This is a genomic window from Brucella sp. RRSP16 (assembly GCF_052246815.1).
Classification (GTDB): domain Bacteria; phylum Pseudomonadota; class Alphaproteobacteria; order Rhizobiales; family Rhizobiaceae; genus Brucella; species Brucella intermedia.
This window is the reverse complement of the sequence record NZ_JBQQAM010000013.1, coordinates 1-57,671: the sequence shown is the minus strand read 5'-3', so window position 1 is coordinate 57,671 and position 57,671 is coordinate 1. Positions and strand designations below refer to the sequence as shown.

Below are 57,671 nucleotides of genomic sequence, written 5' to 3'. Positions count from 1 at the left end.
GCTGGCTTTCAGGCTTTGAAGCGGTTGTGGGAGTTTGCGGCACTGGTTGCGCCCTGGCCGCCGCACCATCGAGATTGGCCTGCAAGGCCTCACGCACGGCGTACATCCGGCCTTGCATATCGGCCTTCGGATCAATGGAGCCATCATGTTCGGCGTCCAACAGTTCCTGCTTGCGGCGAAGCAGTTCCTCCCGGCGTCTTTGATGTTCGCGCTCTTCAGTATCCTGAAATCCACGGAACGAGGAAGCAGGGTGCAGGAATTCCGGCGCATAGGCCAGAAGCGGACGGCCAGCCGCACGTTTCCCCTCTCTGTCCCTCTCCACCATCGTTCCGTCCCGATTGCACCCTGTTTATTGATCCAGATTAATATTCATCATGGCAAATAAACCGTTAAAATTGCAATTATATACGTTGATTCATGCAGATAAATCAGGAGGCCCGCATGAACGCCGAAACGGAATACGCCATCGATCCAGACCGGCTGCACGGCATCATTCGATTTATCCAGAATGCAGAACGACTGAAAAGCACATTACGTTCCGGCCATACCTCTCAAGGCCGACCGGAAAGCACCGCCGAACATAGCTGGCGACTTTGCCTGCTGGTATCGCTGTTCGACCGGGAACTGGGCGATTGCGACCGGCTGAAACTCATCAAGATGTGCATCGTCCACGATCTGGGCGAAGCGATTTCGGGCGATGTGCCCGCCATCCATCAATCCGCCGATGACGGGCGAGCCGAGCGCGAAAGAGCCGACCTCATGACGCTGTGCGAGCCGCTGCCGGACGATCTGCGCACGGAAATCATCGAGCTTTGGGCGGATTATAACGAAGGCGGCTCACCGGAGGCGATCTTCGCCAAGGGCTTCGACAAGCTTGAAACCATGATGCAGCACAATATCGGGCTCAATCCGCCCGATTTCGACTATGCTTTCAACCTGGGTTACGGCGTGAGGCAGACCGCCCGCCACCCGCTGCTGCGCCGGTTCCGCGAAATCGTGGACGGTGAAACCCGGCGCAATGCAGAGCGACAGTCGTAAAGCGGTTCCGGTTAAAACAGAGCCGCTCTAACTATTTGTTTCATAGCATTATCCAACGCATCGAAGCGGCATAAGAAATCAGTCCAGTGAACTGATTTCCCCGCATAGACGTTTCACACTTTTGCTGGAAATGCTCTAACTCAAGGTCGCGAAATGGCGCAGCGTGAAGGTGATCTGATAAACCAGCGCAACGGCAGCAAAAGCCGCATGATAGCGCCTGTCGCCCCAGTACACGGCAATCAGGCTGAACAGGATGAAGCAGGCGACCTGTATGGGATATTCGATGCCGTAGACCCGGTAGTGATCGGCGCCCTTCAACAGCGTGTCGATGAAATCGGCGACATAGACCAATGCCAGAATGCCGAAAAACCACTTGCGCCGGGAAATGAAGTAATCGCGGTAGCCGGTATATTCCTCCATGCTGTCGGGAAAGAGCAGCGTGCAGAGCAGGAAATGGAGACCGGCGTAGAAAATCACGAAGAGATACTTCTCGAAGGTCCAGAGCTGAATGGTGCGCAGGCCGAATTCGAACCACCAGAAATGGATGACCGAAAGCAGGATGAAACCCACCCAGGCCAGATGGACCGGATAAATCTTCTGCTTGCCCGGATGCTGGATGAACCGCGCCAGTCCTGTCAAAAGGCGGGAAACGCACAAGCCGAGGATCATGCCTATGATGATGCGGACATGGCCGAAAGCTTCGGCTGGCGGCACGCCCGTTGTCAAAGCCGGATCCATTCTTCCCCTCCGAAACTCCACTCAATTCAGGCTCATAGTGCGCGATATAGCCTGATCGATCAATGATTTAACCTTAGAAACACGTGGATAGGCCGCATATGCTTGCGCAGTCCGGCGAGGCGGCGCTATACCATGCTCCAAACGAACTCCAAGGGTGGAACGATCAATATGCATGACACGGTAATTCTGGTCGGTTGCGGCAATATGGGCTTCGCCATGCTCAAGGGCTGGCTCGATAGCGGTATCCTCAAGGCGAAGGACGTTTATGTCGTTGAGCCGACCGAAGCGCTTCGCGATCGCGCTGCCGGCGCTGGCGTCCATGCCTTTGCCGATGCAGACGCCCTGCCCGGTGATCTGAAGCCGCGCATGGTTCTCGTAGCCGTCAAGCCGCAGGTCATGGCAAAGGTTCTGCCCGCCTATAAGCGGTTTGCATCGGCTGCCACTTTCGTCAGCGTCGCAGCGGGCATTCCTGTCGCGCTTTTTGAAAGCGAGCTGGGACAGGACGCTGCCGTGCTCCGCTGCATGCCCAACACGCCAGCGGCCATCTGCAAGGGCATGCTCGTCACCTACAAGAACGCCAATGTGAGCGATGAGGACGAAGCTTTCATCGCGCGTCTGCTTGAGACCTCCGGCAAGGTTGCGCGTGTGGACGAAGAAGCGCTGATGGATGCCGTCACCGCCGTTTCGGGTTCCGGCCCGGCTTATGTGTTCCACTTCATCGAGGCGCTGACCGACGCTGGCGTGACCGCCGGTCTGCCGCGTGAAACGGCAGCGTTGCTTGCCATGCAGACCGTGATGGGCGCAGGCGCCCTCGCTGATGCCAGCACGGACACGCCGTCAAAACTGCGCGAACAGGTGACAAGCCCGAACGGCACCACCGCCGCCGCGCTTGAAGTGCTGATGGGCGGCGACCGTCTCAAGACGCTTGTGGCCGAAGCCGTGGAAGCGGCCCGCAAGCGTTCGGTGGAACTGGGGAAGGCTTAGACAAATAGTCTCGGCACCGCATCGATCAGCGCCTTTGTGACAGGCGCTTGCGGTGCCGTTATCAATTCCTGCGTCGGGCGGCATTCGACAATCTGCCCGCGCTCCATCACCGCGATACGATCCGCCATCCGGGCCGCGACCGCGAGATCATGCGTGATGAAAAGATAGGCCGTCCGCTCGGCTTTCTGTATTTCCCGCAACAAGGCGAGAATGGCGCCGCGCACGGTAACATCGAGCGCCGAAACCGCTTCGTCCAGCACGACCAGCGACGGAGCGGTTGCAAGCGCCCGCGCTATCGCTACACGCTGGCGCTGCCCGCCGGAAATCTCATGGACGCCGCGCCGCGCCAGCGCCGGATCAAGCCCAACCCTTTGCAGAAGGCTGGCAATGTCGCGCTTCAGCCCGTGAATGCGCAGCGGCTCGCGCAGGAGATCATAAACGCTCGCACGCGGGTTGAAGGCTGAAAGCGGGTCCTGAAACACCATCTGCATGCGCGCGCGCTGCCTGCGCAGTTCAGCTCCCTTGAGCGCCATCCAGTCGCGGCCTTCAAAGCGGATTGCGCCACTTTCAGGCGGGTGAAGCCGCAGAAGTGCACGCGCCAACGTGGACTTGCCGCTGCCCGATGGACCGACCAGCGCCAGCGTTTCACCCGGCTCGATCGTGAGGCTGATGCCGTCAAGCGCAACGGCGTCGCCATAGCGAACCACAAGCTGATCTGCCTGCAAAAGCGGTTCAGCCATGCGCCGCCTCCAGCACTGGCACGGCGGCAATCAGCGCCCGGGTGTAATCCGTCTGCGGGTTGGAGACGATATTTCGTGCCGGGCCGAACTCCACCAGCTTTCCCTGCCGGAAAACCGCGATGCGGTCGGCCAGTCCCGAGGCCAGCGCGATGTCATGGGTGATGAAGATCAGCGTCATCCCGTCTGTGCGCACCAGTTCGCGCAGGAGGGAGACGATCTCCTTCTGCACGATGGTGTCGAGCGCACTCGTCGGTTCGTCCGCGATCAGCAGGCGCGGGCTGGCGGCAATGGCGAGCGCAATCGCGATGCGCTGTTTCTGCCCGCCGGAAAACTGATGCGGATAGCGTGCGAAACTGGCGTCGGCTTGCGGAATATGGACACGCTGCAAAAGGCCTGTCGCTCTTGCTTTCGCCGCCACCCTGTCGATTTTCGCATGGGCGCGAATGGTTTCCACAAGTTGTGCGCCGACGGTCATCAGCGGATCGAAGCTCGACGCGGGGTCCTGAAATACGAAGCCTATATCGCGGCCCGCTCGCGGCTTGCCATCCGCCCAATCCAGTTGACCGGAAATGTGCGCATTGCCCGGCAGGAGAGAGGCCAGGGCCAGCGCCAGCGTGCTTTTGCCCGAGCCGCTTTCGCCAATGATCGCCAGCGTTTCGCCCTGTCCTATATCCAGATCGATATTCTCCAGCGCGGGCTCGCTGCCGTAGGATACGGATAGCTTTTCAAGGCGGACAAGGGGGCTCACGACAGCGCCTCCCGGCGGGATATGGCGTTCGTCAGCCCTTCGCCTGCCAGATAGACGCCGACAACAGTCATTGCCAGCGCCAGACCCGGCAGGATGGACAGCCAGGGGGCCGAACGCAAGACCGTGCGCCCTTCGGCGATCATGCCGCCCCAGGTGACGCGGTTTGGATCGCCCAGACCCAGAAAGGACAAGGCGGCTTCGATCAATATGGCGGAAGCGACGATGACCGGCGCCAGCGCCAGCACCGGCGGCAGCGCATTGGGCAATATCTGGCGGAAGGCGATTTCCATCGGATGCATGCCGATGACGCGGGCCGAGACCACATAGTCGCTTTCGCGGATCGAAAGTACCTGCCCGCGTGTCAGACGTGCAGCCTGTGTCCAGCTTGAAAGGGCGATTGCAGCAATCAGCACCGGCAGCGACGGCCCGGCAATGCTGGTGAGCGCCAGCGCCAGCAGGAAGCCCGGAACTGTCTGGAAGGCTTCGGTGATGCGCATCAGCACTTCATCGATGATGCCGCCCGCAAAACCGGCCAGCGTTCCGACGATGCTGCCAAGGACAATTGAAGCAAGGGCGGCGGCCAGCCCGACGCCCAGCGATGTGCGCGCACCATAGAAAAGCTCCGCCAGAACATCGCGTCCAAGCCGGTCTGTTCCGAAAAGAAAATGGGAATTTTCAAGGGGTTGCAGCAGCGGCGTTGCGACAATGCTTAAAGGATCGCCGGGAAAGATGAGAGGTGCGGCAAGTGCCGCCAGAACCAGCAGCGCCAGCAGGATCATGCCTGTTATGCCCTCACCCGTTCTGAAATAACGTTTAGGCTGGTTCATGCCCTGCCATCTCCCCTCGCGATGCGCGGATCGAGCCAGAGATAGATCAGGTCGATGAGGAAATTGACCGCGATCACCATGATGGCGCTGACCAGAATGACGCCGAGCAGAAGCGGCGTGTCACGGCTCGCAACGGCCTCCTGCGCCAGCCGCCCCAACCCCGGCACGGCGAAAACGCTTTCGATCACCACGCTGCCGCCGAGCATCGATGCGGCCTGCAAGCCCAGCACGGTCACGAGCGGCAGCAAGGCGTTGCGCACCACATGGCGCAGGATGATGCGCGAACGCGAAATGCCCCTCGCCCGCAAGGCCCGCACGAAATCCATGCGCCATATGTCGGCCATGGCGGCCCGCATGACCCGCAGGTAAAGCGCCAGATAGATCACCGCCAGCGAGACAACCGGCAGCACCAGATGGACAGCAATGTCGCCTGCCCGCGCCAGCCCTTGCTTGCCGGAAGCGATTGTTTCAATGCCGCTCGACGGCAACCAGCGCAGCCTGATCGAAAACAGGATGACCAGCACGAGCGCCAGCCAGAAACCGGGGATCGCATAGAGAACGAGCGATGCGACTGACAGCAGCCGGTCGCGAAAGCTTCCGGGCCTCGCCCCGGCCACAATACCGAGGAGCGAACCTGCGGCAAAGGACAGAGCGGTCGCCGCCCCCATCAGAAGCAGCGTGTTGGGCAGGCGTTCCAGTATAACGTCAAGAATGGGCCGGTTGAAACTGACGGACCAGCCGAGATTACCCTGCGCAAGCGCTGCCAGATAGGCTCCAAGCCGGTGCCAGATGGATTGATCCAGCCCCCAGCGCGCCCGCATCTCGGCAATGGTTGCCGCATCCCCGCCGAATGTCACGGCATAGGCGTCGACGGCATCGCCGGGCGCGCTTTCCAGCATGAAAAAGCAGCCGACAATGACAATCAGCAGCACGATGATGCTGCCGACCAGTCGCTTGCGGAAAAGGGCCAGAATCTGTTTCACAATGGCAGGATACAATCAATCCAGGTGGTTCGTCACTGTTCGAGCCAGGTATCCGCCCAGTTGGAAACAGCCCAGCGCGGATTGTTGGAAACATTCTTCACGCGGTCGCTTGCAACCGTGATGAAACCCCATTCCGCGACATTGATGAGCGGCAAATCCGCCTGCACCATCTGCTGGAACTGGTGGTAAAGGGCGGTGCGCTTTTTCTCGTCGATCTCACGCGCGGCCTTGGCGATCAACGCATCCAGTTCCGCATTGGCATAGCCGCCCTGATTGGAGAACGGCACGCCTGCCGGAATGCCGCTTTCGACCAGAATTGTGGTCGATATGGCCGGATCGCCGCGATAGACCGTGGGCGCAATGGCGAGATCGAAATCATGATCGGTATAAACCGCCTTCTGATGCGCGGCGGAATCATTGTTGACGATGTGCGCATCGATACCGACAGCAGCAAGCGCCTGGCGCAGATAATCGCCGAACTGTTTCGTTTCGTTGAAATAGGGTGCGGGCAAAAGCCTCAGCGTGAAGCGCGTGCCATCCTTGCCCCGCCTGTAGCCCGCCTCGTCCAGAAGCGCGTTGGCCTTGGCGACATCGAACGGATAGGACGGCACGTCATCGGTATAAAACTGGCTGTCATAACGCGGCACAGGGCCGGTTGAAGGCTTGGCATAGCCCAGGAAAATCGTCTTCACGACGAAATCGCGGTCGATAGCGTGGGCGATCGCCTGCCTGACCTTCAGGTCGGCCAGTTCCTTGCGGCGATGGTTGATCTCCACCACCAGCTGATAGGTCAGCGCCTCATACCCCTTGGAAATGACGGTGAGGCCCGGAACCTTCGAGATACGGTCCAGATCGGCAAGCGGCACGGCGGAAAAGGCGGCCAGGTCGATTTCCTCGGCCTCCAGCGCACCCGCCGCTGCTGCCCTGTCCGGCAGCACACGATAGACGATCTCGTCCAGATAAGGCTCGCCTTCGCCCCAATAATCGTCGTTGCGGACCAGCCGGTAATATTCGCCGGTCTTATGCTCGGCATATTTGAACGGGCCGGTGCCAATGAGCTTTTCATTGGCCGGATTGGCCATGATGTCACTGCCGGCAAAGACGTGCTTCGGCAGCACTGCGGTCAAGGCCGGCAAGGCATTGCGGATAAGCTGGAAGGGTGTCGGTTCGGAGAAATGGAAGATAGCCGTCAGATCATCCGGCGTTTCGACCTTTTCCAGCGCCTTGAAGACGACACGGCCTAGGTTTTGCAGCGGTTTCCAGACTTCCATCGCCGAAAAGGCCACATCCGCCGATGTGAAGGGCTTGCCGTCATGCCATTTGACACCATCCCGCAGGCGGAATGTCGCCGTCAGCCCGTCGGCGGAACCTTCCCAGCCAGTGGCAAGACGCGGCGCGAGACCGTTCTCGCCCTCGAAGGAGGCTTCCGCCAGAGGCTCGACCACCTTGCTTGCGACGAAGAAGACGCCATTGGATGCCACGATGGCCGGATTGAGATTGCGCGGCTCTGAATCTGCGGCCACAACCAGCCGCCCGCCTTTCTGCGCCTGACCTGCCGCAGCCGACCGTTGCGGCCAGACGGCGACAGCAGCCAAGGCGGTTGAGCCCGCCAGAAAAGCCCTACGCGACAGAACCAGTTGCGCCATATCCCGTGCCCCGCAATCTTGCCTCAGTTGTTCGCATTTCTACATCAGTCACCCATAAATGACAGGATCAAAATCTGTTACGGTGACAATAAATGCCGAAAAAGACTTCGTTTTCCGGCATTTGTAACCGTAGAGTAAAACTAATATTTCAAAGATTGGCCAGCTTATTATTGCAGTAATTCAACCTATGCGTTTGAATTATTTTTCCGCCAAAAGCTGAATTAAAGAAAATCGCCTCTTGTCAAACAGGGCTTTCTCCGTAGATCATGGTTAATTATGTGTTGTCGTATTTCGTGAGCTTCAGTTTCTGATCGGCACACATAGACCAGTGAAGAGCATTGCATGGCTCTTGTTTGAAATGCATTTGTGCGCTGCCAGTTCATCCATCCAGCGGCAAATGCCCCCTGAAAAACTGAACCACATTGGAAGAGAGGAAACAGAAATGTCCAGTTTGCTGCCCCCGCTTCATGACGGTCACGCACCGATCTATCTGCATCATGCATTTCAGGATGCAGTCGATGCCTATGAGGATTGGGCCTTGGAAACCGCCGAGCCGTCCGTTCAGGTCAACGGCAAGGTGACACGGATCAGCGTCGTCTTCCGCCGCCTGTGGAACTGCACCGACATGGTGCCGCGCCACACGCTGGAAGCGCTGAAAGCTATCGTCCCGACCGGCATCATTCATGCTGAACACTGGAAGGAAACGCCCACATTCGCAGAAGCTGCCCGCATCATGCGTGTCGCTCTGGAAAGGCGCAAGGCACGACTGCTCCCGGTCGTGTGCTGATTTTCCCGAACGAATAGAAACGGGCGGATTTTCCGCCCGTTTTGCATGCCCAGGATCAGGAAAGCCGTTCTAGACAGCAGGATCGAGCTTGCGGAAGCGCACGCGGGCGCTGCGCTCGATGGCGGCGACGGTCAGTTCATCCAGCGTCCAGCGGTCACGCAGCATCTGGAGGAATTCAAGCTCTTCCTGCTCCACATGCAGATCAGCGGCCGCCACTTCGACGGCCAGCGCATAGGCCGTATCGTAGAGGCGTTCCGGCAAGGCGTCATGCGCGAGATCAAGGATTTTTTCCAGTCCGTCCTCATCCGCCAGAAGCGCATAGCAGTCGCTGGCGAGTTTCGGCAGGCGCTCCTTGTCGAAGCCCTGAAAGACCGGCAGGCGGGAAACGACATTGCCGATGGACGACAGTTCGGCATCGGTCATTGTCGTGTCCGCAGCAGACGTCGTGATCATGATGTAGACAAGCGCATCCTGCGGCGTGATCTTTTTCATCGGGCTACTCCTGTACAACATGATCGGAATCATCATTTCATTGGAATTGACGGGAAAATTAGGAAGCCTCACGCGGTTACGCAAGGAAATTCGGCGCTGACCGTTGACGGCACCGGGGTTGCCGCGCCATAGAGCAGGGGTGCGCATTTGGCGCATCGTTTTCAAAGAATAAAGCCCTTCACAGGATATCAGGATAAAATCATGACTTCGCACCGCCTTCCCGAAATCACGCTGACCCCGGAACTGACCGCGGCGGCTGCGGAAGCGAAAGCATGGCCCTTTGAAGAAGCGAAGAAAATTCTCAAGCGCTATGAGAAGACCGGCCTGCCCGATACGGTGATCTTCGAAACCGGCTATGGCCCATCCGGCCTGCCGCATATCGGCACCTTTGGCGAAGTGGCGCGCACCTCGATGGTGCGCAATGCCTTCCGCATCCTGACCGGCGACAAGGTCAAGACGCGCCTGATCTGCTTCTCCGACGACCTGGACGGCATGCGCAAGATCCCCGACAATGTGCCGGACCGGGCAGCGCTCGAGCCCTATCTGCAAATGCCGCTTTCGGCCGTTCCGAACCCGTTCGGCGGCGACTACAAGAGCTTTGCGGATCACAACAACGCCATGCTGTGCCGCTTCCTCGACACTTTCGGCTTCGATTACGAGTTCGCCAGCGCGACCGAATATTACAAATCCGGCAAGTTCGACGCGGTGCTTCTCAAGGCCGTCGAGCGCTATGACGACATCATGAAGGTGATGCTGCCGACGCTCGGCGAAGAACGGCAGGCAACCTACAGCCCGTTCCTGCCGATCTCGCCGAAGTCCGGCCGCGTGCTCTACGTGCCGATGAAAAGCGTGGATGCCAAGGCTGGCACCATCACCTTCGACGATGAAGACGGCGTTGAGACCACCCTGCCCGTCACCGGCGGCAATGTGAAGCTGCAATGGAAGCCGGATTTCGGCATGCGCTGGGCGGCGCTCGGCGTCGATTTCGAAATGTTCGGCAAGGACCACCAGACCAATGCTGGCGTTTATGATCGCATCTGCGAAATCCTCGGCGGGCGCGCACCGGAGCATTTCGTCTATGAACTGTTCCTCGACCAGCTTGGCCAGAAGATTTCCAAGTCGAAGGGCAACGGCATTTCCATCGACGAATGGCTGGCCTATGCGCCGACCGAAAGCCTTGCGCTTTACAATTTCCAGAAGCCGAAGACCGCCAAGCGGCTCTATTTCGATGTCATCCCGAAGGCGGTGGACGAGTATTTCAGCTATCTTTCGGCCTATGAACGTCAGGAATGGAAGGACCGGCTGAACAATCCGGTCTGGCACATTCATTACGGCAACCCGCCGAAGGTGAACCTGCCGGTCACCTTCGCGCTGATGCTCAATCTGGTCAGCGCATCGAATGCCGAAAATCCGGGCGTGCTGTGGGGCTTCATCTCGCGGCACGTGCCGGGCGTCACACCGGAAAACAATCCGGAACTCGACGCGCTCGTCGGCTATGCGATCCGTTACTTCAACGATTTCGTGAAGCCGACCAAGCAGTTCCGTGCGCCGGACGATGTGGAACGCGCAGCCCTCGAAACGCTGGATGCGAAGCTCGCAACGCTGCCTGCGGGAACCGATGGCAACGACATCCAGAACGCCATTCTCGATGTCGCCCGTGCCATCGAGCGCTATCAGGACCATACCAAGAAGAGCCCGGAAGGTGGCCCCGGCGTTTCGGTTTCCTTCTTCCAGATGCTCTATGAAGTGCTGATCGGTCAGGAACGCGGCCCGCGTTTCGGCTCATTCGTCGCGCTTTACGGCATTGATGAAACCCGCGCGCTGATCAAAAAGGCGCTGGCTGGCGAACTGGCGTAGAGATCAATACATACTTAACCCAGATCAATGAATCGAACAAAAGGGCGGCTTCGAGCCGCCCTTTTGTTTTATACCGACATCCTCATCCTGAGGTGCGGAGCGAAGCGTAGGATCATCCTGAGCCTGTCGAAGAATCGTCGGACGAAGGTTCAGAAAGCTCAAGCCCGACCCTTCGCCCCCCCTTAGGCCCGCCCCTTCGACACGCTGCTTCGCACGGGCTCAGGATAGGGCTGGTTGCAGCCCATAGCGGGATGATGGTTGACTTGGAGCGTTTCCTGTTCTGCTTAAACCGTTGGAAATGCTCTCAATTCGTCCCGCTCTATTGTGCGGGCGGCGCGGGTGGAAAACCGTCCAGTGGCTGTGGCGATGGCGATGGCGATGGCGGCTGCGGTTCCTGTTCAGGGGCCAGAGGTGAAGGGTTATCCATCATATCGCTGCTGCCGGGTTCCGGATTGGGCAGCGACGTATCGGGCCTGTCGCCGAAAATCCCAAGGCGTGCTTCCACGGCCTTGCGGCCTGCTTCCTCATAGGCGTTGCCGGGGGCAGCCTTCGCCCAACCATTGGCAACGAGCCACGCGGCGGCATCTTCATTGCCAAGCGTGCATTCGGTCGCGACCGCAGCGCCACTATCGTTTTGCGGCAGGCGGCACATGACGGCGCGGGAGCGCAGCCACTGCCGGAAGGCTGTGCGCGCCTGCATGCCGCACGGCCAGCTTTCGCCGGAAGCGGTCTGGCAGGTTTGTTCGACGGGCACGATTTCAATGCCCTGCAACTCGATCGTGCGGCCCTGGCTTTCCAGCCGTCCGGCCGCCACGGCGACGGGACGCTGCAAAAGCTGCATCTGCTCGCCTGCGTCAACAGGCGTAGCCGGTGCCGGTGGCTCCGGTGGCTTTGGCGTGGATGCAAGGCCGAGATCGCTCAGCGGCGGGCGCGGCGCTTCGCGTTCCATGCCGCCATCATCAGCCTGATCGTTTGGCTTGCCCGTTTCTGCTGCCGCAGACGCCTGCCCATCGGCGGGACCTGTCTGGCCCGGTTGCGACGGCGTTCCCTCCGGCGTATTGCCCGTTTCAGGCGAGCTTCCCGGCTCGTTATAGTCGAACTGTTCGACAACGATGCCGTTGCCCGTACCGGTCTTCGTCTGTGCATCACCGGAATCGATGACGACGACGGGACGGTCCAGCGCGCCAAAAAACGGCGCCACGAAGGCCGCGACCAGTACAGCGCCCGTTATACCTGCCAGCCCGCCGAAAACGGCGCGCGCGTGGCTTCTGTTCTGCGATTGCGCCATTACTGGCTCGCCCACAAAATGCGGGCGACCCATTCGATATCTCTGGACTCGAAGACGCGGTTTGGATGCTCTGGATTGAGCGAATGAAGCTCAATGGTTCGCGGCGTCTGGCGATGCAGGATCTTGGCCATCACTTCTCCGTCTTTCGTTCGCACCACCACGCGATCGCCCCGGCGAATGGCGGTATTGGGTGCAACGATCAGCGTATCGCCATCCCGGTAAAGGGGCAACATGGAGTCGCCCGAAACCTCCAGCGCATACACCCCTTCGCCCGTGCTGGCGGGAAATTCCACGATGTCCCAGCCCTGCCCTGCCGGAAAACCGGCATCGTCGAAGTAGCCGCCCGCGCCCGCTTCGGCCATGCCCAGCAGCGGGATCGACTGCATGTCCTGCGTATATTCGCCAAATTGCGGCGTGCGGGTTTCCCCGCCGATGAGCCGTGTGAACTCATCGAAGGTCGAGCCGGTCGCTTCCATCACCTTGGCCAGCGATTCCGTCGAAGGCCAGCGCGCGCGCCCGTCCGACGCATAGCGCTTGGATTTGTTGAAGGTCGTCGGGTCCAGCCCTGCCCGACGCGCCAGCCCGGACGCACTCAGGGAATGACGTTCGGCCAGAGCATCGATGGCCGCCCACACGCTCTCGTGAGAAAACATAGTCATGATCCGCCACATAGGTTCCGACATATCATCCGGACAGCCCCGTCAGGAGATATGTTTCAAAGGATTTTAAACCTAATCTTCCGTCCCATCTTCAGCTGCAACCTACCGAAAAAGCGTGAATTGCGCAAGATGGCTGAATTAACAGGGAAAATTTTCTTATTGGCGGTGAGCGCAATCCAGCAGCGGCGGAAGCGTAAACAAAAGCGCGGCATGAAACATGCCGCGCTCCGATGATCCTAGGAAGGGACGAGCTTACGCTGCCTTCTTCGTTTCCGCCTTGTACGGATTGAAACGCTTGTAGAAGCTTTCGCCGTTTTCAGCCATGTCGATGAGAAGCTTCGGCGCCTTGAACTGCTGGCCGTATTTCTTCTGCAATTCCTTGGCGAGCTTGACGAACTTCTTCGCACCCATGCCATCGATATAGGACAGCGTGCCGCCGGTATAAGGCGCGAAACCGAAGGCCAGAATGGAGCCGACATCGGCTTCACGCGGGTCGGTGACGATGCCTTCTTCCATCACGCGGGCAGCTTCCAGGGCGATGGTGACGAGGAAGCGTTCCTTCAGTTCCTTCACATCGACCTTGTCAGGGTCCTGCTGCGGGTAGAGGTCCTTCAGTCCCGGCCACAGATGCTTCTTCGCAGGCTTGGCCGGATAATCATAGAAGCCCTTGCCATTCTTGCGGCCCTTGCGGTCGAACTCGTTGACGAGACGATCCACCAGTTCCACATGGCGCGGATCGACAGCCTTCTCGCCAAGATCGGCAAGCGTTGCCTTGAGGATCTTCTGCGACAGATCAATGGCCGTTTCGTCGTTGAGCGCCAGCGGACCAACCGGCATGCCGGCCATGCGGGCGGCATTTTCGATCATGGCAGCGGGCACACCTTCAACGAGCATGTTGTAGGCTTCCGACATATAGCGCAGCACGCAGCGATTGACGTAGAAGCCGCGCGTGTCGTTGACGACGATCGGCGTTTTCTTGATCGCACGGACGTAATCGAGCGCGACGGCCAGCGCCTTGTCCGACGTCTTCTTACCCATGATCACTTCGACCAGCATCATCTTGTCGACAGGCGAGAAGAAATGAATGCCGATGAAGTTTTTCGGGCGCTTCGAGACTTTGGCAAGGCCGGTGATCGGCAGAGTCGAGGTGTTGGATGCGAAAATCGCCGACGATTTCAGAACTTCCTCTGCCTTTTCGGTCGCGACACGCTTGACTTCGCGATCCTCGAACACGGCTTCGATCACCAGATCGGCACCGTCGAGAAGAGCATAATCCGGCGTCGCGGTGATGAGCGACAGGAGCTTTTCCTTGTCGGCCTCGGTGGCGCGGCCTTTCTGGATTTCCTTGGTCACCAGATCGGCGGTATGCGCCTTGCCCTTGTCGGCGGATTCCTGATCGCGGTCGATCAGCACGACGGGAATGCCGGCCTTCGCTGTCACATAGGCAATGCCTGCCCCCATGAAGCCAGCGCCGATAACGCCGATCTTCTTGAGCTTGGTCGGCTTTTCATCCGCCGGACGGCGCGCGCCCTTGTTCAGTTCCTGCAGCGACACGAAGAGCGAGCGGATCATCATGCCTGCTTCGGTCGTCTGAAGGATTTCGGTGAAATAGCGCTGCTCGATCTTCAGGCCGGTGTCGAAAGGCACCAGCAGGCCTTCATAGACCGATTTCAGGATGGCAAGCGCTGCCGGATAATTGCCGGAAGTTTCGCGGCGCAGGATTGCCGTTGCGGCAGGCCAAAGGTTCGCACCGGCAGCCGAATAGATCGCGCCGCCCGGAAGCTTGAAGCCCTTTTCATCCCATGGCTGAACCGGCTTCAGACCGCCTTTAATGAGCTTCTTGGCGGTTTCGACCAGCTTCTTGGCCGGAGCAATCTCGGTGACGAGGCCCATCGCCTTGGCGCGCTGCGCCGTCAGGCTGGAGCCGGTCGTCATCATCTGGAGTGCGTCCTGCTGGTTGGCAAGGCGCGGAACGCGCTGCGTACCGCCAGCGCCGGGAAAAAGGCCGACCTTGACTTCCGGCAGAGCCATCTTCACGCCCGGCGCATCGGATGCCACGCGGGCATGGCAGGCGAGCGACATTTCGAACGCACCGCCCATGCAGGTACCATTGATGGCCGAAACCCAGGGCTTGCCGCAGGTTTCAAGCTTGCGGAAAAGGCCGCTCATTTTGCCGACATTGTCGAACAGCGACTGCACGGCGGCCTGATGGTCCTTGGCCTTCTGCTTCTGGAATTCCTTGAACATGCCTTCCAGCATGGTCAGGTCCGCGCCGCCGGAGAAGCTCTCCTTGCCGGATGTTATAACAACACCCTTGACCTTCTCGTCGGCGGTGGTTGCGTCGATGATGGCGTTCAGTTCCTGCATCGCCTCGACGGTGAAGACGTTCATCGACTTTTCAGGCATGTCCCAGGTGACGAGAGCAATGCCGTCGGCGTCGGTTTCAACTTTGAAATTCGTGTAAGCCATTCGTAAAACCTCCCTCACCCTATACGCGCTCGATGATCGTCGCCGTGCCCATGCCGGCCCCGATGCACAAGGTCACCAGCGCGGTGTTGAGATTGCGGCGTTCCAGTTCATCCAGCACCGTGCCGAGGATCATTGCGCCGGTCGCGCCCAGCGGATGGCCCATGGCAATGGCGCCGCCATTGACGTTGATCTTGTCGTGGGGAATGTCGAAGGCCTGCATGTAGCGCAGAACCACGGCGGCGAAGGCTTCGTTCAGTTCGAACAGATCAATGTCCGAGAGCTTCATCTTTGCCTGCTTGAGAAGCTTTTCCGTCACATCGACCGGGCCGGTGAGCATAAGCGCCGGTTCGGAACCGATATTGGAGAAAGCGCGGATGCGGGCACGCGGCTTCATGTCGAATGCCTTGCCAGCCTTCCTGGAGCCGACGAGGACGCCAGCCGCGCCATCGACGATACCGGACGAGTTCCCGGCATGGTGGACGTGGTTGACCGTCTCGATTTCCGGATGGGCCTGAATGGCGACGGCGTTGAAGCCGCCCATTTCACCCGGCATCACGAAGGACGGGTTGAGCTGGCCCAGCGCCTGCATGTCGGTTGACGGGCGCATATGCTCGTCATGATCGAGAATGGTCAGGCCGTTCTGGTCCTTGATCGGGATGACCGAGTTCTTGAAATAGCCCTTTTCCCACGACTTGGCGGCACGCTTCTGGCTTTCGACGGCATAGGCGTCGACGTCATCGCGGCTGAAGCCGTATTTCGTGGCGATCAGATCGGCGGAAACGCCCTGCGGCATGAAATAGCCGGGGAAGCCGACCGACGGGTCCATGTACCAGGCGCCGCCCGACATGCCCATGCCGACGCGCGACATGCTTTCGACGCCGCCGGCGATCACCAGATCGTCGGAACCGAACGCGACCTTGGCTGCCGCCAGATTGATCGCATCGAGACCCGAAGCGCAGAAGCGCGAAATCTGGATGCCCGGCGCCTTGAAATCATAACCGGCTTCAAAAACGGCGGAACGCGGAATAACTGCACCAGCTTCGCCTACAGGATCGACGCAGCCGAAAATGATGTCATCGACCTTTGCCGTGTCGATGCCGTTGCGGTCGCGCAGGGATTCAAGAACCTTCGCGCCCAGACGGACGGCTGGCACTTCGTGCAACGAACCGTCCTTCTTGCCACGCCCGCGCGGTGTGCGCACGTGATCGTAAATATAAGCCTCAGCCATTTTTGCTCCTTCCCGCCAAATTTTGGCACGCCAGGCCCGAAAGCCCGGCGTAATCTCTGGTTCAGAATGTGTCCGCTTCGAGCGCCATCATCGAATCCGCACCCGACTGGATGCGTGCAAGATGGGCTGCACTTTCCGGCATGATCCGCTCGAAATAATAGCGTGCAGTGACAAGCTTGGCTTCGAGGAAAGCCTTGTTGCCTTCACCCCTGCCAAGCTTTTCTTCCGCGATCCTGGCCATCCGCGCCCACATGAAGCCGAGCGCCACCAGACCGAACAGATGCATATAGTCGTTGGAGGCGGCACCCGCATTGTCGGGCTTGGCCATCGCATTCTGCATCAGCCACATGGTGGCGGCCTGAAGATCGTTGAGCCCCTTCTTCAGGTGCTTGGTGAAGAAGGAAAGCTTCTCGTTCTCACGATTGGCTTCGCAGAATTCTCCCACTTCCTTGAAGAAAGCCGTAACCGCGCGACCACCGTTCAGCGCCAGCTTGCGGCCCACCAGATCAAGCGCCTGAATGCCGTTGGCGCCTTCGTAGATCATGGCGATACGCGCATCGCGCACATACTGGCTCATGCCATGTTCTTCGATATAGCCGTGGCCGCCGAACACCTGCTGCGCCATGACGGCATGTTCAAAACCCTTGTCGGTCAGAACGCCTTTCAGCACGGGCGTCAGAAGCCCGACGAGATCATCGGCAGTCTGACGCTCGGCCTCGTCACCGGAGCGGTGCGCGATATCGGAGTTGAGCGCCGTCCACAGAATGAGCGCCCGACCGGCTTCGTTGAAAGCGCGGATATTCATGAGGTTGCGGCGAATATCCGGATGGACGATGATCGGATCGGCCTTTTTATCGGGCGCTGCGGCACCCGAAAGCGCACGGCCCTGAATGCGCTCACGCGCATAGATCACGGCATTCTGGTAAGCGGTTTCGGCAATCGAAAGCCCCTGCAAGGCCACGCCCAGACGCGCTTCGTTCATCATGGTGAACATGGCGCGCAGGCCCTTGTGGGCTTCGCCGATCAGATAACCCTTTGCCTCGTCATAATTCATGACGCAGGTGGCATTGCCGTGAATACCCATCTTTTCTTCGATGGAACCGCAGGAAACGCCGTTGCGCTCGCCCGGATTGCCGTTTTCGTCAAGAATGAACTTCGGCACGATGAAAAGCGAAATGCCCTTCACGCCTTCCGGCGCGCCATCGATGCGGGCCAGCACCAGATGGATGATGTTTTCCGCCATGTCGTGTTCGCCAGCCGAGATGAAAATCTTCTGGCCGGAAATCTTATAGGAACCGTCTTCCTGCGGGGTGGCGCTGGTGCGCAGCAGGCCCAGATCCGTACCGCAATGCGGCTCGGTCAGGTTCATCGTGCCGGTCCAGGTGCCTTCCACCATCTTCGGCAGATAGGTGTCCTTCTGCTCGTCGGTGCCATGGGTCAGGATTGCGGCAATCGCGCCCTGCGTCAGGCCCGGATACATGGTGAGCGCCATATTGGCGGAAGACATATATTCGCCGACAGCCGTATGCAGCAGATAGGGAAGCCCCTGTCCGCCAAATTGCTCCGGCACGGCAAGGCCGAGCCAGCCGCCTTCACGATAGAGATCATAGGCTTCCTTGAAGCCCTTCGGCGTGGTGACCGAGCCATCCGACGACCGCTTGCAACCTTCGCGGTCGGCCGTGTGGTTGACCGGGAACAAGGTGCCTTCCGCAAGCTTCGCGCCTTCCGACAGGATCGCCTCGACGACATCGGGCGACGCGTCGGCAAAGCCCGGCAGATTGTTGTAACGCTGATAATTCAGAACGTCGTTGAGAACGAAATTCGTATCCTCAACTGGCGCGCGATAGCTCGGCATAGAAATCCTCCAATTCACCACCTGAGCCGTTCCGCGATGCTTGGAACGAGCCCTTAACCGCGTTTCATGCCTGCATGCCACATTATAGCGAAATGTTGTGACAGCGCGCATGTTGCAGCAAAACCGGACGAATTTCTCCGAAAAACAGTCCTTTTTGCCGCTTTTTTGACCGAGCACCTCACGGAATCCGCGCTCACCCCGTCAATTTCGGACCGAAGCTAACCTACTTTGACGTTTCCGTAAACGTCAAAAATTACACAACTTCGTGCGGGATGGGGAAATGCGCACCCCAGCGGACCGGAAGCTCAAGACAGCAATGTCAGACAGCCTCGCCGGTACGTGGTGCGGCCAATAAAAAACCGCCGGAACGCTTTCGATCCGGCGGTCTGTCTTGAACGATCTAGGCCCGAAAGGTTCGGGCCGCAGGTCAGGCGGCAGAAGATGTCGCCGGTGCGGAAGCGACCGGGGTTCTCGACCGTGCGGGAGCAACCTTCTTCTTCGGCTTCGGCAGCAAACCTTCGCGCTGCGCCCTCTTCTTGGCATCCTTGCGCGCCCGGCGAATAGCCTCGCCCTTCTCGCGCACACGCTTTTCCGAAGGCTTTTCATAAGCCCTGCGTTCTTTCAGTTCACGGAGAATTCCCTCGCGCTGCATCTTCTTCTTGAGCACGCGCAGCGCCTGATCGACATTATTGTCTCTTACCAATACTTGCAATTCAGCTCCTTTCTCAGCCGCGCACAAACCGACAAAATCCAATTATTTCATCGTGTTGCCACGGCCACCTCAATTCATTCGCTTGTATGACTGCACAGACCGGCTACGGGGCTCGCCTGTCGCGCTCGAGGCGCGCGGCTTTCAATCGCTCCGTCTTGGCATCCACCGCGGCTTTTTCGTGCTGCAGGATAGCCTTTGCCGTTTTGTCGGTAATGGCGTTCTTGGCTTCCATCCGCGAAAGCGGTTTCTTGAACAGCGTGTCCTTGGTCAGTCCTGCCGATTTTTGTTCGAGCATTCTACTTACTCCCGGTCAAAAGCCGCTTCACACTTGGGATGCACTTGAAAATAAAAAAGGCCGGGAAAACCCGACCTTTCAATCGCCTCAACAATCAGTGCCAGTACATCCGTGGTCAAAGATCGGAGACAATCACTTTGCGCCCGAGTTAAAGCGCCTGAAGATTATCGGCGGCTTTCTTGCCGGAACGGCGATCCGCCACCAACTCGAAGCTCACCTTCTGACCTTCATTGAGCGTATGCATGCCTGCACGCTCAACTGCAGAAATGTGAACGAACACATCCGGCGAACCATCCTCAGGCTGAATAAACCCAAAGCCCTTGCCGCCATTAAAGAATTTTACTGTTCCGTTTGCCATAGAGAATTCCTTTCAATTCGCATGGTTGGAAGATAACGAAATAATTTTCGTCGCGTTTTACGAAATTGAAAGAAAAGTCATGACGCCTGATGCGCCTTGTCGTTCGATGACAAAATCGATTTTTAATAGATATACCCTTATTACCCCCACTACAAGGGCATCGAGCCAAATTTATTTTTCACCATCAATCCGACTTCGTTATAATTCTTTCAAGAAGAGCGGAAAAGCGCCCGAATTAACATAAAAATTACCACAAAATATTGGATTTTTCTGGCAAGATACGGGACTTTCAATTCGCATGCGACCATGAAGAAAGGCGGCAGAATTGCCGCCTTTTTCCATCTCTTTCCAACTGGCCTTACTTGACCCATACGACGCGGCGCGTCTGCGTATCGATCAGGGCCGGGCGATCTTCCACATAGACATAGGAATATGCCGGCTGGTCGGGTACGGCGACGAGAGGCACATCCTGTGGAATTATCGTTCCTTCAGCGATGCCTCCTTCGATGACGACCGGATCGACGGGATTGGTTTCGATATAGGTCACGATTTCAGTCGGCACCGGCGGCCCGGCATTCGGCCCCTCGGCATAATAGACGACCCGGCGGTTCTGCATGGACACGATTACCGGCTCGCCATTGACATAGATATAGCCGAAATCCGGATTGTCCGGGATCGGATGAACGGCGATTGCGTCGGGCAGTACATAACCATCGCTTATTTCGCCTTCGATGACGACGGGCTCCGAAGGATTTGCGATGACATAATCGCGTGCTGCTTGCGGCACTTCGACAAGTACCCGATCTTGCGCCAGCGCAATACCCGAGCCGGCAAGAAACACCGCTGCGGTCAGAACAAGAGCCTTTTTCATTTTCAGCCTCACTTTCGCATCAGAGCGGATTTGACCTGATCTGAATCCGGCCAGCGCTCTGTCGGTTCGTTTTGACACGCATCCGAAAAACCACTTTGCGGATGCGTTATCGGTCGCAAGGCTGAAATAACCGGTGTGAAGCGCGCAGGTTCCCGCCGGGCGGCACACTTCATGCGACAGGCTGAAACAAAGAGGCCCTGGAAGTCACTCCCACGAGGTCTGGGCGCTACACCCGGCCTGATCAAATCGGCGGGCGTGCCATTCGCGCCAGAATGGCCCGAAGTTCCTCGACGGACCGGTCTATCTCGTTCTTCTTCTTCTCAAGTTCGTGGAGCTTTTCCTTGAAGCGCTGGCGCAGGTTCTCGGTCTCGGCGGGATCGGTAATGCCGTTTTCCCACACGCTGATCAATTGCCCCATTTCGCCGAGCGTGAAGCCGATGCGGCGCCCGAACAGGACGAGCCGCAGCCTCGTATGGTCTTTGTTGTCGTAGAGCCGTGTCACACCCGCACGGCGTGGACTAAGCAATCCCTTATCTTCATAAAAGCGCAAGGCCCGCAACGTCAGGTCGAATTCCTCGGCAAGATCGCCGATCCGATATAATTGACCGCCTGTCTGGTTCTCCCTCCGCGCATTACCACCTGCGCCGGTCAGCAGATCCGCAATCGCTACATCTGCCGCCTGTTCCGGCGCGTTCGACCGTTTACTCATGTTCTACCCTGTTTCCGCCCCCGGAAACCCCGGTCACCGCACGCATGCGCGATGGAACCAATATTGATGACAGCTCACATTGACACTGCTGTCAGTGCGGCAGCTTCGTTTACATTCGCCGCCGCAACTCACTCGCCTGCCATGCTTGATTGATCCGCTTTCATGCCGTCCGGTGTTCGACATGCCGTGTCCGGTCCGCTCAACCGTGAGATGCCGTGCCGCCCCCAGGAAAGCATTCACTTAGCTGCATATATTAACGAGTTGTTTACCACGTTTGTACAAATGTAGGCAGAGCAAATTCTTGCCAGTTGCGTTGGCGAATTTGCCCCGGCGGTCTCTATCATTGGAAAAAGTGAATTTCTCATGGCAAACCCAGATCTGGCGTCAGGTTCACGATCCATCATCGACGAATTGAACGCCCGCCGTGAGCGCCGGGCGCCTTCGCCGGCGATGGAAGAACTCAATCGCACATTGGCAAGCCTGGAAAAGCGCCTGAAGGATCTGGAACAGGACGGTGCTCCCGATATGCGCAACATTCTGCGCTCGGAACGCCAGCCCGCCCGCTATCCGGACGAAACCGTAACGGGCCTTGCCGAAATCGCCGAAAACCTGCGCCGCATGCGCGAAAGCCATGAAGAGCCGCTGTCTTATGCATCCAATGTCGAGGTCAGCCGCGCCAGCCGCGAAATGACCCGCCTTCAGCGCGCCGCAAGCGAAGAAGGGCTCTCGCAAAGGGTAAGCGAAGACTTCGAACGCATCAGTGACAGCGTGCGCCATCTTGCAGACCGCAGCAGCGAGGCCAATGCGCAGGCGCTCCGCCGCCAGCTCGATGAGCTCAACCGCACCGTCCAGGGCCTTGCCCGCGAGGAAACCCTGCATCGCCTCAACAACCGCTGGGATCGCTTCGACGCCCGTTTCGAGGCATTCGAGCAGCGTCACAACGCTGTGGATCCCGCGCTGGACGCCATCGGCTCGCGGCTTGAGCAGGTGCGCGACGCAATCGGCACCTTGCCGCAATCGAACCGTTTGAGCGCGATCGAAGACCGCATCAGCCAGCTGGCAAACTCCATCGAGGAATCGCTGAGCCCGCAACACGCCGCGTCGCTCGAACAGAACCGTCTCCAGCAGATCGACGAGAGGCTGGACGAAATCAGCCGCGCCATCATCGCGACAAGCCGCGCACAGCGGCCCGATCAGGACGGCGCGCGTCGTCTGGAACGGATCGAAGGCCGTCTGGCGGAACTTGCGGACCAACTCGCCACTTCGGCGACGCAGCAGAATTCCGACGCGCTTTACCGCAAGCTGGGCGAACTTTCCTCACGCATCGACGGGCTTTCGAGCGGTTCGGCGCTGCCGGATGGCGTCATCGACCAGCTCGCACACCAGATCAACCTGCTCGCCAATCAGGTTGGCAAGGTGATGGAAAATCTCAGCCAGTCCGACTATCACGCCGTTGAAGCGCGTCTTGAAGCCATCGGCCAGAAGCTCGAAGCAGCCGAGCGCCGGTCGGAGGAGCCGCATCCTCTGGTTCTGGACAAGATCGACCGCCGCTTTGCGGAACTGACCGAGCGTCTCGACGCGCAATATGCCACGCAGCATGTCGACCCCAGTGCGCTCCATACGCTGGAAGGCCGGATCGACGATCTTTCGCAGCAGATTTCGCTGGGTCTCCTTCAGGCACCGGCCTATGACGGACCGGGGCTGGACGTGAAGGCGATCCGGAGCCTTGAGGATCAGATTGCCAACATCGCCCACCACCTTGCGCAACCGGTGGCCGAGATTGCCGAACTGAAGCCGCGTCTCGATTCCATCGAGCGTTCCATCGCCTCCAATCGCGAAACCGTGCTCGATGCCGCGCGTGAGGCGGCGGAAAGCGCCGTTGCACGCGTTCTACAGCACGGATCGCACAATGACAGCGTGATTGCCCGGCAGCTGGCCGAGGACATGAAATCGCTGGAAGCGCTGGCGCGCAATTCCGACGAGCGCAACGGCAAGACTTTCGAGACCGTCCATGACACGCTGGTCAAGATCGTCGACCGTCTGGCCAGGCTGGAGCAGGACGTCGCGGGACGGGCGGACGGCGAAAGGCTGCCCTCCCCCAATTCCGGTTCGCAGCGCCCGTCGGCAACGCGGTCACCAGCCGCAGCGGCTGCGGCAGCGGCATTTGCAACCGTCCAGAGCGAAGCCGGTCCCGCCGACACGCGAGCAGACGTCACGGCTGAAAAGTCCTCGCTCTTCGGCGGTTTCGCCAAAGCGATACGCGGTCGCCGCGCCGACAAATCCGCCGGTAAGAGCGACGAAGTGCTCGAAGCCAGTGCCTTCGACGCGACATTCAACACCCCTGCTTTCGACAGCGAGCTGGCTGCCGTGGAAGCGATCACCCGCAAGGAACCCGAGCTGGAACGGACCCCGTCCCCTCGCCCCGAGGGTGAAGGCATGCCGGACCTCAATTCGATTATGAAGCGGGTGCGTGAAGAACGCCGCCAGCGCGAAGATGCTGCCGATGCCGCACTTGCCGCCAACGGCAAGGTGGACTTCATAACCGCCGCCCGACGCGCCGCGCAGCTTGCCGCCGCCGAGTCCGAGCAGCTTCAGAAGGGTGCGGCGAAGCGCACGAACAAGAAGAAGTCGTCTGTTGGCGACATGATCCAGCGCCAGCGCAAGCCTATCCTGATGGCCATCGGCGCCGTGATGATCGCCATGGCCGGACTCCAGATCGGTTCTGCATTCCTCAACCGCGACGAGCCGGTGGAAACGGCAATTGATACCGCGCCAGCGCAGATCGACACCACTGCCGCAGACACGACGCCAGCGCCAGCAGACGAAATCGCCGCCAAGATCACCGCCGACACCACGCTCGCAGCACAGCCATCCGCTGAAGCTGCCCCTGTGGCGCCAGCTCCGATCACGGAACCGCGCGAGGAAAAAGCAGCGCAGACAGACGAGCAACAGGCCGCGATGGATATCCCGGCGCAGGTTGAACAGCCTGCCGCAACAGCGACGGAAACGGCCGCCAATCCGGTGCAGCCGGTGGAAACCACGGCAGCGACCGAGCCCGCAGCCCAGTCTCAAGCTGCCATTCCGCTAGTGCCGGAAGAAGCGGGTCCGGCAGCGCTTCGTGAAGCCGCTGCCAAGGGCGACGCGCGCGCGCTCTTTGAAGTCGGCAACCGTTACATGGAAGGCCGCGGCGTTGCCGCCGACTTTGCCAAAGCGGCACAGTGGTACGAGATTTCGGCAGGTCAGGGCTTTGCCCCCGCGCAGTATCGTCTCGGCAACTTCAACGAAAAGGGCCTTGGCATGCCCCGCGATCTGGACAAGGCCAAGACCTGGTACCAGCTCTCGGCCCAGCAGGGCAATGCGAGCGCGATGCATAATCTTGCCGTGCTTTTCGCAACCGGCGCCAATGGCAACCCGGACAATGCTTCAGCCGTGCGCTGGTTCACCGATGCGGCTGAACTCGGCGTCAAGGACAGCCAGTTCAATCTCGGCATTCTTGCCGCCAAGGGCCTTGGCATGCCGGTCAATCTGGAAGAAAGCTACAAGTGGTTCTCGCTTGCCGCCAATGCCGGTGACAAGGACGCAGCCGACAAGCGCGACCAGATCGCCAAGGCGTTGAAGCCGGAGCAATTGGAACGCGCCAAGGATATGGTGAAGCTGTGGAAGGCGAAGCCGCTCGATCAGGCGACCAATTCCATCGACGTTCCGGATGCGTGGACCGAAGCAAAGCCTGTCACCACCGGCTCGGTGGACATGAAGAAGGCCGTCCGCAACATCCAGCTCATCCTTCAGAAAAACGGTTATGACATCGGCACAGCCGACGGGGTTATGGGCGGCAAGACCCGCGCCGCGATTGCGGCGTTCCAGAAGGCAAACGGACAGAAGCCCACCGGCGATGTCGACCAGAAACTGGTTCAGCTCCTGCTTGAAAAGAACAAGTAACTCATTGGAGCCATAAGGATATCTGCAAGGGCGGCCCAGGCCGCCCTTCCTGCGTTTCGTCCGCATTCTTCTGAAAGAAGTGACAGGTTGATCCGACTCGTTGAGGCTTATTATCTACGTCCTATCAACGAGGGGATAGACTATGCTCTTGCATGTAAACAACGACATGGAAAACGGTATCATCGCGAAAATCCCTCTCGCGCTCGACAAGGATATCAAGAATTTCCAGGGGGATGCGATCGACTTTGAAATCTCCTCCGGCGACAAGCAGCTTATTCCCGCCGAAGACATTCATCCCTACAAATCCATTTTCAAGGTTCTTTCCGGCAGTTCTGAACTGAAGAACATCTTCATAGCCGTATCGTTCAATGCGAATTTCACCACGCCGGACGGCAAGAAAACCTGCCTGACACGCTCCAGCCCGATGGAAGACTGGAATGTGATGAATGGCAGCTATTATGCCGAAAGCATGAACTGCTTCGGCTTCAAATCCAGCAGCCGTTTTGCCGGGAATTTCAGTGTCAACCTGACCAATCCCTACCTTTACATCATAAAGAACGGCAGCCTGACCGACAGCAAGATGTCGGACAACATTTCGATCCGCGCGCAGTTTTATCCGTCGTCCGGCCATTCGGTCATCACGCCGAAAGAAGATATCAATATCGTCATCAGCAATCGCCAGAACGCCGCAGACTGATTCATTGCGCATCAGCGCCGCTATCTTTGATAGTATATCCCATATAATAGGTAGGATTATCTTGAAAAAAGCTGTTTTCGATGATCTTGGGCGCTCTTTTTGTTGTTCTTGAACAACACCCCGGATTTTTCCTTCAATATAGTCCTGCAAGGTAACCTTATCGGCATTCGGCGTTTGACTTCCCGATGACGACAGAGCAAGACACTATGAGAGGTGGCCAGGCTGGAACTCACGAGCAGACTAAAGCCTAACTACTTGTTTTCATGCATTTCCGGGCGCACACTATTTTCATAATGTTGCCGGAGATGCTTTGGTAAGGTGAGACATCTTGCGGAGAAACGCGACCGCAAGCAGCTGTGTGTCGTGCGTTCGTGAAAGCCGGGTTGGGAATTGGGTATTTATCTTCCCATTGCGGAATTGTCGGTCAACATGCTGGTTCTACTAGGCATGGGCGCCGCCGTGGGTTTTCTTTCCGGATTGTTCGGTGTTGGCGGCGGTTTTCTCATCACGCCACTGTTGATCTTTTATAACATTCCACCTGCCATCGCGGTCGCCACAGGCGCCAATCAGGTCATCGCCTCGTCGGTTTCAGGCGCGCTGGCGCATTTCAAACGCCGAACGCTCGATATCAAGCTCGGCCTGTTTCTGGTGGCAGGCGGCATATTGGGGTCCCTCGTCGGCATCTTCGTCTTTTCATGGCTGCGCGATCTCGGCCAGCTGGACCTGATCGTCTCCATTCTCTACGTTTTCTTTCTCGGCACCGTCGGCGGACTGATGCTCGTGGAAAGCCTGCGAGCGCTTCGCCGCGTGAAGAAGGGGCAAGGCGGGGCCGTGCGGCGCTCGGGCCAGCACACATGGATACACCGCCTGCCCTTCAAGATGCGGTTTCGTGCGTCCACCATCTATGTCAGCATCATTCCGGTGCTCGGCATCGGTTTCTTCATCGGCCTGCTTTCCTCGGTCATGGGTGTCGGCGGCGGCTTCATCATGGTTCCGGCGCTCATCTACCTGCTGCATGTTCCGACCAATGTGGTTGTCGGAACCTCACTGTTTCAGATTACCTTCGTCACTGCGGTCACGACCGTGCTGCAAGCAACGACCAACCAGTCCATCGATATTGTGCTGGCCTTCCTTCTGATGGTCGGCGGTGTCATCGGCGCGCAGTATGGCGCACGTGCCGGGCAGAAACTTCGCGGCGAGCAGTTGCGTCTTCTTCTGGCGCTTCTGGTGCTGGCGGTCGGCCTGCGCCTCGCCTTCGGGCTTTTCGTGCGGCCGGACAACCTCTTCTCCATTTCGATTGCGGATATCTGACATGCGGAGCTTCACGCTTTCCTCCGCATTGATCTTCCTTCTGATGACGGGAAGCGCGCTGGCGCAGGTCGATTCCAGCGGCAATGGCAACACGGTTCCGCAATTGCAGAACCCCGCCGATGAGACCATCGAAATCGGCCTTTCCACCGAAACCATCGCCATCACATCGAATTTCGGCGGCACCGATCTCACAATATTCGGCGCGCTCGACAATGCCGATCCCACGATCCAGCGACAGGGCCGTTACGACATCATCGTGGTGCTGCAAGGCCCGTCCCGCGATCTGGTCGTGCGCAAGAAGGACCGTTATCTCGGCGTTTGGGTGAATGCGGTTTCAGAGACCTTCATGGGGGTCCCGCTCTCATACTCGCTGGCATCCACCCGCAATTTGCAGGACATTACCGACGAGAAAACCTATCGCCAGCTTTCCGTGGGCGTGCGCAATTTCTATCTCGTGCCGGAAGACCCTGCCAGTCTGTCGGGCAATATTCCGAGATTTGGCAATGAACTGCGCGAGATGAAAATCCGCCAGGGCCTCTATACGCAGCGCATCGGTGGCGTGGAGTTCATTTCGCGCACGCTGTTCCGCGCCACGCTGAACCTCCCCGCCAACGTGCCGGTGGGTCGCCACAAGGCCCGGGCGCTTCTGTTTCGCAACGGCGTTTTCCTGCGGGAAGCCAATGCCAGCCTCGAAATCGTCAAGGCGGGTTTCGAGCAGAGCATCTACAACGCGGCCCATCAGAACAGCTTTCTCTACGGCCTGTTTGCCGTTTTCCTTGCCGTCTTCACCGGATGGTTCGGGCGCATTCTGTTCCGTCGGGATTAACCGCCATAAAGCGCACCGCGCGCTATCGGGTAAACCTTGCCCTGACCGAGCATATAGGCGCGCAGCGCCTCATCGGCGAAGAGCCCGCGGAAGGCGCGATCCAGAATGTTCAGCGCACCCGTATAGGCTCCGAAAGCAGGCATGATGAGCCTTTCCCCGTCGCTCACGAAACAGGGGCGTCGCACCGACCGGCCGCGCCTGACGATGCGCGCGGCGGGATGAAGGTGGCCTGCGATCTCGCCCTGCCCGGCCTTGCGTGACGGCTCATGCCGGAAGGTGAGCGGTCCGACCGCCAGTTCCTCGACACAATCCCCCGGCAGGTCGACCGGGCGATCCGGATCGTGATTGCCGGTGATCCAGAACCAGTCGCGATGCTCCATCAGCGATTTCAGCCGGATGGCATAAAGCGACGGCAGACGCTCGCTGGCCTTGGCATCGTGAAAACTGTCGCCGAGGCTGATGACGGTTCGTGGCTGATAGCGCGCGATGGCCACCGCCAGCATGTCGAGCGTTGCCGCCGTGTCATAGGGCGGGATGAGCTGGCCGCGCCGGGCAAAGGACGAGCCTTTTTCCAGATGCAGGTCGGAAACGATGAGTATGTGCAGATCGGGCAGAAACAGCGCGCCGGATGGATCACACAGAGCCGCAACGTCACGCACTTGCGTATGGGCCAGATTGTAGGCCTCTCCACTTCCCCACACCGCAGTTTTCATTGCATTGCTTCCCTGATCAGATCGTCTGCCGCTTCTTCAAGCAGCATTTCATCTCCTTCGCCTGCCACGCGCTCGCGCCCAATTTCGAGCATCACAGGCAGCGCCAGCGGCGAAATCCTGTCGAGCGGCTTGTGCAGCAGATGGCCTTTCACGCGCGCCAGCATGTCGCCCAGACGCCTGATATCCAGCAGCCCCGTCGCGGCATCCGCGCGCGTCGCCTGCAATAGAATATGGTCCGGCTCGTGGGTGCGCAGGACGTCATAGATCAGGTCGGTGGAAACCGTAACCTGACGGCCTGTCTTTTCCTGTCCCGGATGACGGCGCTCGATAAGCCCGGAAATCACGGCGCAATTGCGGAAAGTGCGTTTGAGAAGGTAGCTTTCATCAAGCCATGCTTCGAGATCGTCGCCCAGCATGTCTTCGTCGAAGAGCCGGGTAAGGCTGAGTTTTCCCGAGCCGATCATCGCGCCCATATCCTTGAGGCCCCATAAGCCCAGCGAATAATCGGTCGCGACAAAGCCCAGCGGATGCGCGCCCATGCGTTCCAGACGGCGTGTCAGCAACATGCCGAGCGTCTGGTGCGCCAGCCGGCCCTCGAAAGGATAGGCGACCATGTAGAAGCGACTGCCGCGCGGAAAGGTTTCGATCAAAAGCTCGTCCGTTGCAGGCAGCACCGATTTCCATTGCTGCACTTCCAGCCATTCCCGCACCTGTTCCGGCAGAAACTGCCAGCGTGTGCGGTCGGCGAGCATGGCGCGCACCTGCGCGGCAAGATAGGTCGAAAGCGGAAACTTCCCTCCCGCATAGACAGGTATCTTGGCATCTTGACCGGCCGCATTGGAGGCGATGCATTCATTCTCGCGGATGCCTTCGAAGCGCAGAACCTTTCCGGCAAACAGGAAGGTGTCGCCAGCAGTCAGCGTCTCCAGGAAATATTCCTCGATCCGGCCAAGGACACGTCCACCCCTTGCGCTTCCGCCCTTGCCGCCGCGAGTAAGCCGGACATTCAGCTCCGGCGCTTCGACAATCGTGCCGATATTGAGCCGATATTGCTGCGCGATGCGCGGATTGGACACCCGCCACGTGCCGTCCACGGTCTTGCGGATTTTCGCAAACCGCTCATAGGTCTTGAGCGCATAGCCGCCGGTCGCCACGAAATCCAGAATGCGGTCGAACGTGTCTCGCGGAAGGCTCGAATAGGGTGCGGCGCTTCGCACCTCACGGTAAAGCTGGTCGGCCTGGAAAGGCTCGGCGCAGGCCATGCCAAGCACGTGCTGGGCCAGTACATCCAGCGCCCCTTCGATCAGGGGCGGCGTATCCTGTGCACCCAGATAATTTGCGTCGAGTGCGGCGCGGCACTCCATCACCTCGAAGCGGTTGGCGGGCACGAGAATGGCCCGGCTCGGCTCGTCCATCCGGTGGTTGGCGCGGCCGATACGCTGCGCGAGGCGGCTCGCCCCCTTCGGCGCGCCGACATGAATAACCAGATCGACATCGCCCCAGTCGATCCCGAGATCGAGCGTCGAGGTCGCGACCACAGCGCGCAAGGTGTTGGCGGCCATGGCCTGCTCGACCTTGCGGCGCTGGCTCGCATCGAGTGAACCGTGATGCAGCGCAATTGGCAGCGTGTCCTCATTGACCCGCCAGAGTTCCTGAAACAACATCTCCGCCTGGCTGCGGGTATTGACGAACAGAAGCGTCGTGCGGTGCTGGCGGATCGCCTCGTAGATATCGGGGATGGCATAGCGCGAGGAATGTCCTGCCCATGGCACGCGCTCATCGGAATCGAGAATGGTGATTTCCGGCTTGGCACCGCCGTCGACCGTCACAAGACCGGCCATGGAATCGTCGCCATCCTGTTCCACCAGCCAGCGGCGCAGCTGGTCAGGCTCCGCCACCGTTGCGGAGAGGCCGATGGTCTGCAATTGCGGTTGCAGGCGGCGCAAGCGCGCCAGCCCCAGCGCCAGAAGATGCCCGCGCTTGGAAATGACCAGCGAGTGCAACTCGTCCAGCACCACGTAGCGCAGGCCCTTGAAGAACTGTTCCGCACCCTTGGATGCGATCAACAGCGCAAGCTGCTCCGGCGTCGTCAGCAGAATATCCGGCGGCGCCAGTTTCTGTCGCTGGCGCTTGTGCGCAGGCGTATCGCCGGTGCGCGTCTCGATGGTGATGTCGAGACCCATTTCCTCGACCGGCACGGTGAGATTGCGGTGAATATCGACCGCAAGTGCCTTTAGCGGCGAGATATAAAGCGTATGCACGCCGCGTTTCGCCATGCTGGGCTTCAGGCGGCCGCGTTTTTCCAGATCAACCAGCGCAGGCAGAAAGCCGGCCAAAGTCTTGCCCGCGCCGGTCGGGGCAATCAGCAGCGTGGACTGGCCCTGTTCGGCACGCGCCAGAAGCTCCAACTGATGGGCGCGCGGCGACCAGCCCTTGGCCGCGAACCATTTGAGAAAACGGTCCGGCAAGGGAAAGGCGGCAGATGCGGCGGCGGGTTTCTGGTTCAGTGTCACGCCGTCAATCTAATCGCAGCGAGGCGAACCGCCAAGGTGTTTGTTCACTTTTGTTCTCATTTTGTCAGCAGACGCAGGCTCCCTCCCTTTTCGGGGTGGACTTCGTGACCTATCTTGAAAACCATGCGCTTCAACCAGCTTCTATGCTCCTCTCCCAAAGGTCTTTATTGCCCGCCCGGCGATTTTTACATCGACCCGGTGCGCCCGGTGGAACGTGCGCTCATCACCCACGGGCACTCCGACCACGCGCGTTCGGGCCACACCCATGTGCTGGCAACGCGCGAAACACTCGACATCATGGCGTTGCGCTATGGGGTGAATTTCGCAGAAACGACGCAACCGGTAAGCCTCGGCGAAACCCTCATGATCAATGGCGTGCGGATAAGCTTTCATGGAGCGGGCCATGTGCTTGGCTCGGCCCAGATCGCGGTGGAAATGGATGGCACCCGCATCGTCGCTTCGGGCGACTACAAGCGGGCAGCCGATCCGACATGCGCCCCTTTCGAGCCCGTCGCCTGTGATGTCTTCATCACCGAAGCCACTTTTGCCCTGCCGGTATTCCGTCACCCGGATGCAGCACACGAGATCGCGACGCTTCTCAAATCGATCCGGCAGTTTCCCGAGCGTGCGCATCTTGTCGGGGCTTATTCGCTGGGCAAGGCGCAGCGGGTCATCAAGCTCATACGCAATGCAGGCTATTGGGAACCGATCTATATCCACGGCGCGCTGGAAAAGATCTGCGAGTATTATCAAACGCAAGGTGTCGATCTCGGACCTCTCCAACCGGCCACGCTGGAACGCAGTGCGGCACAACCGGATTTTGCAGGAAAGATCATCGTCGGCCCGCCCTCGGCTTTCTCCGACCGCTGGGCACGACGGTTTCCCGATCCAGTCCCAGCCTTTGCCTCAGGCTGGATGCGCATCCGACAGCGCGCCAAACAGCAAGGCGTTGAACTGCCGCTCATCATTTCCGACCATTGCGACTGGGATGAGCTGACGGCGACCATAACGGAAATCGCCCCCGCAGAAGTGTGGGTTACCCATGGACGTGAAGAAGCTCTCGTTCGCTGGTGCGAGTTGCAGAACATACCGGCAAAGCCGCTGCATCTCGTTGGCTATGAAGATGAGGGCGACTGATGCGCGCTTTCGCCGAACTTCTTGACCGGCTCGTTCTGACGCCGCAGCGCAACGGCAAGCTGCGCTTGCTCATCGACCATTTCCGCACAGCACCGGACCCTGATCGCGGCGTGGCGCTGGCAGCGATCACCCGCGATCTGGAGCTGCAAAGCGTAAAGCCGGCCATGCTGCGCGCGCTCATCGCCGAGCGGACAGACCCGACATTGTTTGCCTATTCCTACGATTATGTCGGCGATCTTGCCGAAACGATCTCGCTGATCTGGCCCGGCCCCAGCGAAACTGCCCCCGGAGCCGATCTGCCGCTTGGCATCGTGGTGCACGAATTGCAGAACGCTTCGCGCCGCGAAGGCCCGATGCTCGTCGCCGGATGGCTCGATGTGCTTGGCATTTCCGAACGTTACGCACTGTTGAAGCTCGTGACCGGGGGCTTGCGCGTCGGGGTTTCCGCCCGTCTGGCCAAGCAGGCGCTGGCAGATTTCGGCGGCGTCGACGTCGTGGAAATAGAAGAACTCTGGCACGGCCAGTCACCACCCTATGAGGCGCTGTTCGCCTGGCTGGAAGACCGCGGTGAAAAGCCTGCGGCCACCGCAGCCGCTCCGTTTCGCCCTGTCATGCTGGCGACGGCCCTTGATGAAGCGGAAATCCCCTCGCTCGACGCATCCGCCTTTACGGCCGAGTGGAAATGGGATGGCATTCGCGTTCAGGCTGTCGCGGAAAACGGCCTGCGCCGCCTCTATTCGCGCACGGGGGACGATATCTCCGGCGCGTTCCCCGATATTCTGGAAGCCATGGATTTCGAAGGGGCGATCGATGGCGAGTTGCTGGTTGGCCATCACGGCGAAACCGGCATAGAGACAGCCACGTTCTCCGACCTCCAGCAGAGGCTGAACCGCAAGACGGTAAGCGCAAAGCAGTTGCGCGACTATCCGGCCTTCGTGCGGGCCTATGACCTGTTGCAGGAAGGGAACCAGCAGACCGGTGCCGATCTGCGCGCCCTGCCCTTTCTGGAGCGCCGCGCGCGCCTGCAAAGCTTTGTCAGCAGGCTCGATCCGCGCCGCTTCGATCTCTCGCCCGTTCTGCCATTTTCCGACTTTGAGGAACTGGCGCGGTTTCGCGCCAATCCGCCACATCCGGTCATCGAAGGCGTCATGCTGAAACGCCACGATAGTACCTACCTTCCGGGCCGCCCCAAGGGACCGTGGTTCAAATGGAAGCGTGATCCCTTCACCGTCGATGCGGTGATCGTCTATGCCCAGCGCGGGCACGGCAAACGGTCGAGCTATTATTCCGATTTCACCTTCGCCGTCTGGACGGGACCGGAGGATGAACCCGTGCTGGTGCCGGTCGGCAAGGCCTATTTCGGCTTTACGGACGAGGAACTGAAATTGCTGGACAAGTTTGTGCGCGAGAATACCACCGAGCGTTTCGGGCCGGTGCGATCCGTGCGCGCCGAACCCGATCATGGGCTGGTCGTGGAAGTCGCCTTTGAAGGTCTCAACCGTTCCACGCGCCACAAATCGGGGGTCGCCATGCGCTTTCCGCGTTTTTCGCGGCTGCGCTGGGACAAGCCGCCCCGCGAAGCGGACCGGCTCGAAACGCTTGAAAAGCTGCTTTCCTGATTATTTGGCCGCCGTCGAAACGCGGATTTCGTAGATATTGACCGCCTTGCCGGAACCACTGAGATCCGAATTGACCGTGATCGTGCCTGCACGACCTGCCTTCTGACCCGATGGCATTTCCATATCGAAAAGGAAATCGCTCACGGAATCACGCACGTCGTAGCGCCTGCGTCCGCAATCGCCGAGACCGCCGAAATCGCAGTTGACAGACATCTGGGTCGTCTTGCCGTCGTCGGCGCGGGCCACGATGTTGAAGGTCGCCGTCTTGCCAACCAGCTGATCCAGAATGCCCTCACCCACATCGAATGTGACCGTATCTTCGGCTCCGGCGGACTGGATGCGGGCGAAGCTGCGCGTGCCCTCCTGCCTGATTTCAGCCGTGGCGCGTCCCTTGACCGACATGCGTGTGGCTTCCGAAGGCTGGAAGATGGTGATCCATTTCAACCCGCCCGGCTCCTCGCCTTCCTTAAGGGGAGCGATATTGCCTTCACTGTGCAGCGGATTGTTGGCCGGTCCGCTGCTCAGATCGATAAAGCTGTTATAAAGCGAATAGCCGATGAAAGCCGCAACCGCGAGCACAAGCCCTGGAATGCCGTAGCTGTAGAAAGGCGAATGGCGCTTCTTCTTGCGGCGGTCCTTCCGCGAAACGCCGCCCTCATAGCCGAGGTCGGCATTGCTGCGCTTCTTCTGCCGCGAAGTCGCACGAATATCGCCGGTATCGAGCGCGGGCGATGTTTCCTCTACCCTGCCGCCAAGCACCGGGTCTTCCCTCAGGGGTGCATCGAGCGTCGGCTCGTGACGGGCGCTCGTCTCTCCACCGGTCTTGAATTCCTGTTCGATGCCGGAGATCGCGTCCTTGAGGTTCTGGCGGCGCTGTTCCTTCTGCGCATCGCTGAGCGCGGCGTTTGTCGCAAGAGCGCGCTCATGCGCACCCCAGGCGGATTCATAGATTCGCTGGCGGGTCGCCGGATTGTGTGCATCCGCCTTGGCAAATGCATTCCTGATCGCGCGCTCAATGCTTTCCAAAGGCTGCTCTTCCCTTGTTCGTTTTTCCGCCGTCTCGTTACGCCCTCAACAGGTGCAAGCGGTTCCCGATGCAGACGCTTTCATAAGCCTCAGCGAAATTAACGTCTGAATCAAGGCATTTACCTGTTCTTCACCCGCTTTGACTAGCCGATAAGCTTAACAGAGACACCAAATATTAACTCTGAATGCGGTTTTCCCCCATCCGTATAGTTCTGCAATACCAAACTGCACCCATTGCAGGTGCTCGAAACATCCTCAACTATAGCGGCGATTCTCTTCGCGCGTGTCGTCCAATAAATAAGGGGCGCCATATCGATCGTGTTCGGCATGTTCTGTCGCAATGCCGAAAGACGGCTGAGCGGCGACAGACCCGCTTGCGTGCTTTTGATATTGCCGCCCGGCAAGGAGATGCTAGAACTATTACGTTTACGGAAACGTCAATCATGGAGGAAGATTGAAAATGGCCTTGCCGGATATTCTGAAAAGCAGATTGCGCATCCCGGTGGTTGGCGCTCCCCTATTCATCATTTCGCATCCGGCTCTGGTGATGGCGCAGTGCAAGGCAGGCGTCGTCGGTTCCTTTCCTGCTCTCAATGCCCGTCCAGAGGCACAACTCGATGAGTGGCTGGCGGAAATCACCGAAGGGCTTGCTGCTTACGACAAGGCCAATCCGGACCGGCCGTCAGCACCCTTCGCCGTCAACCAGATCGTGCACCGTTCCAACAAGCGCCTCGAGCACGATCTCGGCCTTTGCGTGAAATACAAGGTGCCGATCGTCATCTCCTCGCTCGGTGCCGTGCCGGAAGTGAATGCGGCAATCCATTCCTATGGCGGCATCGTCCTCCATGACGTCATCAACAACCGTCACGCCAATTCGGCAATTCGCAAGGGCGCGGATGGTCTCATCGCGGTGGCAGCCGGTGCGGGCGGCCATGCCGGTTCGCTGTCGCCCTTCGCGCTCGTGCAGGAAATCCGCTCCTGGTTCGACGGTCCCCTGCTCCTTTCGGGCGCCATCGCCAACGGAAACTCGATTCTTGCCGCACAGGCCATGGGCGCTGACCTCGCCTACATCGGCTCGCCGTTCATTGCCACGACGGAAGCGCGCGCGACGGATGCCTACAAACAGATGATCGTCCACTCGACTTCCTCCGACATCGTCTATTCCAACTACTTTACCGGCATTGCAGGGAACTACCTGAAGCCATCCATCGCCAATTCCGGCATGGACCCTGACAACCTTCCCGAAGCCGATCCTTCCAAGATGGATTTCGAGACTGCGCAGCAGGAAGGCGCCAAGGCCTGGAAGGATATCTGGGGCTGCGGCCAGGGCATCGGGGCGATCCATGAAGTAGCCCCTGCGGGACAACTGATCGACCGCCTCGAGCGGGAATATAAGGAAGCCCGCCAGCGCCTTTGCGCAAGCGCATGATTCCGGGAAACGTGACGGTACCGCGCCGGCGAGACGGCTGGCGCGGGAGAACTGCCTTCCGGTTCGCACGGCACGATCGCCTGCTTACTCATAAATCCGGCTTTTTGCGCGTTGGAGGGCGGTGGCGACGTGCATGTTGTGAAAGCTTTTGAACAAACATGGAGTTTGTTTGAATTGGGCCTTGCTTTCCTCCCTGCTTTTGGTTATCAGCGCACCGTCCAGCCGGAAACGGTTGGCTCCTTCGGGAAATTGGAACGCAACGTTCCGGGCCGCTTTAGCTCAGTTGGTAGAGCACATCATTCGTAATGATGGGGTCGCGTGTTCGAGTCACGCAAGCGGCACCAGTAAAATCAAGCGTTTAGCTGTTTTTCATTTTCGCCTTATTAAGCTAGCCATCACCTTTGGCAAGCGCGATGCGTCGATTATTTATTTGCGCCAGACAAATGCTTCGAAAAAAGGCAGACCGAAACGACCGGCTTCAGCATGCGCAAGATATAATCGCGATCGGACAGCAAAATTGCGCCAACCAAAATCTTCAACTGTTCTCGGGGTCTTTGGAACAACGTCCCACAAAAACACAGCACAGTGCCAATTTTCAAAACTCAAGTTTGACTAAGCCCTTCGTTGGAGCAAAACTGATGTTGCTAATTCATCAGCAGTAGGCTCACCCCTTTTCGTTGGTGCAAATGATGCCGGGGTATCCAATCGGACAAGAAAACACCCCGCGGCATTTCACTCGATTTCCGGGTTGGGCGGGGGACAGGCCATGCTCCAGACCGACGTGTCAGAAGACCTAGGCTCTTACAGGATTCACGCCAAGGCGGACCTTGCGCGCAGCGCAGTGCTGGACTGGCCCTATCTCTGCGGCATGAACCTGCTCAAATATGCCGTCGATGAAGCTATCTCTGAACAACTCGCCCTGATGGGCACGGCATCGAACGCAGACCGGGCATGGATGATCGAGTATCGGCCAAACCTGCTTCGGTTCTGCAACACCCATGAATGGTGCCGGGGGCAGACCAGGGCCTATATCTCCGAGCTTCAGGAAACGCCCACCACGCTCATCGCCTGGCTGCACAAATATCTGGTTCTGGGCCATGCGGTGGCGGTCCACGACGTGACAGACCTGCCCCGGACGGCGCGTGCGATCCAGGTAGAGTTTCTCCGTCAGGGCAATAAAAGCGTCCTCAGCGTACCCGTCTTCTATGACAACAAACTGCGCGGCATCATCGGCTTCGACACGACCGTCGCGAACAAGATATGGTCGACCAGCGAAGTCAACGCCCTGTTCCAATGCGCCAATCTCATCGGACAGGCAAAATACTCGACCGGTCACGCGCTGGAAAAGACAATCGCGCCCGAAAATGCGGCGCCCCTCGTCTATCTGAGCAATCGCGGCGTGGTGCGCGGCGTTCAACCTGAAATCATCGTCGGGGTGCGTTCGGCAGGCAATTACAGCGAAATCTGGCTCGAAGATGGGTCTATGCTGCTCGATTCGCGCTCGCTGGGCATGTGGTCCAGCCTGCTGCCGTCGAAAATCTTTCTCCGGGTACACAGAACCGCTTTCGTCAATTCGCTGCACGTCGTCAATGTGGACCGCAGAAAAATTGACAAATGGCAGATCAGGATGCGGTCTGTTGACCGGGCATGGCCCGTGTCACGCTCCTACCGAAAACAACTGCGCGAGCGTATGGGCATATAATCGCTTAACATGTCGGAACCATTGCGCTTTTGGTGGCATGTCATTCGTCAAACCGGCACGTCGTTTCGTCCTTGGATTCTTGTTATTCCCACAGTTTACTGGATGGTGATAGCACCAGAACATCCTCCCCAACGGTTCTTTGAGGATTCCCGCATGCCATCTCGGATGCTAGCGCATTTCACAATACTCTCGCTGGCCACCGCCAGTATTCTGCTTGCCCACAACGTTCAGACAAAAGCTGAAGATCTTGCCTTGAAGGATGCCGTATCCATGGCAGGCATGCAGCTTTTTCTCAACTCCGGTGCACCGGGACTGATCATCGCCGTCGTGCAGGGCGATAAAAGCATCATCCAGGCCTATGGGGAGACAGCCCCCGGCAGCAATGTCGAGCCGGACGCGCATTCGGTTTTCCGTATTGCCTCCGTTTCCAAGGTTTTTGCCGGTGATGTGCTGGCGGCGCTCGCCGCCAAAGGCAAACTCAAACTGACCGATCCGCTCGCAAAATATGCGCCGGAAGGTGCCAAGGTCGAAGTTAACGGACGCCCTGTCACCCTGCTCGATCTGGCCACGCATTCCGCAGGTCTGCCGCGCGAATTGCCCAACCCCGATACGAAAATCACGGATAATCCGTTTGCGGCCTTCGACCGTGATTATTACTGGAAGTGGATCGGCAGCAACAAGCCTGCTTATGTTCCCGGCACCACGACGATTTATTCGAATCTCGGCTACGGCCTTCTGGGTGATGCACTCGCCAAGGCCGGCGGCGCAGATTATTCCACTGTTCTCGCCAATGAGGTGCTGAAACCGGCAGGGCTCACCGACACGACCAACGTATTAAGCGACGAGCAGAAAAAGCGGCTGATGACCGGGCTCGACCCTCTCGACAAGCCGGATGCCAACAGCCCTGTTCCCGATATCATGTATGCCAGCGCCGGTATCTACACGACTGCGGACGATATGGTGCGCTGGATGCGCTGGCACCTAGACGGTGCGGACCAGTTGCGGGAAGATGCCCTGATCGATCATACGCTTTGGCTGCCTTATGACGGCTTGAAGCATGTAGTTGGGACCGAAGTAACGGCAGGGGACGGCATGGGGCTTGGCTGGGTTGCTACCTTGCCCCGTGATGAAACCCCGTTCCTGCTCGGTAAAAGCGGTGGTCTCGGCGGTTTCATGAGTTATGCGGTTCTGTCGCCCAATCGCAAGCTCGGTATTTTCGTCGTTGCCAGCCGGGTCAATTTCGGCATGTTCGAGAATATCCATTCGCAGATACGCGAACTGGCCGCTGAACTGGCCCGATAACCATGCAGAATTTCGCGCCGCTTCGGCGATTTGGCAGGCGACAGAAAGCAGCCTTTTCCGGTCACCTGATATACAGCACTCTGCTTGGTGCCACAGCCTTGCTTGGGGCCGGAACGCCAGACGCTTTTGCGCAAGAAAAGCGCGACATTTTCAAAACCGAAATATTCCTGACGCCCTACAGCAAGCTGGGCGACACGGATGCGACCGGCGATTATCCGAAACTGAACGGTCAACTGCTGTTCATGACCGGCTATACCGGCTATTTCGGCATCAAGGACAGCAACGGTCAGATTCCGCGTTCGCACTGGAACAGCGTGCAGCCCACGGCGGAAGCCGCCCTTGTCTGGCAATTGTCGCAGCAATTTTCCATCCTTTCGAAAATCACCTTCGACTCTTCCGTAGAAGCAACGAACGACAACGCCTTTTCCGATCTTGGCTTCAATCTGAAAAACCTGTTCGCCTCTTACACCCGTGACAATTTTGCGCTCTATGGCGGCAAGATGGACATCGGCTTCGGCGACGGCTGGCACGCCATTGATGGGCTTTACACCGGCTTCACCGATGATTTTCAGTATAAGGGCTCCATCGGGCTTGGCGGTCGCTATACCTTCAATACCGAAAATATGGGCGCGCATTCCTTCGCCGGTCTGGTGTTCAAACGCGACGATACGGTTCTCGACCGCCGCCTCAGCCTCGACGACGGTTTCATCTCGCCCACCGAAGGCCAACCGCCTGCATTCAGCAACGACCTGAACTCGTTCATCCTGACTTATGATTTCCGCAACGTGCCGGGCTTGAAGAACATATCCGGCGGCGTGGATGTCGGAAGACTGGAGGCGGAGCCCGGTTATGGCGAAGGCGCCAACACGATTTCCGCCCGGCTGCGCTATGACACGGCTCTGACCGACAAGTGGAACCTGAGCTGGTTCAACGAAGCCACTTTTTCAAGCGCCTTTCGTGGCACGCCGGTCTCCAATGGCAATGGCGTGACATCCTTGTCGCTCTCCCACGACCGCTGGCAGTTCAACGCCACAACCGCGATACGCAAACTGTCCGGCGGGGACGAAAGACTGGCGCAATACGGGCTTCAATCCGATTGGGATTGGGGCGTAGCAGGCACAGTTACCTATGACACGCCTATCGGCATCATTCTGCAAACAGGGCTCGTCCACCAACGCGACCAGACCCTGAACATCAATCAGGGTGTTTTCCGCATCGCTTATCAAACGGGGTTTTAAGGCAGCCATGAAAGCCAGCATGAGAACCAGTACGTCATCCATCGTCCTAGCCTGTCTGTTCGTGCTCGGCTGCTCGACAGCTGCCCTGTCGCAGTCGGTTTCCATTCAGCGCCAACCCAATCCGGCTGCCGATGTCGTGCAAATTCCGAAAGGAAGCACCGAAAACGCGCTCAAGGCCCTGCCGCAGATCGTGGCCGACATCATGAAGCGCAGCCATGTTCCCGGCATGGCGGTCGCCGTGGTCAGCGGCGACAAGACCGTGCTTGCGAAAGGCTACGGCAAAAGGGAAATCGGCAAGGACGCCGCCGTCAATGCCGACACCGTGTTCCAGATCGCTTCGATTTCGAAATCCATATCCGCGACGGTTGCTTCCATTGAGGTGACGAAGGGCGTGGTTGCGTGGGACGATCCGGTGGCAAAACATCTTTCCGGTTTCAAACTGAACAACGACTATGTGTCCGAACACGGAACCATCGGGGATTTCTTTGCACATCGCAGCGGTTTGCCGGGCACGGCGGGCGACGATCTCGAAGACCTCGGCTTCAAACGCAACGACGTCATCGCCCGCTTGCAGCATTTGCCGCTCGATCCGTTCCGCACCTCCTATCATTATGCGAATTTCAGCACGACCATCGGTGCGGAGGCGGTTGCAGCGGCAGCGCATGAACCATGGGACAAACTCGCCGACGAACAGCTTCTCCAGCCGCTGGGTATGAAATCGACCAGCTATCGCCATGCCGATTATGTGGCGAATGACAATCGCGCCGCACTGCATGTTTATCAGAACGGTAGGTTCCTGCCTCTCGGGCAGCGCAATGCCGATGAACAGGCGCCGGCAGGCGGCGTGTCGTCCACCGTCGTCGATCTGGCGGAATGGGTGAAACTGCTGCTGGCCAATGGCGAGTACAAGGGTAAGCGCCTGATCGCGGAAGAGGCGCTCCTGCCAGCGCTTTCGCCGCAATCCTTCAGCGCCCGCGCACACGATACCAGCGCCCGATCCGGCTTCTATGGCTATGGTTTCAACGTCAACACGGAACTCGGCGGTCGCCCGTCGATGGGCCATTCCGGCGCCTTCCTGCTCGGCGCGGGCACGGCGTTCAAGATCGTACCCTCGGCCGATATCGGCATCATCGTCCTGACCAATGGCGCACCGGTGGGCGCCGCGGAATCGGTGGTTGCGCAATTCACGGACATAGCGCTCTACGGCAAAGCCTCCCGGGACTGGTTCGCCGCATATAACGGTGCCATGAAGGGCTTTTTCCAGCCACAGGGCGACTTGTCCTTCAAGGAGAAGCCAGCCGCGCCATTACCGTCCAAAGCCTTGCAGGAATATACCGGCAGTTTCGATAATGCCTATTTTGGCAAGACGGAAGTCAAGGAAGTCAACGGAACGCTGACACTCGTTCTCGGTCCGAAGCAAATGCAGTTCCCGCTGCAACATTGGGACGGCGACACTTTCGCCTTCGTCCCGGTCGGAGAAGCCGAACTTGTTGGTTCGCTCGCATCCATCGTCTTCAAAGTCGATCAAGGTCAGGTACAGGGTTTTGACATCGATTTCTATAATGACGGCGGCACCGGCCATTGGACCAGGGTTCCGCGTTCGTAATTGCCCCCTCGGCTGGCGCAGTTCCGCCAGCCCGACGATCTTACCATTTATATCGCAGCATGCCCTTTCCGGCATAATTGCTGCTCGCTTCCGAAAATTCCGAGTCAAAAGCCGCACCCAGCGACAAGCCGTTGTCCCACAGCATTTCGGCTGAAATGCTTGCAAGGCCCGTATCGCGCGAGACTGAAGCGCCGTTCACGACAAAGCTGGCCCCTGGCAGTTCGACGAAGGAAGCCGAGGTGATGCGGTCATTGTTGAAGTTCCTCACCCACGCAACCCTGCCGCGCAGGGTGAAAACTCCGTCGCCGAGCGCAAAGGATCTGTCTGCTCTCAAGCCCAGTTCGCTACGCCCGACCGTTTCCTGCCGGGATGCATAGTCGAGTGCATAGGTATCCTCACCACTGCCGACCTTTTCTCCATAGGACGGCAGGTCGAGGCTGACGAACTGCCCGGCGGCATAGGGTGTAATCCCCATCCATGGCGTGTCGAAACGATAACCGGCTTCCAGACGACCTGACCATGCGTTGGCGTCATAACCGGCCTGTAACGTATCGAAACCATTCAACGTGACAGCGCGTTCTGTCTCGATATCCTGCCAGCCATAAGCCAGGACCGCACTGAAATAAGCATCTCCGACCGTCTGGCGACCATAAAGGCCCAGTTGGAACAGGTCGGAATTGCCGCTGCCGAGACCATCGGAGACGCTGAAACTGCTATGTCCGCCACCCACGGCAAAGCCGAGCAAGGTATCGGGCGACAGCCGGTAGTCGGCGCCGACGGCCATACCGTTGATCCTGCTGCGCAAATCATGCGATCCGATGTTGCTGTCGCCCTCGACCGAGCGCGATGAGCCAAAGCCTGCACCCCATACATTCCAGCGGGTCTTGAAAGGATCGTGTTCAACGGAGGCTGCTGTTTTCGTTCCTCCCGCGACCAACGGATCGGCCAGCGTCGCCATGAACTGGCTCATCGCATCGACGGTCGTCTGTTGAACGGCCGTCGCCAGTTCGCCCGATGCTACGGTCAGATCTTGCGCATCCAACCCGCCATAGGCCAGCGGGATCTGTCCTTCACGATTGAAATAATCGACCAGCGTCGCCGAGACATTGCGCTGGTTCATGTTGAGACCGATGATGTTCAGTGTCAGGTCGAGATAGACATTGCCGGCATCGTAGCTGAGGTTTGAGCTGAAGCTCTGCGGCAGATCGGTCGCCAGTTCCGCACTGAACCGAGTATCGCCAATTCCGCCGCCCGCATTGAGGATCGTATAGCGGCGCATGACATATTTATCGGGTGCGAACGTCGCTGCCACCGTCGCGCCACCCAAATCCGCCCGACCAGTAACATTGACCCGATCGGCGTCAGATGCCGAAACCTCCACGGCATAGGTCGATGTGCCGGTGAAGCTCAAATCGCCGCTCACCGTCAGCGTTCCGATGGAATTGCCGGGCGCAAGCGTGCCCCCGTCGATATGCGTGGTGGAAACGTTGCCATTCCCCCCAAGTTCGCCGCCTCCATAGACGGTGACCAGCGATGAGGTCGCGATCGAGCCGTTGATCGCCAGCCGGCCATCATAAACGCCGGTCGCGCCCGAATAGCTGCTGTTGCCGCTGAGAACGGTTGTACCCTCGCCGATCTGCCAGACTGCGCCTGTCCCGGAAATGGCGCCCGAAAAGCTGTACTTGTCCGCGCGATTGAAGGCGAGCGAAGCATTATTGACGATATTGCCCGCAATCCCTCCGCTATCACCAAGCCCGACCACCAGCGTTCCGGATTGCAACGTGGTGCCACCACCGTAGCTGTTATTGCCTGCGAGCACCGTCACGCCGCTGCCGATTTGCTCGAGCGAACCCGAACCGGAAATATCGCCTTTCAGCACGACCGTTCCGGAACGATTGACGATGAACTGCCCATTGTTCTCGACATTAGCGGCAAGCGTGCCATTTTCGCTGCCATCCCCCAGTTGCAGTGTGCCGGAGAATATAGTGACGCCACCGCCATACTGATTTCTGCCGGTAAGAACGAGCGTACCGGCGCCCGCCTGCTCCAGTTTGCCATCGCCCCACGCCATACCGTCGAAGGTCACCGTATCGGAACGATTGAAGGCCAGCGTGCCGTCATTGAGCACGTGACCGGTGATGGAACCGGACGTACCGCCATTGCCGATTTGCAGGCGCCCGGCTGCAATCGTCGTCGCGCCTGTATAGTTGTTGCTGCCGGTCAGGATGGTTGTGCCCCGTCCAATCTGTTGCACCCCACCCGAACCGCTGATCGTGCCTGCATAAGTCATCGTGTCAGCGCGGTTGAAGGCAAGGATGCCGTCATTCTCGACATTGCCCTTGATTGAGCCGGTCATCCCGCCATTGCCGATGACCAGCGCGCCGGATTGAATAATCGTACCACCGGTATAACTGTTCTCGCCTGCAAGAACCGTCGTTCCAGCGCCGATCTGGTTAACGTTGCCGCTGCCGCTGATAGCACCGGAGAAAAGCACTGCATTCGAACGATTGAAGGCGAGCGTGCCATTATTCACGACATCGCCTTCGATCCAGCCTGAATTACCGCCGTTCCCAAGTTGCAGCGTGCCATGGGCGATGGTCGTCCCGCCATAATAGGCGTTGTCGGCGGTGAGAATGGTCATACCGGGGCCCGCCTGCACGAATGAACCGGTGCCGACGATCAGCCCTTCGAAATTGTAGTTGTTCGACCGGTTTACGGCCAGAATCCCTTCATTCAGAACACCACCGATGATAGAGCCTGTGGTTTCGCCATCGCCGATCTGCAACGTTCCACCGGCGATAATCGTGTTGCCGGTATAGCTGTTTTCACCAGTGAGGACAGTGGTGCCCGCCCCTGCCTGGATCAACGCGCCCGCCCCCAAAACCATGCCGGAATAGGTGTAGCTGTTCAGGCGGTCGAAGACGAGACCGCCATTATTGACGATATTCCCCGCAATCGAACCCGTGGTGCCGCCATTGCCGATTTGCAGGAAACCGTTGGCAATGTTGGTACCGCCGCTATGGCTGGCATCGCCGCTGATGATAAGCGAGCCCGCCCCTTCCTTATATAGCGAGCCGCTGCCCGACACATCGGCGGTCAGATCGAGCGCCGTGCCAAGCAGCGTGTCGACTGTCGCCGTACCGGAAAGTTCAAAATCGCGGGCCAAGGTAATATCGCCAAGCGTCGCGAGCGTTGCATTGCTGATTGAAATGCCTGCCGCTCCGGTGCCGATATTCCGTGCCTTGTATATTGCGAGCGTACCGCCCAGAATGTTGGTCCGCCCCTGAAAACTGTTGTTACCGGTCAGGACCAGAATGCCGTCGCCGTCCTTGGTCAGGCTGCTATTGGTGCTTGCGCCGGTTATGTCGCCCGCAAAAACCGTGTCCTGATCCTGATTGACGGAAAGGCTCGCATTATCGATAGCAATGATGCCGCCGCTGCCCCACAAGGAACGCATGGTCAAGGCATTGCCATTGAGATCCAGCGTACCGCCGGTCATCACATAGTCGGTCATATCCGGCAACGCACCGGCATTACCTGCCGCCATGCGCAACGTTCCCGCCTCTATCAGCGTGCCCCCGGACCATCCGTTGGCCGTATTTCCGACGAGCAATGTGCCATCGCCCTGCTTGGTCAATGAACCGGAACCGGAAATAATCCCGGTCAGTTGCAGTTCCGTGCCCGATGCGACATCAAGTGCCGCTTCACCGCCGAGCGTTACAAGGCTGCCAAGCGATATCGTGCCAGTCGTCTGCAAGGTGCCGTTTTTGATTGTAAGATCGTTCGTGGCCTGCCCTAGATTATCCGCCGCCGAAATCTGAAGGGTGCCCGCACTGATGATGGTGCCGTCGGAATAACTGTTGGAACCGGACAGGATGAGCAGCCCGTCACCGGTTTTCTCAAAACCCTTGCTCCCGGTAATCGTCGATTCGATTGTTGCGGTTTCGCCGGCCAGTACCCGTAATTCCGGCACGGGGATGATAATACCGTTTCCCGAGTAGCTGATGAGGTTCAGGGCCGTGCCCCCGGTGATAGTATAATCGCCCCTCACGAATTGTAGGCCAACAGCTGTTTGCGTTCCATCCAGCGTGACCGTACCGCCAATGCCACGGAACACCCCATAGGCGCCTCCCCATGCCGAGCCCAGTGCGCTGCTGCCGCCCAGCGGATCGAGCCAGTTCTGATCCGATGCCGACCAGGTTCCATCGCCGCCGTCATGAGCCGATGCACTGCCGCCCCATACCTGGAGAAGGTCCAGACCGTTCGGCAGCGCTATGAGATCCACGACATTCGGCGCGTAATCGATGGCATATGAATAACCGATGGGATCGGTAATCGGCGTTTCGCCTACCACCAAACCGGCATTGGCAGTCGTCAGCGCTCCGCCATAGGAAATCAGACGATGATAGCCAATCAATGCGCTATCGGAGGTGCCGCTGACATTCACTGTCGCACCGTTTAGTGTCAAATCACCGTTGACCTGAATGGACGCCGCCTTATGGGCGTTGGACGTGCCTAGTTCGTAGTTAAAGCTCGCCCCACTCTCCAGCGTGAGATCGCCGTTCACCTTCAGTTGCGACTGCGAACCGGCAATGATCGTGCCGCCGCTCCTGACCATGGTACTGCCCAATGTGCCGGAACCACTCAGTGTGCCGCCAGCGTTGACGGCGACATTGCCACCGACCACAGCCGAACTCGCCAGGACCACACTGCTGTTGTCGATATTCGACTGACCGGAAAACTGGGCCAGTCCCTGCCCGGAGACTGTCGTCGTTCCGCCAAGAAAATTGACCGTGCCGGTGCCTTGTACCGTCGTATCGAAGCGGTAGCCGGTCGTATTATGATTGAGGTTGAGCGTGCCCTGATTGCCCAGCACCACAGTGCTGTGAATTGTTCCGGCTGCAGCCGCGGTATCGCCCGCAGCCGCGCCAATATTCACGATACCTTGCGCGCCGTTCTGTCCAACCTGCAAGACGCTGCCCCCCGCAGCCTGTCCAACGCTTGCGCCATTCGACACCGTCAGCGAACCGTTTCCGACAGAACCGACATCGATTTCAGCAACTTTCAGTAGCGAACCGGCACCATCCACCGTGATCTGCGCCGCATTGCTGCCCGGATCACCCGCACCAACCTGTAACTGCCTGCCGTGAACCGCGCCGCCGTCCGTCACAGAAAGGAGAGCGCCAATATCGGCGGTGCCACCGAAATGAAGCGTGGAACCCTTTCCGCTGACCGCCAACCCATTTTGCAAACCCGCAATCGCCGATGCCGTGTCGCCGACGGAAAGATCGCCGCCGACATTAACCCGCCCACCGTTTTCGACCGTCAGCGAGTCATCGCCATAACCTCCAACATTCAACGCGCCGCTTATGTTGAGGCTGGTGCCGCTGCCCGTCACCTCCAGCAAGGCGCTTTCACCCTGCGCCGAACCGATGAGAACGTCCGTCGTGTTGAGCTGAGCACCGGAGGTCATAACCAGTGTTCCGCCATGAACACCGAGATCGCCACTGAACGTTTCAGGCGAGCCAGTCAAAGTCCATGTGCTGCTGTCACGTTTCTCCAGCGCGTCGAACCCCTGAAATCTTCTTTCAAAACCGGTCAATTCGAACTGAGCCGTATCGCTTCCGCCGAAGACCAGCGTGTTCTGGCCGCTCGAACCCGCAACCACCTTGCCGTTGAAGGTGTAACCCGCTCCGAGGACCAGCGTATTGTTGCTGCCGGAAAACAGAACTGCATTGGCGCGGGAACCGTCCTGATTGACACCGCCGGAAATCGTACCGGCGTTGAACAACGTCGCGTCGCCGGACGAGAAATAGACCCCGACCCCCGCGGTTCCGTTCGGCCCGTCCGCGCCCTTGTACCACCAGGATGGTGGATTGAAGGGAGCTGATGGCGCTTTACCACCAGCACCGGCGTTGCCGCCCGAGATACTGGCCCCATTTACATTGGCCAGCGTTCCACCCACCGTCATGGACACACCGATGCCGCCGTCGCCACCTTTGCCGCCATTACCGCCGGTGTCCGCACCACCACCGCCGCGTCCACCGTTGCCTCCATTACCACCGCTTATGGCACCAGCATTCGTGATGGTTGCAGCCGCGCCCGTCGACGTAATCCCGTCGCCACCACGACCTCCGTCGCCACCATCGAACGCCGTATTGCCGCCGGGCAGACTTGCACCGCCCTGCCCGCCATCGCCACCACGCACCGTAACACCGGTTTCAATCGCGATTACGGATTGACCCGAACTGCTGATAGCGTCTCCACCGCCACCGCCGTTGCCACTGCGTCCGCCGCCGGTTGTAAGCGTGTCATAAGATGCGGACGGGATCGAAATCGGGCTGGAACATTCAATCTCGCCCTCATCGTCCTCGCAGACCATGATGCTGCCGCTGTTGTTTTCGTCCGCATGCATGCCCGATATGCCGCCAGCCCCGCCAGCACCGCCCATGCCCCCTAAAATCGTGCCACCGCTGCGGACAGTAAGGTTGTAAGCCGTTGATATGCCGGTGCCACCGCCGCCACCGCCGCCGCCACCCCCGCCGCTGCCACCCTCGCCCGGAGAAACGGTGAAGACGTTCCATACGGTAACGCCGTCGCCACCTTTTCCGCCAGCACCACCAGCACCACCATCCCCACCAATGACCCTCTGCTGGGTCAATGTCATCACATCGCCGGTGAAAATCGCGCCAGTTCCGCCCCCACCGCCTCCGCCCCCGCCGCCGCCGGAAGCGCCATTGCCGGTTGCAAATGCACTTTGCCCCTTTTTCCCGCCATCGCCTGGCTTGCCACTATCGCCGGCCAAACCGCGCAAGAGCAGAACACCGGGAGCCGAACTCCCTAGATATCCAATGACACCGTTGGTGCCCGCTTCACCGCCATGCGCGCTTCTTGCACCTTCGCCACCAGCGCCGCCCCTTCCGGTGGAAGCGTTATTGCCAACGTGATTCCCACCCGCGGCACCGCCTGCTCCTCCTCCGCCACCGCCACCGCCGGACATGGCGGAAGCACCAGAGCCCTGTCCGCCCGGATTTCCCTTGGCGTCGAAATGCGATGGGGGCGTGCCTTCCGCACCGCCCGCACCACCCGAGCCAGATTGCTGCTGCGCACGGACGGGCCCTATAAATGATGGTGTGCTGATGACTGCCGCGGAAACCATGAGCGCGCACAGAATGCGACCCAGCGCAGTTGAATTCGCGAATCGACGTTTCCCCCGTTTCCATTGCCTGCAGGCCGTCGATATCCCATCCAGGCCGTTGACAGCCTGCTTGCGGAGGGGCAACTCCCGCCAGTCCAAATTGCTCATTCGCAATCGCCCGCCAAATGTTATTCGTCATCAAAGGATTTGCTAAACTATTGAATCCGGCAAGAGTTTTGGGACCAACCAACATTCCGGTTTGTTGAATTAACACAGACGCATTAAACTCAGCTGCGGATAAAAAGGATCAGAACGAAACGCGGGACCCAAGCGTTCCGTTATACGCATAGCGGTCACCCAGCTTGACAGGCTCGTATCTCCGGACCGTTCATCATAGACTGGGTACTTGTCATTATTCCTGTTGTAGCAACCGCCCCACCGACGCCGCCTCACACGCGTTCGGTACAGCTGGTGAAGTAGTGGTCCAGGAAACGTTGACCTTCGTCCCGTCGAAGAACTCGTTATAGAGATAGGCGATACCGTAGATGTAGTAGGCCTAATTAATCATGCCACAGCTGTTGTACCGTGAGCTCTCATGATCCAGCGCTACGCCAAGTCTTTTCCTCACCTGCAGATTCTTCCGTGAGAGTGACGTGTCGGCGTCCGGCCCGCTATCGGCCTCGCCTACCTGCCGTCACTGCCCCTTTAAACACAAAAAAACCGCCGCTTGTGCGATGGGTTTGTATTTTGGTTGCGGGGGCACGCACCCATCTTTACTTGCGATCATCGTCATCACCCTGTGCTCTACTAAAATCTCTTCCTCCCGGCGGCCGTAGCGGCCTATTTCGTACTGCTGCGTAGAAATCTTATCAGTTCGGCTATCCCTGGAATCGATGCAGCCGGTTTACATAAAGCCAAGCAAAAATCCGAAACCCTTCAGGAGTCATGACAACCAAACGCTCACTTATCACGTCGCCTGCGAAACTGGCACCCGTGCCGTAAGCGGGCTTTGCGGATCGAACTCCTCCTGTTCATGCACGAATCCCGTTTGCTCAATAACAGAAGCAAGCTCTGCGACCGAGCTTTCCGCCATTTCACCGATACGAACCAGACCTTGCCCTTTTGAACCGACCCGTCGAAGAAGATCGGCATTCATCATATGCGGATGCAGGCGAACCCCGGCCGATGCAAGTAACTGCTTCTCTATGTAGCGGAAGATACGGACGCCGCCCGCGTCCATATCCCCCCAATGAAAGGTCGGAACTGCGGCCTGACGGGCCAGCCTTGCAATCGTCTCTATTACGGGCCGAGAAGGAAAGCCTCCCGAATAAATCACCAATCCGTCGTCGCCATGCCCGATCTCACGAACATAGCGTATGAAGGATGCGAAGTTTTCAATCGTCAGCAGGTAGGTCGGCCTCGCATACAGGCTGATACGCCCTGCACATTCGGCTGGCGTTCCAACAAAAGACATTTTCGGGAACGGCTGGCCATCCAACGCAATGGAACCATGGATGAGCACGGGCTGAGGAAGGCGTCTTATGCCAGCGCTGGCGAGCAATTCTTCGGCATCCAGCCCGATTTGCGACTCTGCCTGCGGATAGAGGCGCGCGATCGCCAACGCAACTGAACTGAGATTACGTTCAAGCGCTTTGCTCTCACCTGAAGCCAACCTGGAAAACGTACGGAAATCCATTTCGTTTTCGGTTGGTTCGGCAAGGCGCTCGCATATCGCCCCAGCCAGCCGGAGCACCTGCCCCAGCGTTCTACCTTTCCCCGATTCAATGCCCAGATATGAAAGCTTACGCCCCCATGCGAAAGCGGCTTCATCGATCAGCCGTGACGCGCCTTCCGGCAGGTCGTCTCGCCCGCGAAGCGCTGCCAAGGTTTCCGTCGCCAATTTGGGTGCCGGTTGTCTTCCAGTCCGCTGGTAAAGCACCCCAGCATCCCGCAGCCTCACGCTCTTTATGACGCGTTCCCACTTCGGGCCGGCGTATACGACATCGATTCCACCTTCCTTTTCCAGAGAATCCAAGCCTTCTTCAAAGTCGTCTCCCTCATCGACGGTCAACACGCTCCGGTCGATTGACGCCGTCCAGCGGCTTGCGTCCGGATTCTTCTCGTATCGGTCTAGCAGATAATCGACCAGCGATGAGATATTCGAAAAGCTGCGACGAGTCATTCCGCGGCCTGACTTTTCGTGCTCAGGCGCGCCTCCAGTTCCTGATCGGTCACATGCTGGGGATTGGCCGCGCGCATCTCCCGCCGGGTTCTATCTTTTATCTTGATGGATTCCGCAGCGGAGACATCGCCGCTACGAAACACGTCTATGATGTAATTAAGATTTTCATAGACCACGGCGCGCTTCTCGGTCGGCGCGGCGATCACGACCTGAAGACCGATTTCGCGATAGAAATCCAGCAATGTCCGCTGATTCGGACCATCCATCTTGCTGAAGGCCTCGTCAAAAACAGCCAGCCCCACGCCGATACCGGCGTGATCTTCCGAATGACGCGCGCCGTGATAAGCGCCAGCAAGCGCCGCGCCGATCACTACATAGAAAGGCACTTGACGTTCGGCTCCACTCGCCACGCCACGGCGTCGGTCGAAGCTAGTCGTACGATCGGCCGCCGCATTATGGATTTTCAGATCATAGGTGAAATAATTCTGGTAATCCTGAAAAACAGTAAAGTCGAAAGTGTCATCCGCCAACAATTGCTCGACCTGCCGGATGGCCCGGATGTGCCGCTCGTCTCGAGGCTGTGCTCGCCCGAACAGAGCGTCGAGCACGCTATCGTCTGTTTCGCTGTCGCGTACAAGACGATAAAGATCTTCGAATTCCTGCTTAACCGTGGTCTTGAGACTGTATGTCTCCCCATGAAGCGGGCGGGACCGGAGCGCTTTTGCAAGCCTATCCACCTCCACATCCATTTGCCCGAACCTGTTGTTCAATTCATGGATGAACGTAGTCTTGAACAACAACGTGACCCGGCCTGCCGCCTCCTCGGCCTGTTGCCGATAACGAATGAGTTCGTTGCCCTCGAGCGTGGCGACACCTTCCATCACCCAAGGTTTGACGACTTCGATAATGGGGGCCTGTGTGTAGCCTTCCAGCGCATCCGGAAAGGCTATCGCGTAGCGGCCCAACGCCGCCCTGACCTCATAAGCCAGGGATTGGTGCCCTTCCTTGGCAGTATTGGCCCTATGCGCCATATCCTCCACGATTTTCCGTGGCGAACGCGATGCAAACTCGGCATAGCGCTTCCGGACCGGTTGAAAGATGCCCAACGAATGCACCGCGGCTTTAAATTGACGACGGTTATAAGCCAAGGAAAACCATGAACCGGGCTGCGCTTCTCCGCCTTCCAGCTTTTGTTTGATTTGCTGAATCTCAGCCTTTAGTGAGGCGCGTTCGGACACAAGCTCATCCCGGTCCTCGTCCAGGCTTTTAATCACCCGCGTAGAACGCTGTTCGGCTTCCGTCAGTTGAGGGTCGACCTCAGCAGAGATTCGTTCAAGACGCTGGCGGGCCTCGGCGCGCCGCTCGGCAAGGTCGCTATAGGTCGATGTGATGGTTTCCAGCCTGTCCTTGTCCTCAACCGGTTTGGCGCATTGCTCAAGCCGGTCCAATACATCCTTAAAAAAATGCTCTTTGCCGCGATGAACTTGCAGCAGATCAATGCACTCATCGATCCGCTTTTGCAGCGTCTCGATCACGAGCGGCGCGGCGGCACGGCCGATCTTCATCCCCTGAGCGCGACGCATTTCCGTCACAAGGCCATCATGATAGGCGCCGTCGGCCATGACAGCCCGGTTTGCGGACAGAAGCTCGTCCTGATTGGCGGCGAGACGAACGTTTCCAAGCCTAAAGACCACAAAAGCCATCGCCAGCGGATCGTCGCTGCGGATCATCGAAGCCAGCGTTCCAGGTTCCGACATCCTCGAGCGGGACTGGAGCTTTCGGGTATTGGCGATCCGGCAGCCGGGATAGTTACTTCTGTCACGCCTCAAAATCTCGGTCGCGCGATAAGCATGCTCTGGATCAATGATCACCGTCTCCCGATCGCGGCCGAGTAAAGCCTCGACCGCATCGCGCCAATGTTCGTCAACCACCTCCGCAACCTCGCAGAGCGTTCGCGGCTGCATTCCTTCCCGGCGAAGTGTTTCCATGAATTTAACGGTTGTCGGGTCAAGAAGAACCTGGCCTCGCCGCGCAGCCTCGAGCTGCTCACTATCCCGCTTGAACTCGTCGTCGATCAGCCTCTTTTGGTAAATCGCATCATCGCGCTGCTGCGTGGCTTTCTCTATGCGCGAGCGCGCCGCCCCGGCCACAGCCGCGAGCATCGCTTCCATGCCCGCGGGATCGCGTGGCCATTCGGGCGGAGCCGCGCCCCGGCTGGCTTCTTCGACCTGTTCCAGCGCGCGGATCAGCTCACCCGGATTGATGATCGCAAGCCGATCGCGCCATTTGAGCAACTCCACGGCTCTGGCGGCGGAGAAATATCTTTGACCAAGTCTTTGCACGATGGCCGCGCTTTCGCGATCCAGGTCCTTGATTTGTCGTTCGACCTCGTCTCGCTTGGCCTGCGCCCCGCTCGCCGCCAGTTGCCGCCTTATTGCGTCCCGCGTTTCTTCTTCCCGCTCTTTTTCTTCCTCAATGCGCTTGAGGTCGGCTTCCGCTCCGCGCAGCCGGTCTAGTTTCGTCCGCTTATCGCGGAGGTTTGCAAAAAGAGCGCCCAGCGTTTCCACAAGCAAGGCGGTCTTCTCAACGGCCCGGCAGTCCGCTTCCTCATTCACAAGCCTTATGAATTCCACGATCTGAAGATCGATCGCCCGCAGCGCGTCCAGGCGCTCCTCCAGATTACCAATCGTCTTTTTGATTTCCTGATAGCGCTGGATCGAATCCCGCAATTCAGCAATGTTGATCGGGTTCGGCTCCAGAAGATGTTTCTTGACGAACTGTTCAACCGACGACATGTCCGTGAAGGAAAGCGCGGCGACGAAAGTGCGGATGAAACGCTCGGGATCGCCACGCAATTTATTCGTAAAGAGTACGCGCATATATTCGCGGATAAACGTCCTTGCATTATCCGGCGTGTAAAGACCCCCGCCGCACCCATTACATACCCGCTCCAACCGCTGCTTGACAGAACGCCACTCCGCCGGTCGCGATGCCCCGTCCTTCTCGTCGATCAGCATTCCGGTATCGAAACGGACGCCGTCGGCGATGAAACGCCCCACCACGTCCGCCGTCTGCCCTCGCATGACTTCGATCGCGAGTCCCAGAGTGACCGGTCGCCGCAAGCCTTCGGTGTCCTCAAAGACCAACGCGATATAGCTCCGCGCGTCTTGCCGAACGAACGTGTCGTCGTTGAGCTGACCAAGACAATATCCGGCGAGGCTGCGCTCCGATCGCTGACCGCTCTCACCCGCCGAACGGTTGAATCGGTAGAACCGGGACGAACCGCCCGCCATCACCGCCTGGATCAAGTCGATGATCGTCGACTTTCCCGAAGCATTCTTCCCGAGTATCGCGGCATCGCCGGCCAGATCCAGATCGGCGCGCACCATGAGATGCCAGTTGAGGAGAACAATCCGTCTGAGTTCGATCACGATGCGGCCACCCCGACTACCGGCGCCCCCTCCTCCTGGGGTATCGTGACGACGCCAGAAAGGAGCGCCTCAAGGGACGCGACAAAATCATCCCCTGCGACCGTGGCCACAAGCGCGCGTATGTCGAGAGCCATATCCTGCTCTTCCGTATCGAACACGCCCAGCCACACCAGCGCGCGTTTTTCCAGCATTTCGAGCACTTCGCGGAACGCTCCCGGAGCGAGACCGGCACGACGCGCCCCGGCAACGATTTCTTGATAAGCCGCATAAGTCTCGTTCAGGCTCGTCCGCACCGTGCCTTTGTCCTCGATATTCCCGAGTTGCAGAGCTTCCTCCCAGAGGCGTCGCAGCACGAGCAGCACCACCGTTTCGTCAATGCGCATGCGCGGCAGTAGCATCCGCTTCGAATCCGGCAATATCCCAGCCCATCCTTCGACTTCACGGTACATCAGACGATATCCCGCCACCTCGAAATAGCCTTCGACCAGCGCTTTCAGCTTCGGACGATGCAGCGTCTCCAAAAGAGTGGCGGCCCCACGGTCTTCGGCGTGAACGAATTGGTCGCGCATCAAATGTCCGATAAGCTGAGTGACCCGCTCGAAGTCGCGGAAATTACTCTCTTCCAACGTGGCGAACTCAAGAAGCATTCTCCACCTCCAATATAATGCCATTGAGGCGTTTCACGATAAATCCCGGACAATCCAGCCAGTCGTTGGAGATCGGCTGCACATCGTCGCGAATGAATTTGAACCGGTCTCGCAACGCCGTCGCCAGCGATGAGTTGTCATCCTCGCCAAGGCCCCCAGCCACCAACAGTCGCAACGCTTCAAACGCGAGAAAGTCGTCAATGGTCTCGATGGCCAGAGACGCTCCGGACGCTTCGCCATGCGGAGGTACGCGCCGCTCCAGAAACCGGCTCACCTTGGTCGGCGAGATAATGAGGCGGTCGAGATAACCTTTTCCAGCATGCGGCGTAAGTCCATGATAGGATCGGGTGGCGGTATCGAGAGATCGCTGCCCGACACGACAGCGCGCACGCCGCGAGGCTTCGCCAACAGACCCGGCGCAAGAAAGGGGACGCGAGGCTCGATCGGTCCGCGGATCGTCATTTCTCGGATATGGTCCGCCATCATGTCATCCAGCCTTCGGGTGATATGCTCGCTGCGCTGGAGAAAGCTCGTGCGCCGTCCGGCGTACCGAACCACGTTACGCAGCCTCGTTTCAAGCCTTGCGCGATGTCGCTGGATAGCCTCAAAAACGTCCTCGATTCGCCCGAAGACGCGGCGTATGCTTGAAATATCCTCATAGACGAGATCACGCGCCTCTACGGTGGTCTGGGCCAGTTTCGCTTCAAGATAGGCGTCTGCGATAGCCGCAGTGACTATGCTGGAATCCTCAATTCTGTCCAACGCAGTGAGGATGGAACGGCGATGGCGGTAGGGATGGGCGGCGGTCGTAATCGCGGTGTAGTCGCGCAGAAGCACACGTTCTACGAAATCCTCGAAATAGCGCTGCAGACGGTCGGCCAGTGTTTCGGAAGAAAGAACCCGGCGATCTATGTCCCTTAGCGCCGAGAGCACGCTACGAAGATATCGCCCGAAGCCAGCTGCGTCCCGGGCCGCCTTGTTTAATCCCAAAGCATTCTCCGCCGGCTTTTCCTCGACGGCGCGTATAGCATTGCGAACCTCGATCACCAGCCCGCCCAATTGCTCGGCAACACCTTCCTTGAGCGAGCATAGAAACTCGGCCAATCGCATCGCGCCGGACGGCATCTCCACGGTTGTCTTCAATCCGTAGCTGGCTTCGTCCAGCCATCCGGTCTGCAGCATCCTGTTATAGATGTGGCGGCTGCGGCTGATAGCGATTCCGGTCGCCTCTTCGTTCACGCCTTCGACTCTGCGCCGACGTACGCGCCTACCTGTTCGGGCGACGAGACGATCCAGATCGACCGCGACCTCCTCCTCAATCCACAAACCAGGCTCACGACTGAGACAATCATAGATTACATTCACCACCTCCGCCTGGGTGGGAAAATGCAGATCGGAACGATAAAGCCTGTTATAGACCGCAAGGATCGACCGCTCGTAGAGCATACGGTTGCCACTGGAAAATAGTGTGAATATATCCGGTTCAAGCTGGCCGAATAGCCGCAAAGTCGATGCGTCCGCTAGCAATGTAAAAACGCTCCCCGCCAAGACTCAACCCCAGCTTGAGAAGGTTTGACCAAAAAATCGAAAGCGTCAAGGACCGGCTTCAACTACCTACCGCAACGATTTCCGGCAATGCTACGGCCCCTACCTCCGCCGGTGTCGACGAAGCACGCCGGGTCTTACACACGCCCCCCGCTTTACACCTGCTGATTTTTGGCTTTGTGACGGGGATTTAGCGCTGACGATCATAACTGTTTAGCGTACTGGATCGCAGTATTGAGCTATTGTGGGATACCATGGAGTAGGAACTGGTTGCGGGGGCAGGATTTGAACCTGCGGCCTTCAGGTTATGAGCCTGACGAGCTACCGGGCTGCTCCACCCCGCGTTATGGGTGCGATATTATGACCGGTTTTGGTATTTTTTTGCG

At 58.7% G+C, this 57,671-nt stretch carries 42 protein-coding genes and 2 tRNA genes (1 of these 44 running past the window's edge); 16 read left to right on the top strand and 28 right to left on the bottom strand.

The window, feature by feature from the left end; genetic code table 11:
* A protein-coding gene (locus ACS5UA_RS18875) for a Wzz/FepE/Etk N-terminal domain-containing protein (protein ID WP_443101632.1) crosses the window boundary here: on the bottom strand, positions 1 to 325 show its beginning. Its footprint begins 1,367 nt before the window's first position; only the first 325 of its 1,692 coding nucleotides appear in the window; its start codon is at positions 323 to 325; its stop codon lies beyond the left edge, outside the window.
* 116 nt (positions 326 to 441) lie between these two features.
* On the opposite strand from ACS5UA_RS18875, the gene ACS5UA_RS18870 reads away from it, so the two are divergent.
* Positions 442 to 1,038, top strand: a complete 597-nt coding sequence (locus tag ACS5UA_RS18870; RefSeq protein WP_063620278.1) for an HD domain-containing protein — start codon at positions 442 to 444, stop codon at positions 1,036 to 1,038.
* A 135-nt stretch (positions 1,039 to 1,173) separates the two neighbouring features.
* Here the strand turns inward: ACS5UA_RS18870 and ACS5UA_RS18865 are convergent, their stop codons facing one another.
* Positions 1,174 to 1,776, bottom strand: a complete 603-nt coding sequence (locus ACS5UA_RS18865; protein ID WP_063620279.1) for a hypothetical protein — start codon at positions 1,774 to 1,776, stop codon at positions 1,174 to 1,176.
* 168 nt (positions 1,777 to 1,944) lie between these two features.
* Between ACS5UA_RS18865 and proC the strand changes: the two genes are divergently transcribed.
* Positions 1,945 to 2,760 (top strand): pyrroline-5-carboxylate reductase, encoded by an 816-nt coding sequence (gene proC / locus ACS5UA_RS18860; RefSeq protein ID WP_443101642.1) that lies wholly within the window; start codon positions 1,945 to 1,947, stop codon positions 2,758 to 2,760.
* Here the strand turns inward: proC and ACS5UA_RS18855 are convergent.
* From ACS5UA_RS18855 to ACS5UA_RS18835, 5 genes are read right to left on the bottom strand one after another with little or no spacing between them, the layout of a single operon-like run.
* The gene (locus ACS5UA_RS18855) at positions 2,757 to 3,500 is read right to left on the bottom strand and encodes an ABC transporter ATP-binding protein (RefSeq protein ID WP_063620280.1); all 744 of its coding nucleotides are present in this window, start codon (positions 3,498 to 3,500) and stop codon (positions 2,757 to 2,759) included. The two genes, proC and ACS5UA_RS18855, sit on opposite strands and share 4 nt — an antisense overlap.
* On the bottom strand, positions 3,493 to 4,248 hold the full coding sequence (locus ACS5UA_RS18850) for an ABC transporter ATP-binding protein (protein WP_063620281.1): 756 nt from the start codon (positions 4,246 to 4,248) through the stop codon (positions 3,493 to 3,495). Before ACS5UA_RS18850 ends, ACS5UA_RS18855 begins: the two co-directional genes overlap by 8 nt.
* A complete protein-coding gene (locus tag ACS5UA_RS18845; protein ID WP_063620282.1) occupies positions 4,245 to 5,075 on the bottom strand; it encodes an ABC transporter permease in 831 nt (276 codons plus the stop codon). The genes ACS5UA_RS18850 and ACS5UA_RS18845 overlap by 4 nt, the downstream gene beginning before the upstream one ends.
* Positions 5,072 to 6,073, bottom strand: coding sequence for an ABC transporter permease (locus ACS5UA_RS18840; protein WP_063620283.1), 1,002 nt, complete (start codon positions 6,071 to 6,073; stop codon positions 5,072 to 5,074). The genes ACS5UA_RS18845 and ACS5UA_RS18840 overlap by 4 nt, the downstream gene beginning before the upstream one ends.
* 17 nt (positions 6,074 to 6,090) lie before the next feature.
* Entirely contained in the window at positions 6,091 to 7,704 is a 1,614-nt protein-coding gene (locus ACS5UA_RS18835; protein ID WP_063620284.1) for an ABC transporter substrate-binding protein, read from the bottom strand.
* A gap of 442 nt (positions 7,705 to 8,146) precedes the next feature.
* Here ACS5UA_RS18835 and ACS5UA_RS18830 point away from each other — a divergent pair, with 442 nt between their 5' ends.
* The gene (locus tag ACS5UA_RS18830) at positions 8,147 to 8,491 is read left to right on the top strand and encodes a hypothetical protein (RefSeq protein WP_063620285.1); all 345 of its coding nucleotides are present in this window, start codon (positions 8,147 to 8,149) and stop codon (positions 8,489 to 8,491) included.
* 69 nt (positions 8,492 to 8,560) lie between these two features.
* Here ACS5UA_RS18830 and ACS5UA_RS18825 read toward each other — a convergent pair whose 3' ends face one another.
* Positions 8,561 to 8,983, bottom strand: a complete 423-nt coding sequence (locus ACS5UA_RS18825; RefSeq protein ID WP_006470576.1) for a tellurite resistance TerB family protein — start codon at positions 8,981 to 8,983, stop codon at positions 8,561 to 8,563.
* A 201-nt stretch (positions 8,984 to 9,184) separates the two neighbouring features.
* On the opposite strand from ACS5UA_RS18825, the gene ACS5UA_RS18820 reads away from it, so the two are divergent.
* Positions 9,185 to 10,840 carry a lysine--tRNA ligase gene (locus ACS5UA_RS18820; protein ID WP_063620286.1) on the top strand — a complete coding sequence of 552 codons (1,656 nt, stop codon included), beginning with the start codon at positions 9,185 to 9,187 and terminating at the stop codon, positions 10,838 to 10,840.
* A gap of 319 nt (positions 10,841 to 11,159) precedes the next feature.
* Here the strand turns inward: ACS5UA_RS18820 and ACS5UA_RS18815 are convergent, their stop codons facing one another.
* The 10 genes from ACS5UA_RS18815 to ACS5UA_RS18770 form a co-directional block, all read right to left on the bottom strand.
* Complete coding sequence (locus ACS5UA_RS18815) at positions 11,160 to 12,128, bottom strand: thermonuclease family protein (RefSeq protein ID WP_063620287.1); 969 nt, start codon at positions 12,126 to 12,128, stop codon at positions 11,160 to 11,162.
* Positions 12,128 to 12,781, bottom strand: a complete 654-nt coding sequence (locus ACS5UA_RS18810) for a S24 family peptidase (RefSeq protein ID WP_025091003.1) — start codon at positions 12,779 to 12,781, stop codon at positions 12,128 to 12,130. The genes ACS5UA_RS18815 and ACS5UA_RS18810 overlap by 1 nt, the downstream gene beginning before the upstream one ends.
* A gap of 258 nt (positions 12,782 to 13,039) precedes the next feature.
* Positions 13,040 to 15,256, bottom strand: a complete 2,217-nt coding sequence (locus ACS5UA_RS18805; protein ID WP_075041840.1) for a 3-hydroxyacyl-CoA dehydrogenase NAD-binding domain-containing protein — start codon at positions 15,254 to 15,256, stop codon at positions 13,040 to 13,042.
* A gap of 19 nt (positions 15,257 to 15,275) precedes the next feature.
* Positions 15,276 to 16,484: an acetyl-CoA C-acetyltransferase gene (locus ACS5UA_RS18800; RefSeq protein WP_075041839.1), complete on the bottom strand. Its 1,209-nt coding sequence runs from the start codon at positions 16,482 to 16,484 to the stop codon at positions 15,276 to 15,278.
* A 61-nt stretch (positions 16,485 to 16,545) separates the two neighbouring features.
* Positions 16,546 to 18,339 carry an acyl-CoA dehydrogenase C-terminal domain-containing protein gene (locus tag ACS5UA_RS18795; RefSeq protein WP_075041838.1) on the bottom strand — a complete coding sequence of 598 codons (1,794 nt, stop codon included), beginning with the start codon at positions 18,337 to 18,339 and terminating at the stop codon, positions 16,546 to 16,548.
* A 427-nt stretch (positions 18,340 to 18,766) separates the two neighbouring features.
* Positions 18,767 to 19,051: a 30S ribosomal protein S21 gene (gene rpsU / locus ACS5UA_RS18790; protein ID WP_025090998.1), complete on the bottom strand. Its 285-nt coding sequence runs from the start codon at positions 19,049 to 19,051 to the stop codon at positions 18,767 to 18,769.
* 103 nt (positions 19,052 to 19,154) lie between these two features.
* Positions 19,155 to 19,346 carry a hypothetical protein gene (locus ACS5UA_RS18785; RefSeq protein ID WP_006469319.1) on the bottom strand — a complete coding sequence of 64 codons (192 nt, stop codon included), beginning with the start codon at positions 19,344 to 19,346 and terminating at the stop codon, positions 19,155 to 19,157.
* Between the two features lie 148 nt (positions 19,347 to 19,494).
* Positions 19,495 to 19,704 carry a cold-shock protein gene (locus ACS5UA_RS18780; protein WP_006470569.1) on the bottom strand — a complete coding sequence of 70 codons (210 nt, stop codon included), beginning with the start codon at positions 19,702 to 19,704 and terminating at the stop codon, positions 19,495 to 19,497.
* A 358-nt stretch (positions 19,705 to 20,062) separates the two neighbouring features.
* Positions 20,063 to 20,575, bottom strand: a complete 513-nt coding sequence (locus ACS5UA_RS18775) for a DUF1236 domain-containing protein (protein ID WP_025090997.1) — start codon at positions 20,573 to 20,575, stop codon at positions 20,063 to 20,065.
* Positions 20,576 to 20,816: 241 nt separating this feature from the next.
* Entirely contained in the window at positions 20,817 to 21,284 is a 468-nt protein-coding gene (locus tag ACS5UA_RS18770; protein ID WP_006469324.1) for a MerR family transcriptional regulator, read from the bottom strand.
* A gap of 687 nt (positions 21,285 to 21,971) precedes the next feature.
* Here ACS5UA_RS18770 and ACS5UA_RS18765 point away from each other — a divergent pair.
* The 4 genes from ACS5UA_RS18765 (at position 21,972) to ACS5UA_RS18750 (ending at position 28,057) form a co-directional block, all read left to right on the top strand.
* Positions 21,972 to 25,223, top strand: a complete 3,252-nt coding sequence (locus ACS5UA_RS18765) for a peptidoglycan-binding protein (RefSeq protein ID WP_374846592.1) — start codon at positions 21,972 to 21,974, stop codon at positions 25,221 to 25,223.
* A 142-nt stretch (positions 25,224 to 25,365) separates the two neighbouring features.
* Positions 25,366 to 25,920 carry a hypothetical protein gene (locus ACS5UA_RS18760; RefSeq protein WP_006469327.1) on the top strand — a complete coding sequence of 185 codons (555 nt, stop codon included), beginning with the start codon at positions 25,366 to 25,368 and terminating at the stop codon, positions 25,918 to 25,920.
* Between the two features lie 429 nt (positions 25,921 to 26,349).
* Complete coding sequence (locus ACS5UA_RS18755; protein ID WP_025090993.1) at positions 26,350 to 27,231, top strand: sulfite exporter TauE/SafE family protein; 882 nt, start codon at positions 26,350 to 26,352, stop codon at positions 27,229 to 27,231.
* 1 nt (position 27,232) lies between these two features.
* A complete protein-coding gene (locus tag ACS5UA_RS18750; protein ID WP_063620294.1) occupies positions 27,233 to 28,057 on the top strand; it encodes a TIGR02186 family protein in 825 nt (274 codons plus the stop codon).
* On the opposite strand, the gene pdeM is transcribed toward ACS5UA_RS18750, so the two are convergent.
* Positions 28,054 to 28,770 (bottom strand): ligase-associated DNA damage response endonuclease PdeM, encoded by a 717-nt coding sequence (gene pdeM / locus ACS5UA_RS18745; RefSeq protein WP_006469330.1) that lies wholly within the window; start codon positions 28,768 to 28,770, stop codon positions 28,054 to 28,056. The genes ACS5UA_RS18750 and pdeM overlap by 4 nt on opposite strands.
* Positions 28,767 to 31,283, bottom strand: a complete 2,517-nt coding sequence (locus tag ACS5UA_RS18740; RefSeq protein WP_063620295.1) for a ligase-associated DNA damage response DEXH box helicase — start codon at positions 31,281 to 31,283, stop codon at positions 28,767 to 28,769. Before ACS5UA_RS18740 ends, pdeM begins: the two co-directional genes overlap by 4 nt.
* A 123-nt stretch (positions 31,284 to 31,406) precedes the next feature.
* On the opposite strand from ACS5UA_RS18740, the gene ACS5UA_RS18735 reads away from it, so the two are divergent.
* Together ACS5UA_RS18735 and ACS5UA_RS18730 are read left to right on the top strand one after the other, a co-directional pair.
* The gene (locus tag ACS5UA_RS18735; RefSeq protein ID WP_063620296.1) at positions 31,407 to 32,420 is read left to right on the top strand and encodes a ligase-associated DNA damage response exonuclease; all 1,014 of its coding nucleotides are present in this window, start codon (positions 31,407 to 31,409) and stop codon (positions 32,418 to 32,420) included.
* A complete protein-coding gene (locus tag ACS5UA_RS18730) occupies positions 32,420 to 34,039 on the top strand; it encodes a cisplatin damage response ATP-dependent DNA ligase (RefSeq protein WP_063620297.1) in 1,620 nt (539 codons plus the stop codon). The genes ACS5UA_RS18735 and ACS5UA_RS18730 overlap by 1 nt, the downstream gene beginning before the upstream one ends.
* Here the strand turns inward: ACS5UA_RS18730 and ACS5UA_RS18725 are convergent, their stop codons facing one another.
* The gene (locus ACS5UA_RS18725; RefSeq protein ID WP_006469334.1) at positions 34,040 to 35,065 is read right to left on the bottom strand and encodes a hypothetical protein; all 1,026 of its coding nucleotides are present in this window, start codon (positions 35,063 to 35,065) and stop codon (positions 34,040 to 34,042) included. It lies immediately after the preceding gene.
* A 460-nt stretch (positions 35,066 to 35,525) separates the two neighbouring features.
* Between ACS5UA_RS18725 and ACS5UA_RS18720 the strand changes: the two genes are divergently transcribed.
* The 6 genes from ACS5UA_RS18720 to ACS5UA_RS18695 all read left to right on the top strand — a co-directional run bounded on the left by ACS5UA_RS18720 (position 35,526) and on the right by ACS5UA_RS18695 (position 42,342).
* Positions 35,526 to 36,494 carry an NAD(P)H-dependent flavin oxidoreductase gene (locus ACS5UA_RS18720; protein ID WP_006470561.1) on the top strand — a complete coding sequence of 323 codons (969 nt, stop codon included), beginning with the start codon at positions 35,526 to 35,528 and terminating at the stop codon, positions 36,492 to 36,494.
* A 268-nt stretch (positions 36,495 to 36,762) separates the two neighbouring features.
* Positions 36,763 to 36,838: transfer RNA gene (locus ACS5UA_RS18715), tRNA-Thr, on the top strand.
* 422 nt (positions 36,839 to 37,260) lie between these two features.
* Positions 37,261 to 38,196 carry a LytTR family transcriptional regulator DNA-binding domain-containing protein gene (locus ACS5UA_RS18710; protein ID WP_006470560.1) on the top strand — a complete coding sequence of 312 codons (936 nt, stop codon included), beginning with the start codon at positions 37,261 to 37,263 and terminating at the stop codon, positions 38,194 to 38,196.
* A gap of 153 nt (positions 38,197 to 38,349) precedes the next feature.
* Complete coding sequence (gene ampH, locus ACS5UA_RS18705) at positions 38,350 to 39,498, top strand: D-alanyl-D-alanine-carboxypeptidase/endopeptidase AmpH (RefSeq protein WP_100229458.1); 1,149 nt, start codon at positions 38,350 to 38,352, stop codon at positions 39,496 to 39,498.
* Between the two features lie 98 nt (positions 39,499 to 39,596).
* Positions 39,597 to 40,736: a hypothetical protein gene (locus ACS5UA_RS18700; protein WP_443101631.1), complete on the top strand. Its 1,140-nt coding sequence runs from the start codon at positions 39,597 to 39,599 to the stop codon at positions 40,734 to 40,736.
* A gap of 19 nt (positions 40,737 to 40,755) precedes the next feature.
* A complete protein-coding gene (locus ACS5UA_RS18695) occupies positions 40,756 to 42,342 on the top strand; it encodes a serine hydrolase (RefSeq protein WP_006470558.1) in 1,587 nt (528 codons plus the stop codon).
* A 40-nt stretch (positions 42,343 to 42,382) separates the two neighbouring features.
* Here ACS5UA_RS18695 and ACS5UA_RS18690 read toward each other — a convergent pair whose 3' ends face one another.
* From ACS5UA_RS18690 to ACS5UA_RS18660, 7 genes are all read right to left on the bottom strand, one after another.
* The gene (locus ACS5UA_RS18690; protein WP_443101630.1) at positions 42,383 to 49,501 is read right to left on the bottom strand and encodes an autotransporter-associated beta strand repeat-containing protein; all 7,119 of its coding nucleotides are present in this window, start codon (positions 49,499 to 49,501) and stop codon (positions 42,383 to 42,385) included.
* Positions 49,502 to 50,447: 946 nt separating this feature from the next.
* Positions 50,448 to 51,551, bottom strand: coding sequence for a Wadjet anti-phage system protein JetD domain-containing protein (locus tag ACS5UA_RS18685; RefSeq protein WP_443101629.1), 1,104 nt, complete (start codon positions 51,549 to 51,551; stop codon positions 50,448 to 50,450).
* Between the two features lie 107 nt (positions 51,552 to 51,658).
* Positions 51,659 to 55,093: an SbcC/MukB-like Walker B domain-containing protein gene (locus tag ACS5UA_RS18680; RefSeq protein ID WP_443101628.1), complete on the bottom strand. Its 3,435-nt coding sequence runs from the start codon at positions 55,091 to 55,093 to the stop codon at positions 51,659 to 51,661.
* Positions 55,090 to 55,740: a DUF4194 domain-containing protein gene (locus ACS5UA_RS18675; RefSeq protein WP_443101627.1), complete on the bottom strand. Its 651-nt coding sequence runs from the start codon at positions 55,738 to 55,740 to the stop codon at positions 55,090 to 55,092. The genes ACS5UA_RS18680 and ACS5UA_RS18675 overlap by 4 nt, the downstream gene beginning before the upstream one ends.
* On the bottom strand, positions 55,730 to 56,014 hold the full coding sequence (locus ACS5UA_RS18670) for a hypothetical protein (RefSeq protein WP_443101626.1): 285 nt from the start codon (positions 56,012 to 56,014) through the stop codon (positions 55,730 to 55,732). The genes ACS5UA_RS18675 and ACS5UA_RS18670 overlap by 11 nt, the downstream gene beginning before the upstream one ends.
* A complete protein-coding gene (locus ACS5UA_RS18665; RefSeq protein ID WP_443101625.1) occupies positions 56,011 to 57,288 on the bottom strand; it encodes a Wadjet anti-phage system protein JetA family protein in 1,278 nt (425 codons plus the stop codon). Before ACS5UA_RS18665 ends, ACS5UA_RS18670 begins: the two co-directional genes overlap by 4 nt.
* Positions 57,289 to 57,552: 264 nt before the next feature.
* Positions 57,553 to 57,629, bottom strand: a tRNA-Met gene (locus ACS5UA_RS18660).
* Between the last annotated feature and the right edge of the window lie 42 nt (positions 57,630 to 57,671).

Excerpts from the sequence above, each read along its gene's own strand:
- ACS5UA_RS18735 (WP_063620296.1), top strand. The coding sequence starts at position 31,407 with ATGCGCTTCAACCAGCTTCTATGCTCCTCTCCCAAAGGTCTTTATTGC.
- ACS5UA_RS18675 (WP_443101627.1), bottom strand. The coding sequence starts at position 55,740 with ATGCTTCTTGAGTTCGCCACGTTGGAAGAGAGTAATTTCCGCGACTTC.
- ACS5UA_RS18760 (WP_006469327.1), top strand. The coding sequence starts at position 25,366 with ATGCTCTTGCATGTAAACAACGACATGGAAAACGGTATCATCGCGAAA.
- ACS5UA_RS18810 (WP_025091003.1), bottom strand. The coding sequence starts at position 12,781 with ATGTTTTCTCACGAGAGCGTGTGGGCGGCCATCGATGCTCTGGCCGAA.
- ACS5UA_RS18825 (WP_006470576.1), bottom strand. The coding sequence starts at position 8,983 with ATGAAAAAGATCACGCCGCAGGATGCGCTTGTCTACATCATGATCACG.
- ACS5UA_RS18835 (WP_063620284.1), bottom strand. The coding sequence starts at position 7,704 with ATGGCGCAACTGGTTCTGTCGCGTAGGGCTTTTCTGGCGGGCTCAACC.
- ACS5UA_RS18770 (WP_006469324.1), bottom strand. The coding sequence starts at position 21,284 with ATGAGTAAACGGTCGAACGCGCCGGAACAGGCGGCAGATGTAGCGATT.
- ACS5UA_RS18830 (WP_063620285.1), top strand. The coding sequence starts at position 8,147 with ATGTCCAGTTTGCTGCCCCCGCTTCATGACGGTCACGCACCGATCTAT.
- ACS5UA_RS18865 (WP_063620279.1), bottom strand. The coding sequence starts at position 1,776 with ATGGATCCGGCTTTGACAACGGGCGTGCCGCCAGCCGAAGCTTTCGGC.
- ampH (WP_100229458.1), top strand. The coding sequence starts at position 38,350 with ATGCCATCTCGGATGCTAGCGCATTTCACAATACTCTCGCTGGCCACC.
- ACS5UA_RS18750 (WP_063620294.1), top strand. The coding sequence starts at position 27,233 with ATGCGGAGCTTCACGCTTTCCTCCGCATTGATCTTCCTTCTGATGACG.
- pdeM (WP_006469330.1), bottom strand. The coding sequence starts at position 28,770 with ATGAAAACTGCGGTGTGGGGAAGTGGAGAGGCCTACAATCTGGCCCAT.
- ACS5UA_RS18775 (WP_025090997.1), bottom strand. The coding sequence starts at position 20,575 with ATGAAAAAGGCTCTTGTTCTGACCGCAGCGGTGTTTCTTGCCGGCTCG.
- ACS5UA_RS18820 (WP_063620286.1), top strand. The coding sequence starts at position 9,185 with ATGACTTCGCACCGCCTTCCCGAAATCACGCTGACCCCGGAACTGACC.
- ACS5UA_RS18785 (WP_006469319.1), bottom strand. The coding sequence starts at position 19,346 with ATGCTCGAACAAAAATCGGCAGGACTGACCAAGGACACGCTGTTCAAG.
- ACS5UA_RS18710 (WP_006470560.1), top strand. The coding sequence starts at position 37,261 with ATGCTCCAGACCGACGTGTCAGAAGACCTAGGCTCTTACAGGATTCAC.
- ACS5UA_RS18755 (WP_025090993.1), top strand. The coding sequence starts at position 26,350 with ATGCTGGTTCTACTAGGCATGGGCGCCGCCGTGGGTTTTCTTTCCGGA.
- ACS5UA_RS18695 (WP_006470558.1), top strand. The coding sequence starts at position 40,756 with ATGAGAACCAGTACGTCATCCATCGTCCTAGCCTGTCTGTTCGTGCTC.
- ACS5UA_RS18855 (WP_063620280.1), bottom strand. The coding sequence starts at position 3,500 with ATGGCTGAACCGCTTTTGCAGGCAGATCAGCTTGTGGTTCGCTATGGC.
- ACS5UA_RS18765 (WP_374846592.1), top strand. The coding sequence starts at position 21,972 with ATGACCCGCCTTCAGCGCGCCGCAAGCGAAGAAGGGCTCTCGCAAAGG.
- ACS5UA_RS18870 (WP_063620278.1), top strand. The coding sequence starts at position 442 with ATGAACGCCGAAACGGAATACGCCATCGATCCAGACCGGCTGCACGGC.
- ACS5UA_RS18845 (WP_063620282.1), bottom strand. The coding sequence starts at position 5,075 with ATGAACCAGCCTAAACGTTATTTCAGAACGGGTGAGGGCATAACAGGC.
- ACS5UA_RS18690 (WP_443101630.1), bottom strand. The coding sequence starts at position 49,501 with ATGGTTTCCGCGGCAGTCATCAGCACACCATCATTTATAGGGCCCGTC.
- ACS5UA_RS18720 (WP_006470561.1), top strand. The coding sequence starts at position 35,526 with ATGGCCTTGCCGGATATTCTGAAAAGCAGATTGCGCATCCCGGTGGTT.
- ACS5UA_RS18815 (WP_063620287.1), bottom strand. The coding sequence starts at position 12,128 with ATGGCGCAATCGCAGAACAGAAGCCACGCGCGCGCCGTTTTCGGCGGG.
- ACS5UA_RS18795 (WP_075041838.1), bottom strand. The coding sequence starts at position 18,339 with ATGCCGAGCTATCGCGCGCCAGTTGAGGATACGAATTTCGTTCTCAAC.
- ACS5UA_RS18730 (WP_063620297.1), top strand. The coding sequence starts at position 32,420 with ATGCGCGCTTTCGCCGAACTTCTTGACCGGCTCGTTCTGACGCCGCAG.
- ACS5UA_RS18805 (WP_075041840.1), bottom strand. The coding sequence starts at position 15,256 with ATGGCTTACACGAATTTCAAAGTTGAAACCGACGCCGACGGCATTGCT.
- ACS5UA_RS18800 (WP_075041839.1), bottom strand. The coding sequence starts at position 16,484 with ATGGCTGAGGCTTATATTTACGATCACGTGCGCACACCGCGCGGGCGT.
- proC (WP_443101642.1), top strand. The coding sequence starts at position 1,945 with ATGCATGACACGGTAATTCTGGTCGGTTGCGGCAATATGGGCTTCGCC.
- ACS5UA_RS18780 (WP_006470569.1), bottom strand. The coding sequence starts at position 19,704 with ATGGCAAACGGAACAGTAAAATTCTTTAATGGCGGCAAGGGCTTTGGG.